Origin of the sequence: Diaphorobacter sp. JS3050, from assembly GCF_013154915.1 — a bacterium.
Classification (GTDB): Bacteria; Pseudomonadota; Gammaproteobacteria; order Burkholderiales; family Burkholderiaceae_C; genus Diaphorobacter; species Diaphorobacter nitroreducens.
In genome coordinates this window covers 1,118,059-1,172,636 of the sequence record NZ_CP053553.1, presented here as the reverse complement: position 1 = coordinate 1,172,636, position 54,578 = coordinate 1,118,059, and the positions used below count along the sequence as shown (strand labels likewise).

Annotated in this window: 60 protein-coding genes and 3 tRNA genes (2 of these 63 only partly in view); 22 read left to right on the top strand and 41 right to left on the bottom strand. The window is 64.2% G+C overall.

The window, feature by feature from the left end:
• Positions 1-314, bottom strand: the 5' portion of a protein-coding gene (gene xerD / locus HND92_RS05830) for a site-specific tyrosine recombinase XerD (protein WP_172206444.1). Its footprint begins 586 nt before the window's first position; 314 of the gene's 900 nt are visible here — the first part of the coding sequence; the start codon lies at positions 312-314; the stop codon falls past the left edge of the window.
• 68 nt (positions 315-382) lie between these two features.
• Positions 383-1,345: a tripartite tricarboxylate transporter substrate binding protein BugE gene (locus HND92_RS05825; RefSeq protein ID WP_172206442.1), complete on the bottom strand. Its 963-nt coding sequence runs from the start codon at positions 1,343-1,345 to the stop codon at positions 383-385.
• Between the two features lie 152 nt (positions 1,346-1,497).
• Here HND92_RS05825 and HND92_RS05820 point away from each other — a divergent pair, with 152 nt between their 5' ends.
• Entirely contained in the window at positions 1,498-2,415 is a 918-nt protein-coding gene (locus tag HND92_RS05820) for an AEC family transporter (RefSeq protein ID WP_172206440.1), read from the top strand.
• 58 nt (positions 2,416-2,473) lie between these two features.
• On the opposite strand, the gene queG is transcribed toward HND92_RS05820, so the two are convergent.
• A complete protein-coding gene (gene queG, locus HND92_RS05815; protein WP_172209174.1) occupies positions 2,474-3,526 on the bottom strand; it encodes a tRNA epoxyqueuosine(34) reductase QueG in 1,053 nt (350 codons plus the stop codon).
• Between the two features lie 12 nt (positions 3,527-3,538).
• On the opposite strand from queG, the gene tsaE reads away from it, so the two are divergent.
• From tsaE to HND92_RS05795, 4 genes are all read left to right on the top strand, one after another.
• The gene (gene tsaE / locus HND92_RS05810) at positions 3,539-4,048 is read left to right on the top strand and encodes a tRNA (adenosine(37)-N6)-threonylcarbamoyltransferase complex ATPase subunit type 1 TsaE (protein WP_103737363.1); all 510 of its coding nucleotides are present in this window, start codon (positions 3,539-3,541) and stop codon (positions 4,046-4,048) included.
• Positions 4,045-5,493, top strand: a complete 1,449-nt coding sequence (locus HND92_RS05805) for an N-acetylmuramoyl-L-alanine amidase (protein WP_047350035.1) — start codon at positions 4,045-4,047, stop codon at positions 5,491-5,493. Before tsaE ends, HND92_RS05805 begins: the two co-directional genes overlap by 4 nt.
• Positions 5,494-5,513: 20 nt before the next feature.
• Positions 5,514-5,846, top strand: a complete 333-nt coding sequence (locus HND92_RS05800; RefSeq protein WP_172206438.1) for a cupin domain-containing protein — start codon at positions 5,514-5,516, stop codon at positions 5,844-5,846.
• 120 nt (positions 5,847-5,966) lie between these two features.
• The gene (locus HND92_RS05795) at positions 5,967-6,197 is read left to right on the top strand and encodes a glycine zipper domain-containing protein (RefSeq protein WP_015912630.1); all 231 of its coding nucleotides are present in this window, start codon (positions 5,967-5,969) and stop codon (positions 6,195-6,197) included.
• A gap of 108 nt (positions 6,198-6,305) precedes the next feature.
• Here HND92_RS05795 and HND92_RS05790 read toward each other — a convergent pair whose 3' ends face one another.
• A complete protein-coding gene (locus HND92_RS05790) occupies positions 6,306-6,968 on the bottom strand; it encodes a DedA family protein (RefSeq protein WP_172206436.1) in 663 nt (220 codons plus the stop codon).
• A gap of 213 nt (positions 6,969-7,181) precedes the next feature.
• Between HND92_RS05790 and HND92_RS05785 the strand changes: the two genes are divergently transcribed.
• From HND92_RS05785 to gdhA, 3 genes are all read left to right on the top strand, one after another.
• A complete protein-coding gene (locus HND92_RS05785) occupies positions 7,182-7,433 on the top strand; it encodes a glycine zipper domain-containing protein (RefSeq protein ID WP_011804420.1) in 252 nt (83 codons plus the stop codon).
• Positions 7,434-7,476: 43 nt separating this feature from the next.
• Positions 7,477-9,450, top strand: coding sequence for a DNA mismatch repair endonuclease MutL (gene mutL / locus HND92_RS05780; protein ID WP_172206434.1), 1,974 nt, complete (start codon positions 7,477-7,479; stop codon positions 9,448-9,450).
• Between the two features lie 342 nt (positions 9,451-9,792).
• Positions 9,793-11,136: an NADP-specific glutamate dehydrogenase gene (gene gdhA / locus HND92_RS05775; protein WP_047350033.1), complete on the top strand. Its 1,344-nt coding sequence runs from the start codon at positions 9,793-9,795 to the stop codon at positions 11,134-11,136.
• Positions 11,137-11,200: 64 nt separating this feature from the next.
• Here gdhA and HND92_RS05770 read toward each other — a convergent pair whose 3' ends face one another.
• A complete protein-coding gene (locus tag HND92_RS05770) occupies positions 11,201-11,830 on the bottom strand; it encodes a LysE family translocator (RefSeq protein ID WP_103737334.1) in 630 nt (209 codons plus the stop codon).
• Positions 11,831-11,873: 43 nt separating this feature from the next.
• Positions 11,874-12,479: an ATP-binding cassette domain-containing protein gene (locus HND92_RS05765; RefSeq protein WP_172206432.1), complete on the bottom strand. Its 606-nt coding sequence runs from the start codon at positions 12,477-12,479 to the stop codon at positions 11,874-11,876.
• A gap of 48 nt (positions 12,480-12,527) precedes the next feature.
• Here HND92_RS05765 and HND92_RS05760 point away from each other — a divergent pair, with 48 nt between their 5' ends.
• Together HND92_RS05760 and HND92_RS05755 are read left to right on the top strand one after the other, a co-directional pair.
• Entirely contained in the window at positions 12,528-12,896 is a 369-nt protein-coding gene (locus tag HND92_RS05760) for a hypothetical protein (RefSeq protein ID WP_172206430.1), read from the top strand.
• Between the two features lie 30 nt (positions 12,897-12,926).
• The gene (locus HND92_RS05755; protein ID WP_172206428.1) at positions 12,927-14,729 is read left to right on the top strand and encodes an ABC transporter transmembrane domain-containing protein; all 1,803 of its coding nucleotides are present in this window, start codon (positions 12,927-12,929) and stop codon (positions 14,727-14,729) included.
• A gap of 51 nt (positions 14,730-14,780) precedes the next feature.
• Here the strand turns inward: HND92_RS05755 and HND92_RS05750 are convergent, their stop codons facing one another.
• The 22 genes from HND92_RS05750 to rpsO form a co-directional block, all read right to left on the bottom strand.
• On the bottom strand, positions 14,781-15,242 hold the full coding sequence (locus tag HND92_RS05750) for a DUF1178 family protein (RefSeq protein ID WP_172206426.1): 462 nt from the start codon (positions 15,240-15,242) through the stop codon (positions 14,781-14,783).
• A 12-nt stretch (positions 15,243-15,254) separates the two neighbouring features.
• Positions 15,255-15,578, bottom strand: a complete 324-nt coding sequence (locus tag HND92_RS05745) for a DUF2818 family protein (RefSeq protein ID WP_015912621.1) — start codon at positions 15,576-15,578, stop codon at positions 15,255-15,257.
• A gap of 18 nt (positions 15,579-15,596) precedes the next feature.
• The gene (nuoN, locus tag HND92_RS05740) at positions 15,597-17,090 is read right to left on the bottom strand and encodes an NADH-quinone oxidoreductase subunit NuoN (RefSeq protein ID WP_172206425.1); all 1,494 of its coding nucleotides are present in this window, start codon (positions 17,088-17,090) and stop codon (positions 15,597-15,599) included.
• Between the two features lie 24 nt (positions 17,091-17,114).
• The gene (locus tag HND92_RS05735) at positions 17,115-18,590 is read right to left on the bottom strand and encodes an NADH-quinone oxidoreductase subunit M (RefSeq protein WP_172206423.1); all 1,476 of its coding nucleotides are present in this window, start codon (positions 18,588-18,590) and stop codon (positions 17,115-17,117) included.
• A gap of 13 nt (positions 18,591-18,603) precedes the next feature.
• Positions 18,604-20,616 (bottom strand): NADH-quinone oxidoreductase subunit L, encoded by a 2,013-nt coding sequence (gene nuoL, locus HND92_RS05730; protein ID WP_172206421.1) that lies wholly within the window; start codon positions 20,614-20,616, stop codon positions 18,604-18,606.
• 31 nt (positions 20,617-20,647) lie between these two features.
• Complete coding sequence (gene nuoK, locus HND92_RS05725; protein ID WP_103737343.1) at positions 20,648-20,956, bottom strand: NADH-quinone oxidoreductase subunit NuoK; 309 nt, start codon at positions 20,954-20,956, stop codon at positions 20,648-20,650.
• Positions 20,953-21,624, bottom strand: coding sequence for an NADH-quinone oxidoreductase subunit J (locus tag HND92_RS05720; protein WP_172206419.1), 672 nt, complete (start codon positions 21,622-21,624; stop codon positions 20,953-20,955). The genes nuoK and HND92_RS05720 overlap by 4 nt, the downstream gene beginning before the upstream one ends.
• Before the next feature lie 44 nt (positions 21,625-21,668).
• Complete coding sequence (gene nuoI / locus HND92_RS05715; RefSeq protein ID WP_011804406.1) at positions 21,669-22,181, bottom strand: NADH-quinone oxidoreductase subunit NuoI; 513 nt, start codon at positions 22,179-22,181, stop codon at positions 21,669-21,671.
• 12 nt (positions 22,182-22,193) lie between these two features.
• The gene (gene nuoH / locus HND92_RS05710; protein ID WP_172206417.1) at positions 22,194-23,270 is read right to left on the bottom strand and encodes an NADH-quinone oxidoreductase subunit NuoH; all 1,077 of its coding nucleotides are present in this window, start codon (positions 23,268-23,270) and stop codon (positions 22,194-22,196) included.
• Positions 23,267-25,414 (bottom strand): NADH-quinone oxidoreductase subunit NuoG, encoded by a 2,148-nt coding sequence (nuoG, locus tag HND92_RS05705; protein ID WP_172206415.1) that lies wholly within the window; start codon positions 25,412-25,414, stop codon positions 23,267-23,269. The genes nuoH and nuoG overlap by 4 nt, the downstream gene beginning before the upstream one ends.
• A 15-nt stretch (positions 25,415-25,429) precedes the next feature.
• Complete coding sequence (gene nuoF / locus HND92_RS05700; protein ID WP_011804403.1) at positions 25,430-26,791, bottom strand: NADH-quinone oxidoreductase subunit NuoF; 1,362 nt, start codon at positions 26,789-26,791, stop codon at positions 25,430-25,432.
• Positions 26,788-27,279, bottom strand: a complete 492-nt coding sequence (gene nuoE, locus HND92_RS05695; protein ID WP_011804402.1) for an NADH-quinone oxidoreductase subunit NuoE — start codon at positions 27,277-27,279, stop codon at positions 26,788-26,790. Before nuoE ends, nuoF begins: the two co-directional genes overlap by 4 nt.
• The gene (locus tag HND92_RS05690; protein ID WP_011804401.1) at positions 27,276-28,529 is read right to left on the bottom strand and encodes an NADH-quinone oxidoreductase subunit D; all 1,254 of its coding nucleotides are present in this window, start codon (positions 28,527-28,529) and stop codon (positions 27,276-27,278) included. The genes nuoE and HND92_RS05690 overlap by 4 nt, the downstream gene beginning before the upstream one ends.
• A gap of 26 nt (positions 28,530-28,555) precedes the next feature.
• Positions 28,556-29,164 carry an NADH-quinone oxidoreductase subunit C gene (locus HND92_RS05685; RefSeq protein WP_011804400.1) on the bottom strand — a complete coding sequence of 203 codons (609 nt, stop codon included), beginning with the start codon at positions 29,162-29,164 and terminating at the stop codon, positions 28,556-28,558.
• 10 nt (positions 29,165-29,174) lie between these two features.
• Positions 29,175-29,654, bottom strand: a complete 480-nt coding sequence (locus HND92_RS05680; RefSeq protein WP_011804399.1) for an NADH-quinone oxidoreductase subunit B family protein — start codon at positions 29,652-29,654, stop codon at positions 29,175-29,177.
• A 24-nt stretch (positions 29,655-29,678) separates the two neighbouring features.
• Positions 29,679-30,038 carry an NADH-quinone oxidoreductase subunit A gene (locus HND92_RS05675; RefSeq protein WP_011804398.1) on the bottom strand — a complete coding sequence of 120 codons (360 nt, stop codon included), beginning with the start codon at positions 30,036-30,038 and terminating at the stop codon, positions 29,679-29,681.
• 76 nt (positions 30,039-30,114) lie between these two features.
• Positions 30,115-30,199 (bottom strand) — tRNA-Leu (locus tag HND92_RS05670).
• A gap of 128 nt (positions 30,200-30,327) precedes the next feature.
• On the bottom strand, positions 30,328-30,708 hold the full coding sequence (gene secG, locus HND92_RS05665) for a preprotein translocase subunit SecG (RefSeq protein ID WP_011804397.1): 381 nt from the start codon (positions 30,706-30,708) through the stop codon (positions 30,328-30,330).
• A gap of 38 nt (positions 30,709-30,746) precedes the next feature.
• Positions 30,747-31,499, bottom strand: a complete 753-nt coding sequence (gene tpiA / locus HND92_RS05660; RefSeq protein ID WP_084002030.1) for a triose-phosphate isomerase — start codon at positions 31,497-31,499, stop codon at positions 30,747-30,749.
• A complete protein-coding gene (locus tag HND92_RS05655; RefSeq protein WP_103737350.1) occupies positions 31,496-32,500 on the bottom strand; it encodes an NAD(P)H-quinone oxidoreductase in 1,005 nt (334 codons plus the stop codon). The genes tpiA and HND92_RS05655 overlap by 4 nt, the downstream gene beginning before the upstream one ends.
• A 99-nt stretch (positions 32,501-32,599) precedes the next feature.
• On the bottom strand, positions 32,600-34,783 hold the full coding sequence (gene pnp, locus HND92_RS05650; protein ID WP_103737351.1) for a polyribonucleotide nucleotidyltransferase: 2,184 nt from the start codon (positions 34,781-34,783) through the stop codon (positions 32,600-32,602).
• 215 nt (positions 34,784-34,998) lie between these two features.
• Positions 34,999-35,265: a 30S ribosomal protein S15 gene (rpsO, locus tag HND92_RS05645; protein WP_011804393.1), complete on the bottom strand. Its 267-nt coding sequence runs from the start codon at positions 35,263-35,265 to the stop codon at positions 34,999-35,001.
• 249 nt (positions 35,266-35,514) lie between these two features.
• Here rpsO and HND92_RS05640 point away from each other — a divergent pair, with 249 nt between their 5' ends.
• The 3 genes from HND92_RS05640 (at position 35,515) to greB (ending at position 36,650) form a co-directional block, all read left to right on the top strand.
• Positions 35,515-35,787, top strand: a complete 273-nt coding sequence (locus HND92_RS05640; protein WP_047350018.1) for a hypothetical protein — start codon at positions 35,515-35,517, stop codon at positions 35,785-35,787.
• Positions 35,788-35,934: 147 nt separating this feature from the next.
• Positions 35,935-36,011: transfer RNA gene (locus tag HND92_RS05635), tRNA-Arg, on the top strand.
• Between the two features lie 78 nt (positions 36,012-36,089).
• A complete protein-coding gene (gene greB / locus HND92_RS05630; RefSeq protein WP_047350017.1) occupies positions 36,090-36,650 on the top strand; it encodes a transcription elongation factor GreB in 561 nt (186 codons plus the stop codon).
• Positions 36,651-36,663: 13 nt separating this feature from the next.
• On the opposite strand, the gene HND92_RS05625 is transcribed toward greB, so the two are convergent.
• The 4 genes from HND92_RS05625 to HND92_RS05610 form a co-directional block, all read right to left on the bottom strand.
• Positions 36,664-38,928, bottom strand: coding sequence for a bifunctional (p)ppGpp synthetase/guanosine-3',5'-bis(diphosphate) 3'-pyrophosphohydrolase (locus HND92_RS05625; RefSeq protein WP_172206413.1), 2,265 nt, complete (start codon positions 38,926-38,928; stop codon positions 36,664-36,666).
• Positions 38,929-39,029: 101 nt separating this feature from the next.
• Entirely contained in the window at positions 39,030-39,233 is a 204-nt protein-coding gene (gene rpoZ / locus HND92_RS05620) for a DNA-directed RNA polymerase subunit omega (protein ID WP_011804389.1), read from the bottom strand.
• 15 nt (positions 39,234-39,248) lie between these two features.
• Entirely contained in the window at positions 39,249-39,869 is a 621-nt protein-coding gene (gene gmk, locus HND92_RS05615; RefSeq protein ID WP_011804388.1) for a guanylate kinase, read from the bottom strand.
• Between the two features lie 36 nt (positions 39,870-39,905).
• Positions 39,906-40,799: a YicC/YloC family endoribonuclease gene (locus HND92_RS05610; RefSeq protein WP_135148454.1), complete on the bottom strand. Its 894-nt coding sequence runs from the start codon at positions 40,797-40,799 to the stop codon at positions 39,906-39,908.
• A 96-nt stretch (positions 40,800-40,895) separates the two neighbouring features.
• Between HND92_RS05610 and HND92_RS05605 the strand changes: the two genes are divergently transcribed.
• The 5 genes from HND92_RS05605 (at position 40,896) to hemW (ending at position 45,613) form a co-directional block, all read left to right on the top strand.
• A complete protein-coding gene (locus tag HND92_RS05605; RefSeq protein WP_015912601.1) occupies positions 40,896-41,912 on the top strand; it encodes a serine/threonine-protein kinase in 1,017 nt (338 codons plus the stop codon).
• A complete protein-coding gene (locus HND92_RS05600; protein WP_011804365.1) occupies positions 41,909-42,811 on the top strand; it encodes a PP2C family serine/threonine-protein phosphatase in 903 nt (300 codons plus the stop codon). The genes HND92_RS05605 and HND92_RS05600 overlap by 4 nt, the downstream gene beginning before the upstream one ends.
• Before the next feature lie 76 nt (positions 42,812-42,887).
• Entirely contained in the window at positions 42,888-43,622 is a 735-nt protein-coding gene (gene rph / locus HND92_RS05595; protein ID WP_015912599.1) for a ribonuclease PH, read from the top strand.
• Positions 43,623-43,667: 45 nt separating this feature from the next.
• Positions 43,668-44,285: an RdgB/HAM1 family non-canonical purine NTP pyrophosphatase gene (rdgB, locus tag HND92_RS05590; RefSeq protein ID WP_172206411.1), complete on the top strand. Its 618-nt coding sequence runs from the start codon at positions 43,668-43,670 to the stop codon at positions 44,283-44,285.
• A gap of 92 nt (positions 44,286-44,377) precedes the next feature.
• Positions 44,378-45,613 carry a radical SAM family heme chaperone HemW gene (hemW, locus tag HND92_RS05585; protein ID WP_172206409.1) on the top strand — a complete coding sequence of 412 codons (1,236 nt, stop codon included), beginning with the start codon at positions 44,378-44,380 and terminating at the stop codon, positions 45,611-45,613.
• An 80-nt stretch (positions 45,614-45,693) separates the two neighbouring features.
• On the opposite strand, the gene HND92_RS05580 is transcribed toward hemW, so the two are convergent.
• The 6 genes from HND92_RS05580 to HND92_RS05555 form a co-directional block, all read right to left on the bottom strand.
• Positions 45,694-46,026: an I78 family peptidase inhibitor gene (locus tag HND92_RS05580; protein WP_011804361.1), complete on the bottom strand. Its 333-nt coding sequence runs from the start codon at positions 46,024-46,026 to the stop codon at positions 45,694-45,696.
• A gap of 94 nt (positions 46,027-46,120) precedes the next feature.
• Positions 46,121-46,588 carry a DUF421 domain-containing protein gene (locus HND92_RS05575; protein ID WP_011804360.1) on the bottom strand — a complete coding sequence of 156 codons (468 nt, stop codon included), beginning with the start codon at positions 46,586-46,588 and terminating at the stop codon, positions 46,121-46,123.
• An 18-nt stretch (positions 46,589-46,606) separates the two neighbouring features.
• Positions 46,607-47,155, bottom strand: coding sequence for a cysteine hydrolase family protein (locus HND92_RS05570; protein WP_172206407.1), 549 nt, complete (start codon positions 47,153-47,155; stop codon positions 46,607-46,609).
• 9 nt (positions 47,156-47,164) lie between these two features.
• Positions 47,165-47,773: a hypothetical protein gene (locus HND92_RS05565; RefSeq protein ID WP_135148457.1), complete on the bottom strand. Its 609-nt coding sequence runs from the start codon at positions 47,771-47,773 to the stop codon at positions 47,165-47,167.
• A gap of 261 nt (positions 47,774-48,034) precedes the next feature.
• A complete protein-coding gene (locus HND92_RS05560; RefSeq protein ID WP_172206405.1) occupies positions 48,035-48,658 on the bottom strand; it encodes a YdeI family protein in 624 nt (207 codons plus the stop codon).
• Positions 48,659-48,787: 129 nt separating this feature from the next.
• Positions 48,788-49,720: a LysR family transcriptional regulator gene (locus tag HND92_RS05555; protein ID WP_088887496.1), complete on the bottom strand. Its 933-nt coding sequence runs from the start codon at positions 49,718-49,720 to the stop codon at positions 48,788-48,790.
• Between the two features lie 111 nt (positions 49,721-49,831).
• Here HND92_RS05555 and HND92_RS05550 point away from each other — a divergent pair, with 111 nt between their 5' ends.
• Positions 49,832-50,224, top strand: coding sequence for a Rid family hydrolase (locus tag HND92_RS05550; protein WP_135148459.1), 393 nt, complete (start codon positions 49,832-49,834; stop codon positions 50,222-50,224).
• Here HND92_RS05550 and HND92_RS05545 read toward each other — a convergent pair.
• From HND92_RS05545 to hrcA, 3 genes are all read right to left on the bottom strand, one after another.
• Positions 50,221-50,427 (bottom strand): hypothetical protein, encoded by a 207-nt coding sequence (locus HND92_RS05545; protein ID WP_172204907.1) that lies wholly within the window; start codon positions 50,425-50,427, stop codon positions 50,221-50,223. The genes HND92_RS05550 and HND92_RS05545 overlap by 4 nt on opposite strands.
• Before the next feature lie 74 nt (positions 50,428-50,501).
• Positions 50,502-50,578 (bottom strand) — tRNA-Ile (locus HND92_RS05540).
• Positions 50,579-50,631: 53 nt separating this feature from the next.
• Entirely contained in the window at positions 50,632-51,636 is a 1,005-nt protein-coding gene (gene hrcA, locus HND92_RS05535) for a heat-inducible transcriptional repressor HrcA (protein WP_172206403.1), read from the bottom strand.
• Between the two features lie 28 nt (positions 51,637-51,664).
• Here hrcA and HND92_RS05530 point away from each other — a divergent pair, with 28 nt between their 5' ends.
• The 3 genes in view from HND92_RS05530 to rapZ are tightly spaced (at most 3 nt apart) and all read left to right on the top strand, a layout consistent with a single transcriptional unit that may run on beyond the window.
• Complete coding sequence (locus HND92_RS05530; RefSeq protein ID WP_012655803.1) at positions 51,665-52,561, top strand: NAD kinase; 897 nt, start codon at positions 51,665-51,667, stop codon at positions 52,559-52,561.
• Between the two features lie 2 nt (positions 52,562-52,563).
• Positions 52,564-54,228, top strand: coding sequence for a DNA repair protein RecN (gene recN, locus HND92_RS05525; RefSeq protein ID WP_172206401.1), 1,665 nt, complete (start codon positions 52,564-52,566; stop codon positions 54,226-54,228).
• Positions 54,229-54,231: 3 nt separating this feature from the next.
• Positions 54,232-54,578: the 5' portion of an RNase adapter RapZ gene (gene rapZ / locus HND92_RS05520; protein ID WP_011804346.1), read on the top strand. The gene runs 517 nt beyond the window's last position; 347 of the gene's 864 nt are visible here — the first part of the coding sequence; its start codon is at positions 54,232-54,234; its stop codon lies beyond the right edge, outside the window.

Here is a 54,578-nt window from a genome sequence, read left to right as displayed (position 1 = left end):
GCGGCCTGCAGGCGCACTGTGGGGTCGGCTGCGATGCGTCGCTCGCGCAATGCCCAGTGGAAGTAGCGCCGCAGCACGGTGAGGCGGCGGTTGGCCGACGTGGCGCGCGTCTGCGCGTGGCGGGCAGCGAAGTAGCCCTGCAGGTGGTGCTCGGCCGTGGCATCCAGCGCCAGCGGAGGGTTCTGCTGCGCCAGCCATTGGGCATACAGCGTGAGGTCCCGGCGGTAGGCGGCCAGCGTGTTGCGCGACAGGCCGTCCTCCAGCCACAGGGCGTCGATGAAGGGGTCTATGGCGTTCTGGCTGTCGGGCAACATGGCGAAAACCATAGCATCAAAAAAACGCCCGCGGCAGGCGGGCGTTTTTCAGAGGGCTGGGGGCGCGCTTATTCCAGCGTGAGCTTCTGCTTTTGCACCACCTGCTTGTACACGCCGAACTCGGCCTTGATCTGCTCGGCGAACTGCTCGGGCGTGTTGGCGACGATGATCGAGTCGGTGTCCTCGATGCGCTTGCGCACGGCGGCATCTTCGAGCGCCTTCTTCACGCCGCCGTTGATCTTGTCCACCACCTCCTTGGGCAGGTTCTTGGGACCCAGAATGCCGTAGTAGGCCATGCGGTTCACCGGCTCCAGACCCACTTCCTTGAAGGTGGGCACATTGGGCAGTGCCGCCACGCGCTGCGGCGCGGACACCACGATGGGCACAAGCTTGCCGCTCTTGATGAAGGGCAACGCCGAGGGCAGGTTGTCGAAGATGATGGGCACCTGACCCGCCACGGTGTCGTTGAGGGCCGGACCCGCGCCGCGGTAGGGAATATGCGTGACGAAGCTGTTGGTGAGGCTCTTGTACAGCTCCATCAGCAGGTGGCCGATGCCGCCTGTGCCCGAGGACGCGTACGAGTACTTGCCGGGGTTCTTCTGGATCTCCGCCAGGAAGGACTTGTAGTCCTTGGCCGGGAAGCTGGGGTGCACCGCGATGATGTTGGGCGTGGCCGCGATGTTGATGATGGGCGTGAAGTCCGTGATCGGGTTGTACGGGATCTTGGAGTTGATGGCCGGATTGGCCGCCGTGGTGGACACGGTGGCCACGCCCAGGTTGTACCCATCCGGCGCTGCGCGCGCCGTTTCCTGCGCGCCAATCACGCCGCCGCCGCCGCCCCGGTTCTCCACCACCACCGACTGGCCGAGCGCGCGCGACAGTGGGTCGGCGATCACGCGGCCGATGATGTCCGTGGTGCCGCCGGGTGCGAAGGGCACCAGCAGCTTGACGGGCTTGTTGGGGTAGCCCTGGGCGAAGGCGGTGCCCGCGGTGGCCGCCAGCGCCAAAGCCAGCAGGTTGCGACGTTGCATGCGAAATCTCCTCATCAAATTGTGTTTGGTGGAAAAAACAGGGGGTAGGCGGCGATTCTACGGTGCCATGCCGCTTTGACCACCGCGGGCGCCGCGCTGATTTGTTGGGAGTTTCCCCAATCATTCGCGCCGCCGGCCTACAGCGCCACGGTATGCTGCGCGCCGTGAGTTACGTGCAGCTTCTTCTCCCGGATTTCTCGCTGATCCTGTTCGGCTACCTGCTGTGCCGCTACACGCCCCTCAACCGCTCCGTCTGGCAGCCGGTGGAAAGCCTGGTGTATTACCTGCTGTTCCCGGTGCTGCTGTTCCAGTCCATCGTCAAGAGCCCCATCAACGTGGGCGAGGCCACCGGCCTGGTGGTGGCCGGCGTGGGCACGGGCCTGTGCGGCGTGGTGCTGGCCTACAGCCTGCCGCACCTGCCCTGGCTGGGCAGGCACATCGACCGGCGCGACCACGCGGCGGCGGCGCAGGTGGCCTTCCGTTTCAACTCCTTCATCGTGCTGGCCCTGGCCGAGCGCCTGGCGGGTGCGCAGGGCCTGCTCATGGTGGCGGTGCTGATTGGCGTGTGCGTACCGCTGCTGAACGTGGCCGCCGTGTGGCCCATGGCGCGCGGCGGCCAGCAGGGCTTCGTGCGCGAACTGCTGCGCAACCCGCTGATCATCGCCACGGCGACGGGGCTGGCGGCCAACCTGCTGGGCTTTCGCATCCCGCCGTGGCTGGAGCCCACGGTGGGTCGCATCAGCGCCGCGTCGCTGGCGCTGGGGCTCATGGCGGCGGGCGCGGGCATGCAGTTCGGCCTGCTCACGCGCAGCAAGCTGCTGTCCGTGTCGGTGTTGACCATTCGCCACCTCGCGCAGCCGCTGATCGCCTGGGGGTTCGCGCATCTGCTGGGGCTGGACGCCACGCAGACCTCGGTGCTGATGGCGTTCTGCGCCGTGTCCACCGCATCCACCTGCTATGTACTCGCCGCACGCATGGGCTACAACGGCGCGTATGTCGCAGGCCTGGTCACGCTCTCCACGGTGCTGGGGGTGGTGAGCCTGCCCTTCGCTCTGGGCTTGTTGCGTTGATGCTATTTAATTAATAGCTACTTGCGCTTGTTCTGCAAGCGTTGCAGGCCATTTTTATTCAGTTTTCCTGTGCCAGCGCCCAGGCCACATGCTCGCGCACCAGCGGGCTCGGGTCATCAGCGCGTGCGGCCAGCGCCGCGCGAACGACAGGGTCGCGGGTCGCGCGCAACGCGTTGCCCAGCGCCACGGCGATGTTGCGCAGCCAGCGCTCATGGCCGATGCGACGGATCGGGCCGCCCTCGGTCATGCGCAGGAAGGTCTCCTCGTCCCACGTAAACAGATGCACGAGTTGCTGCCCTAGCAGCCCCGCGCGCACATCGAAATCGGGCAGGCTGCTGGTCTGCGCGAACTTGTTCCACGGGCAGATGAGCTGGCAATCGTCGCAGCCATAGATGCGGTTGCCCATGAGCGGGCGCAACTCCAGCGGAATGGGCCCGGCGTGCTCGATGGTGAGGTAGGAGATGCAGCGGCGCGCATCCAGGCGGTACGGCGCGATGATGGCCTGCGTGGGGCAGACGTCGATACATGCCTGGCAACTGCCGCAGTGGTGCGTTACGGGCTCGGTGGGTTCAAGGGGCATATCCACATAGATCTCGCCCAGAAAGAACATCGAGCCGGCCTCGCGGCTCAGCACCAGTGTGTGCTTGCCGCGCCAGCCCTGGCCGCTGCGGCGCGCAAGCTCGGCCTCCAGCACCGGCGCCGAGTCGGTGAACACGCGGTGGCCAAAGGGCCCTACTGCCTCGGCGACACGGTCGCTGAGCTTTTGCAGCCGCGCGCGCAGCACCTTGTGGTAGTCGCGTCCCCGGGCGTAGACGGAAACCACCGCCTCGGTGGGTCGCGCCAGCCGGCCAAGTTCAATGGCCTGCCAGCCTTCGGGGGCATCCAGCGCCATCGCGCGCGGCAGGTAGTCCATGCGCGCGGTGATCACGCTCACGGTGCCGGGCACCAGTTCCGCCGGGCGGGCACGCTTCAGGCCATGCGCCGCCATGTAATGCATCTCGCCATGGAACCCTTGGGCCAGCCATTGCATCAATCCGGGCTCGGCGGAGGACAAGTCCACGCCGGCCACCTTGATTTGGGAAAATCCCAGCTCGCGGGCCCAGCCTTGTATTTGAGGAACGAGTTGACTGCTGCACACCATCAACACCCGATTGTAGAAACGCCGCACTGCCTGTCGCTGCAATGGAAGGACGAGGAGGACACGGCACGCTTCGCCGTGCGCCTGGCCGCGCAGCCCGGCCTGCGCAATGCCTTCATCGCCCTGCACGGCGACCTGGGCGCAGGCAAGACCACGCTGGTGCGCCACCTGCTGCGCGCCCTGGGCGTGCAGGGGCGCGTCAAGAGCCCCACCTACGCCGTGGTCGAGCCGCACCAGGCACCAGGACTGAACATCTGGCACTTCGACTTCTACCGTTTCAGCGACCCGCGCGAGTGGGAAGACGCAGGCTTTCGCGACATCTTCGCCAGCCCCGGCCTGAAGCTGGCCGAGTGGCCTGGCCATGCAGGAACCCTCATCCCGCCTGCGGATATTGCTATTCACATTGAAGCGGAGGATGATTCAGCCCGGCACGTGACGCTGCGAGCCCACACGCCCCATGGCAGCGCCATACTGCAAGGACTGGACACCCCATGAGCGATGCCCGCCGCCCTTCCCCCCTTCACAGCCGCCGCACCCTGCTGCGCGCGGGTAGCCTGGTGCTGCTGCTGGGCACGCAACAGATCGCACGCGGCGCCACCATCGTCGCGGTGCGTGTCTGGCCCGCGCCCGACTATTCACGGGTGACCATCGAATCGGACCGCGCGCTCACGGCCCGCCAGACCTTCGTGGACACGCCGCCGCGCCTGGCCGTGGACATCGAGGGTATCGACCTCAACCCCTCGCTGCGCGAATTGGTCGCCAAGGTGCGCGCAGACGATCCCAACATCGCCGGCATCCGCGTGGGCCAGAACGCGCCCGGCGTGGTGCGCCTGGTGGTGGACCTGAAGCAGGCGGCGCGGCCGCAGGTCTTCACGCTGCAGCCCGTGGCCGCGTACCAGCACCGGCTGGTGTTCGACCTGTATCCCGCGCAGCCGCCCGACCCGCTGGAGGCACTGATCGCCGAGCGGCTGCGCGACGCCACCGCGCCGCTGCCCGGCAGCGCGGGTACAGGGCGCGCCATGGCGGCTCCCCCATTGACGGACCCGCTGGGTGACCTGATCGCACGGCATTCCGCACCGCAGGCCATGCCCCCTGCCCTGCCCGTGCCGGGCACGGCGGTGGCAACCGCACCCGTGGCGCCGGCACCCGCCGCCCCGGCGCGCCCTGCCGCACCCGCCACCCCGCCCACGACGGCCCGCGCGGCGTATTCCACCGACCGCCTCATCATCATCGCGCTGGACCCCGGCCACGGCGGCGAAGACCCGGGCGCCATCGGCCCGCGCGGCACGCGCGAAAAGGACGTGGTGCTGAAAGTGGCGCACCTGCTGCGCGACCGCATCAATGCCACGCAGGTGGGCGGCAACCCCATGCGCGCCTTCCTCACGCGCGACGGCGACTTCTTCGTGCCGCTGGCGGCGCGCGTGGACAAGGCGCGCCGCGTGCAGGCGGACCTGTTCGTGTCCATCCACGCCGACGCCTTCACCACCCCGTCGGCACGCGGCGCCAGCGTGTTCGCGCTGAGCCAGGGCGGCGCGTCCAGCTCGGCCGCGCGCTGGCTGGCCAACAAGGAGAATGAGGCCGACCTGATCGGCGGCGTGAACCTGGGCGCCCAGCAGGACCGCCATGTGCAGCGCGCGCTGCTGGACATGAGCACCACGGCGCAGATCAACGACAGCCTGAAGCTCGGCAGCGTGCTGCTGGGCGAGATCGGCGGCATGGCCAAGCTGCACAAGCCGCGCGTGGAGCAGGCGGGCTTTGCCGTGCTCAAGGCGCCCGACATTCCCAGCGTGCTGGTGGAGACGGCCTTCATCAGCAACCCCGAGGAAGAGTCCAAGCTGCGGTCCGCCGCGTATCAAGAGCAATTGGCCGACGCACTGATGCGCGGCATCGTCCGATACTTCGCGAAAAACCCGCCGCTGGCGCGCAGCCGCACCGTCTGAGCAGCGCGGCCGTGACCGCCATGGCACTGCCCCACGCCCAGTCCTGCGAAGTCGTCAGCCTCCGGCCCCTGGGGCCGCGCCTGCACGACACCCCCACCAGCGCCCTCATCAAGGCCGATCAGCTGGAAGTGATCCGCGTGGTGCTGCCCGCCGGTAAAGAGCAGCACCAGCACGACGCACCGGGCGAAATCACGCTGCTGTGCCTGGAGGGCGAGGTGCTTTTCCAGGCCGGCGCGCAGTCGCATCCCCTGCGCGAAGGCGACTTCCTGCACCTGGTGCCGCGCATTCCGCATGTGCTGCGGGCGCTGCAGGACGCCTCGCTGCTGGTGACGATCTGTCTCGTGCCGGGTTAGGGCCTAGGGCCGCCGCGTCCTACACGCGCCGGCAAGACGGGCCTACACCGGCGCCGGGCCTGCGGGGTGACAGTTGAGTCACGACCCCACACCGGGGTCTGTTGACCATAAGGAGCCACCATGCAATACCGCCACCTTCTCTCCGCCGCCGCCTGCGCAGCCGCCCTGGGCCTGGTGGGCTGCTCGTCCAATCCCACCAACGCCCAGATCGGCACCGGTGTCGGCGCCGTGGCTGGCGGCGCACTCGGTAGCGCCGTGGGCGGCACGGCCGCCACCATTGGCGGCGCCGCCGCTGGCGCGCTGATCGGCCACGAACTGGGTGAGGACCGGGACCGCGATCGCCGCCGTTGACGGCCCGCCTGAGAGCCTCACCATGCAGAACGCCACCCCTCTCGCGAGGCGGTGGCGTTTTATATGGAATATGGCCTTAACGCGCTTCTAGTAAGCGCCACCAGCTATCTATTCAATAGCAACCGCAGTTCCTTGAGCCTTGCGCCCGGCGCGCCATGCGCCAAAGATGGCAATCAGGCCGGGGATGAAGATCATGGCCCAGATGATCTTGTCCAGATGCCGCTGCACCCAGGCCATGTTTCCAAAGAAGTACCCCGCCGTGCAGATGCCCACGACCCACAGTACCGCACCACCGACGTTGTAGGCCGTGAACTTGCACCGCCCCATGGCCGCCACGCCGCCCACGAAGGGAGCGAACGTGCGGATGAAGGGCATGAAGCGCGCCAGCACGATGGTGATGCCGCCGTAGCGCTCATAGAACGCATGGGCCTGGTCGAAGGCCTTCTTGTTGAACCAGCGCGAGCTTTCCCACTGGAATACCTTGGGTCCGAAATAGCGCCCGATGCTGTAGTTGCACTGGTCGCCCAGGATCGCCGCAGCCAGCAGAACCGCGCAGGCCAGCGGGAAGTTCATCAGCCCTGCACCGCTGAGCGCCCCCACCACGAACAGCAGCGAGTCACCCGGCAGAAAGGGCATCACCACCACGCCCGTCTCCACGAACACGATGATGAACAGCAGCGCGTACACCCAGGGGCCATAGCTGGCCACGAAGGCTGCGAGATGCTTGTCCACATGCAGGATGAAATCGATCAGGAACGCAAAGACTTCCAAAACACAAACCTCCTGTTGGCGAAGTGCGCCGTAATGTACCCGCGCCCCCAATGCCCCTGGTTGCACCTCACCACCATTGGCAATTGCTCACACTTGTTGGCAATTGGCAAACAAACCGCGGGGCACACTTCACACGGCCGCGCCATAGTGCACCCACGGCGTGCGCACCGCGCCGCACCTCATTACAAGACCATTTCCCCGAAAGGAACCGCCATGACCGTCCTCCGCCACAGCCGCCTGATCGCCACTGCCGCACTGCTCACGGGCGCCCTTGCACTGGGCGGCTGCGCCCACCGGCCCAGCAACGCACAGATCGGCACGGGCGTCGGCGCCGTGGCCGGCGGCCTGGTGGGCAGCGCGGTGTTCGGCTCCACGCTGGGTACCGTGGGCGGCGCCGCTGCCGGCGCGCTGATCGGTAACGAGGTCGGCCGCAACAACGACCGCGGCTACCGCCACCGCCACTGACCCTTACAGCACCCGCGGTCGCATCGCCACCTAAAATCCCCGCGTGACCGCACAGCCTTCCGACACCGCCCTCGCCCCCGCGCCCCGGCGCCCCATTCGCGACCTGCCCGACGAGCTCATCAGCCAGATCGCGGCGGGCGAAGTGGTGGAGCGCCCCGCCTCTGCCGTGCGCGAGCTGGTGGACAACGCCCTGGATGCGGGCGCCACCCAGATCACCGTGCGCCTGCTGGCCGGCGGCGTGCGCCTGATCGCCGTGGAGGACGACGGCAGCGGCATCCCGCAGGATGAGCTGCCGGTGGCCCTGCGCCGCCACGCCACGAGCAAGATCACCAACCTGCACGACCTGGAATCGGTCGCCACCATGGGTTTTCGCGGCGAGGCGCTGGCCGCCATCGCGTCGGTGTCCGAGATGGCGCTGCTGTCGCGCACCGCGCAGCAGGCCAGCGCCTTTCTGCTGGATGCGCGCAGCGGCGAACTGCGCCCCGCGGCACGCAGCCGTGGCACGACCGTGGAGGTCAAGGAGTTGTTCTTCTCCACCCCCGCGCGGCGCAAGTTCCTCAAGACCGACGCGACCGAGCTCGCCCACTGCATCGAGGCCGTGCGCCGCCATGCGCTGGCGCGGCCCGATGTGGGCTTTGCCATCTGGCACGAAGGCAAGCTGGTGGAGCAATGGCGCGCCACCCTGGCCCCCGCTGCCAGAGCGGACGAGGGCGAACGCCAGCAGGCCCTGCAGCAGCGCCTGAGCGACGTGCTGGGCGAGGACTTCATTTGCGACTCCGTACCTGTGCACCTGCGCCTGGGCGCGGTCACGGTGACGGGCCGCGCCGGGCTGCCCGACGCCGCCCGTTCGCGTGCAGACCAGCAGTTCTGCTACGTGAACGGCCGCTTCGTGCGCGACAAGGTGCTCACGCATGCCGCGCGCAGCGCCTACGAGGACGTGCTGCACGGCCACAAGCAGCCGGTGTACGCGCTGTACGTACAGATCGACCCGCAGCGTGTGGACGTGAACGTGCACCCGACCAAGATCGAGGTGCGTTTTCGCGACAGCCGCGAGGTGCACCAGGCCGTGCGCCACGCGGTGGAGAACGCTCTGGCGGCGCCGCGCGCGCAGGCGCTGGCGGCTGCCGCCGCTTCAACTTCTGTAGCGCCTGCCGCTCTATCCGTGGGCGATTCAGATAGAAACCCGGCTCATCCCCCCTATTGGCAAGCGCAAGCAGCTATCAAATTTGAAGAGCGCGCAGGCCACAAGGTCTCTGACCTACAAGCACTCTGGGGCACGTCCACGGCTGCGCCACCGCCCGGTATGCCGGCAGCCGCCGCCATGGCACCGGTCGCTCCAGGCGCGCCCACGGCGCCGTCCTTCTCGCCCGCCAGCGCGGCTCCACTGGCTGCCGTCGACATGGCGACTGCGCACGTCGAGGATGCACACACCTGGCCGCTGGGCCGCGCCGTGGCGCAGGTCCATGGCGTGTATATCCTGGCCGAAAGCGCACAAGGCTTGGTGGTGGTGGACATGCATGCGGCGCACGAACGCATCGTGTACGAGCGGCTCAAGGCCCAGGTGGACCAAGGTGCACGCATCGCCAGCCAGCCACTGCTCATCCCCGCCACCTTTGCCGCCACCCCCGAAGAGGTGGCGACCGCCGAGGCGCATGCCGACACGTTGGCCCTGCTGGGACTGGAGGTCGTGCCGTTCTCGCCGCGCACCCTGGCCGTGCGCGCCGTGCCCACCACGCTGGCCCAGGGCAACCCCGTGGAGCTGGCGCGCAGCGTGCTGGCGGAGCTGGCCACCCATGACGCCAGCACCGTGGTGCAGCGCGCGCAGAGCGAGATCCTTGCCACCATGGCCTGCCATGGCGCCGTGCGGGCCAATCGCCGGCTGACGCTGGACGAGATGAACGCCCTGCTGCGCCAGATGGAAGTCACCGATCGCTCCGACCAGTGCAACCACGGCCGCCCCACCTGGCGCCAGCTCAGCATGAAAGAGCTGGACGCGCTGTTCCTGCGCGGGCGCTGAGCGCATCCACACACCCTCTCACGCCGCTACCACCCAGCGGCATTCCTTTCTCCCCTACCTTTCTCCCTCGACGGCCTTGCACTGCCAGCGCTGCTTTGGCGGTGCCCAGGACGGCGCAGCCGTGCCCTGTCAAACCGTTGCGCAATCCCGCGCAACAGGGCATTCGCCGCCGACTTCGCACCAAAAGCGCGCAAGAAAACGCACCAGCAACGCGCGACAACCCCGAAAACCTGTCCCATTGCGGGGCATCAAATCCAAAATGGTGCATAACCACATGTCTTTTTGACATAATTCGATGCTGCATTGCCGCATCGCTAAATTTCCCTTGAGCAGAAAGTCCTTATGAAGCACCAATCCGTGGGCCATTTCCTTGAACAGGTTGCACAGCGCAACCCCGGCCAGCCCGAATACCTGCAAGCCGTGACCGAGGTCATGGAAAGCCTGTGGCCGTTCATCGAAAAGAACCCGCGCTATGCCGAGCAAGGCCTGCTGGAGCGCCTGGTGGAGCCCGAGCGGGTGGTGATGTTCCGCGTGTCCTGGTTCGACGATCACGGCAATGTGCATATCAACCGCGGCTATCGCATCCAGCACAGCATGGCGATCGGCCCTTACAAGGGCGGCCTGCGCTTTCACCCCTCGGTCAACCTGTCGGTGCTGAAGTTCCTGGCCTTCGAGCAGACCTTCAAGAACGCGCTGACCACGCTGCCCATGGGCGGCGGCAAGGGTGGCTCGGACTTCGACCCTAAGGGCAAGAGCCCGGCCGAAGTCATGCGCTTTTGCCAGGCCTTCGTGACGGAGCTGTTCCGCCACGTGGGTCCCGACACCGACGTGCCCGCGGGTGATATCGGGGTGGGCGGCCGTGAGGTCGGTTTCATGGCGGGCATGTACAAGAAGCTGGCCAACAACGCCGCCAGCGTGTTCACGGGCAAGGGCCTGGCCTTCGGCGGCTCGCTGATCCGCCCCGAGGCCACCGGCTACGGCACGGTGTACTTCGCCGACGAGATGCTCAAGACCCGCGGCCGCAGCTTCGACGGCCTGCGCGTGTCCGTGTCCGGCTCGGGCAACGTGGCCCAGTACGCCGTGGAAAAGGCCATGCAACTCGGCGCCAAGGTCATCACCGTGTCGGACTCCAGCGGCACCATCATCGACGAAGACGGCTTCACCCCCGAGAAGCTGGCCATCCTGATGGACGTGAAGAACCACCATTACGGCCGCGTGAGCGACTACGCCGCCCGCACCGGTGTGAAGTTCGAAGCCGGCGTGCGCCCCTGGCATGTCAAGGTGGACGTGGCTCTGCCCTGCGCCACGCAAAACGAGCTTCATGAAGACGACGCCCGCACCCTCATCAAGAACGGCGTGCTGTGCGTGGCCGAAGGCGCCAACATGCCCTCGACCAACGAGGCAGCCAAACTGTTCGAGCAGGCGGGCGTGCTGTACGCACCGGGCAAGGCCAGCAACGCCGGTGGCGTGGCCACCTCGGGCCTGGAAATGAGCCAGAACGCCATGCGCCTGTCGTGGACCCGCGACGAAGTGGATGCGCGCCTGCTCCAGATCATGCAGGGCATTCACGCCGCCTGCCTGCAATACGGCAAGCGCGCCGATGGCAGCGTGAGCTACATCAACGGTGCCAACGTGGCTGGCTTCGTGAAGGTGGCCGAGGCTATGCTGGCGCAAGGCGTGGTCTGATATCTCTGCGCAGGCCCCGCGCCTGCGGCACACCGCGCAAGCCGGCCCCTGGGCCGGCTTTTTTTTAGCGGTTGGCCGTCAGCAACAAGCCGCCAGCTCCCATGAAGAAGCCACCTGTGGCACGGTTCAGCCGCACCACGCCGCGCTGCGTGCGAATCACGCGGCGGATCTGCCGCCCGCACGTGGCATACACCGCTGTGGCCACGAATTCCGCCATCAGGTAGATGCTGCCCAGTACCAGGAACTGCCGCGCCGCGGGCTGTGCCGGATCGATGAACTGCGGGAAGACGGCCGCAAAGAGGATGATGGCCTTGGGGTTGGTGATACCCAGCAGGAACTCCTGTGCCATCAGGGCGCGCACCGAGGCGCGCGCGGGTGCGGGTGCCTCATCTCCCTCGACCAGCGCCGCGCCACCGAACTCCCGGCTGCGCCATGCGCGCCAGCCAATCCAGAACAGATAAACGGCGCCGGCCCATTTGACGGCCGTGAATGCGGCCTCCGAAGCCAGCAGCATGGCCCCCAATCCCACGGCCGAGACACTGAGGAAAATGGCGAATGCGGCCACCCGCCCCACGGTCGCGATCAGCGCGGCTGCGACACCGGCGCGGATGCCGTTGTTGAGCCCGCAGAAATTGTTGGGGCCGGGCGTGAGCGCAATGGCAACGGCGGCGGGGGCAAACAGCAGGGCTTCCACGACAACTCCTGGCGCCAGCGGGCGCGGAAAAAGGTGCGTCAGTTTATTCCGGCAGTACCACCCGGTGGCGCCAGGGCAGATCGCCCAACGCATCGTAATGCGCCACCACCAACACGCGCCCAGAGGTGCGGGGTGCACTTGCCTCCCGCTGCAGCGCCTGCAGCAGGTAGGCAATGGACGCCTTGTCCAGGCCGGCCATCAGCACCTTGCGCTGGCTGCCTGCGGAAAGCTGGTGCATGGCCTTGTGCAAATGCCCGGCAATGCCCCAGCCCGCGGCGTGGGCGCGCCAGTCCTCCTCGGACCAGCGCGCATGGAGCGTGCGCTGCCCGGCGGCCCAGTCCTGCGCCGTCATCGCCTGCGGCCACGGCGCACGCGGGTCGCGCCAAAAGACCTGTGCCCGGTATTGCGCCGGATGCTGCGTCGCGCTCGTGCCATGCAGCAGCATCCGCCCGGCCTGCGGCGTCCACTCTCCGGCCATCAGGCGCAACAGGCTGGTCTTGCCCGCCCCATCCCCACCCTGCACCAGCACCAGGCCTGCGGGAAAATCCGCGCTCCAATGCTGGAACAAGGGCCGTTGCGCAAAGCCGAAGCAGATCCCGTCGGCCCGCAACGCGGGCGGGGATGCAATAGGCTCGGGGCCCTTCAGCATGATTTCTCCTGAGGAAACAGCGCCCGCATCACAGGGCTGGGTTGTCGCATGACTTTGCATTTTCTGGATTTTGACTACAGCGAGGATGAGGAAGGCACGGCCACCTGGGATGCCGTGGCCAGCGTGCCCACGGCACGCCTGCCCGAGCTGCTGGCGGAGATTACAGCGCTGCTGGACTGGGCGCACACCGAGTTCGGCGCTCTGCGCGGCCCGGTCGAGATGGGAGGACTGTGGGACTACGACCTGCAGTGCGAGCGCGACGGGTTGCCCTTGCTGGCGCTGGGGTTCGACATCCACGAACGGCAAATTCATCCACGACCACAATCCCAGCCCCAGGCGTGGGTGACCTTGACGCTGTCCCTCAGTGGCGGCCCAGCCTTTGCAGCGGCGTTCGTGGACCGCTTCGGCGCCACGTAACCCAGCGACTCTTCCGCCCTACACTGGCGCATGGCAAGGTCCACCAACGCCCAGAAAAGACCCCAGGACATGCGCCACCTGATGAGGGAACTGGCGCCGTTCCTGCGTCCCTACCGGATACACCTCGCTGGCGCGATGGCGTTTCTGCTGCTCGCCGCCTTGGCAACGCTGGCCTTTCCCACGGCCCTGCGTCAATTGATCGATGGCGCGATTAGCGCAGCCACCCCCGGGGGAAAAGGCGTCGGCGCACCCGCGTTGCGCACGCACTTTGCGGTGCTGTTCGCGGTCGCCGTGGCACTTGGATTGGCGTCGGCCGCACGCTACTACCTCATGAGCTGGCTGGGCGAACGCGTCACGGCAGATCTGCGCAACGCCGTCTACGCGCACGTGCTGCGGCAGAGCCCGGAGTTCTTTGAAACCACGCAAACGGGAGAAGTGCTGTCGCGCCTCACGGCCGACACGACACTGGTGCAGACCGTCGTGGGCTCATCGCTGTCCATGGGGCTGCGCAATGCCGTGCTGGGCGCCGGGGCGCTGGGCATGCTGATCTGGAGCACACCCTACGTGATGGCGCTCGCCTTCGGGGCCATCGTCGCCATCGTGCTGCCGTCGATGTGGATCGGACGGCGTGTTCGGCGTCTGTCACGCGCAAGCCAGGACCGCGTGGCAGATGCCAGCGCCATCGCCGCAGAAGTATTGGGCGCCATTCCCGTGGTGCAAAGCTACACCGCAGAAGCGCGCGAGGCCGCCCGCTTCGCGGCGGCTACGGAGAGTGCGCTGCGCGCAGCCCTGCGCCGCAGCGGCGCCCGTGCAGCGCTGATGGCCTTCATCATCATTGCCAGCGCCGCGCTGTTGCTGTGGGGGTTGTATCTCGGGGCCCAGGCGGTCGTTGCAGGGACGCTGTCGGCCGGGCAACTGGGGCAGACCATTCTCTATGCGATGTTTCTCGCGGGTGCCGTAGCCGTGCTGGGCGAGGTCTATGGCGACCTGTTGCGCGCCGCGGGTGCGATGGAGCGGCTGATGGAACTGCTAGCAACACGCCCCACGCTTGCCGCACCATCCCGGCCCGCCATGCCGCGGGCCACAGACCTTTCGATCGAGTTCACGGGCGTAGGCTTCTCCTATCCCTCGCGCCCCGTGCCACCCGCGCTGCGCCACTTCGACCTGCGCCTGCTGCCAGGAGAAACCGTTGCGTTGGTGGGCAGCAGCGGCGCCGGCAAGTCCACCGTCTTTCAATTGCTGCAACGCTTCTACGACGTGAGCGAGGGCCGCATCACGTTGGGTGGCGTGGATTTGCGCGACATGGACCCGCAGGTGCTGCGAAGCCACATTGGCGTGGTTCCGCAAGATGCCGAGATTTTTTCCGCATCGGCCCTGGACAATATCCGCTATGGCGATCCGCAGGCGAGCCGGCACGCGGTGGAAGCAGCGGCACGCGCCGCATTTGCCCATGAATTCATCGACGCGCTGCCGCAGGGGTACGACACCTTTCTCGGCGAGCATGGCGTGCGCCTCTCAGGAGGCCAACGCCAGCGCATTGCCATAGCCCGCGCGCTGCTGAAGAACGCCCCCGTACTGCTCCTGGACGAGGCCACAAGCGCCCTGGACGCGCACAGCGAGCGTGCCGTGCAGCTTGCGCTGGACACCGCGCTTCGCCAGCATTCCCGCCAACGTATTACCCTGGTCATCGCCCACCGGCTGGCCACCGTCCAGCATGCGGACCGCATCGTGGTCATGGACCATGGAAGCATCGTCGAGCAGGGGCGGCATGAGGACTTGCTGCATCAGGGCGGCACCTATGCCCGCTTGGCAGCGCTGCAGTTCTCGCGTTGAAGGGTCATTGGGGGCGGCGCCGACGCGCTAGAGCCAGCCAGAGCCAGAACACTAGTGCAGAGGCTCTTTCGCTGCCTGCGGTAACGCCAGCGGCAGCACTGCAATACCCTCATCCAGCAGCTCGGCGGTATCCTGAGGCGTCGCTTGGCCGCGTATGCCGCGCTCTTCCGCCTCGCCGTAGTGCATGCGGCGTGCCTCGGATGCGAAACGGTCTCCCACGTCCTCGGTCTGCGCCATGACCCGGCGCGCCATGGCAAGCCATGCGGCCTGAAAGGCGGCGGATACCCCCTCTGGCGGAACGGGAGCGGGAGCCGTCGCAGCGGCTTCCCGCGATGTGGAAACCCCGGTGCTCAGGTTCAACCGGGGAGCGCTGACTCCCTTGCGCACCTGCGAGTCTCCGCACATCGGACACTGCACCAGGCCACGTGCCTGCTGGCTGTGAAAGTCGCCCTCACTCGCAAACCAGCCTTCAAACGTGTGGTCGAGCGAACACAGCAGGTCGAGTACCTTCAAGGCCAACCCTCATCAGTCCTCGGCGGCGCTGCGGTCGCGGCGACGCATCAGGTAGCGGTAGACGAACCCCGGAAATGCCAGCGTCACGAACAACGCCCCGGTGACCGCGTAGAACTCCCAGCCCTGGGGCGCAATCTGCCCTGCCCGTTTCTCGAGCGCCAACGCCAGACCACCGACCAGGAAGTACAGCAACACCAATTCCAGCGCGCGGACGAAGAAGGGTTTGCCTTCCCGGGCGCGCGCGCCGACGACCAGCCACCGGTCATTGATGAAAGGGAGATTGGCCGCCACAAGGGCGGCCAAAATTACCAGCCAGATGGCCCCCGTCTGGGTCATGGCAGCCGCGGCGCCCGGTCAGGTGGCGAGGGCGCGCACGATGGCATCGGCGCACAAGGCCATCAAGCCGCCCGGCAGCATGCCCAGGATCAGCACTAGCGCGCCGTTGATGGTCAGCACCACACGCACGTCCAGCGGGGCAGAAACGCTGCTGGCCGTCAGCGGCGCATCAAAGTACATGACCTTCACGACACGCAGGTAATAGAACGCGCCGATCAGGGACATCATCACGGCAAACACCGCCAGGGCGATGTGCGGCGCCTGGCCGGATGCCACCAGTGCCTGCAGCACGGACAGCTTGGCAGCGAAGCCCACCAGGGGCGGGATGCCCGCCATGGAGAACATGCACACCGCCATCACGCCGGCATACAGGGGGCTGCGCTGGTTCAGGCCGGCCAGATCGGAGATTTCCTCGCTCTCGAACCCTTCGCGTGCCAGCAGCAGGATGACGCCGAAGGCCGCCAGGGTGGTCAGCACGTAGGTCACCATGTAGAACATGGCCGAGCTGTAGGCGTTCTCCACGGCGGTGGCATCGACATTGCCATGCACCACGCCCGACATCAGGCCCAGCAGCACGAAGCCGATCTGGGAGATCGTGGAGTACGCAAGCATGCGCTTGAGGTTGGTCTGCATGATCGCCGCGAGATTGCCCACCAGCAATGAGCCTATGGCCAGCACCGCCAGCATCTGCTGCCAATCAATGGCCAGCGGCAACAGGCCATCGACCAGCAGGCGCATGGCCATGGCGAAGGCGGCGAGCTTGGGCGCGCTGCCGATGAACAGGGTCACGGCCGTGGGTGCGCCTTGATAGACGTCTGGAACCCACATGTGAAAAGGAACCGCCCCCAGCTTGAACGCCAGGCCCGCCACCACGAAGACCAGCCCGAACACCAGCACCTGGTGGCGAATCTGACCGGTATTGATGGCCTTGAAAACCTGGCCAATATCCAGCGAGCCCGTGGCGCCGTACAGCATCGACAGGCCATACAGCAGGAAGCCGCTGGCCATGGCGCCCAGCACGAAATACTTCATGGCGGCCTCGGTGGCCGTGGTGTTGTCGCGGCGCAGGGCGACCAGCGCATAGCTGGAAAGCGTCAGCAGTTCCAGGCCCAGATAGATCAGCAGGAAGTTGTTGGCCGAGATCAGCACAAACATCCCCAGCAGAGCGAGCATGGTCAGCGTGAACAACTCACCACCACGCAACATGTCGCGGTCCGCGGCATAGGGACGGCCATAAACGAGCAGGACCATCACGGCCACGGTCGCGAAGCACTTGAGCCAATTGCCCATGGCATCGCTGACCACCATGTTGCCCCAGGCATAGAAGGTGTTGCCACTGCTGGCGTACATGGCCTGAAGCGCCGCCACCACCGCCAGGGTGAGCATGGTGAGCACGTAAGTGCCGGTGCGACGCGTGCTGGTTACGCCAAGGTCCACCAGTGCGATCACGCAAGCCATGACCAGCAACACGATCTCAGGGTAAATCGCCAGCCAGCTGATGTTGTCAATCATCTCGTTTCTCTCAATTCAGTCTGGTCAGTTGAGCTTGGATTGCGCCACATGCCTGAGCAGGTCGGCCACGGAGGCATCCATCACATCCGTAAAGGGTTTGGGATAGATACCCATGTACAGCACGGCAATCGCCAGCAGGCCCAGCACAAGGAATTCACGCCCGTTGATGTCCACAAGCCCACGCACGTTGTCATTGGTGACGGGACCGAGATAGACGCGCTTGTACATCCACAGGGTGTAGCTCGCGCCCAAAATCAGGCTGGTGGCTGCGCCCAGGCCCACCCAGAAGTCAAACTTCACGGCGCCGATGATCACCATCCACTCGCCCACAAAGCCCGCCGTGGCAGGCAAGCCGCAGTTGGCCATCGAAAACAGCAATGCAAACGCTGCAAATTTGGGCATGGTGTTGACCACACCCCCGTAGGCCGCGATTTCGCGCGAGTGCACGCGGTCGTACAGAACGCCGATGCACAGGAACATGGCGCCAGAGACAAAACCGTGGGCAATCATCTGCACCAAACCGCCGGACACGCCAACGTCATTGAAGACGAAGAAACCAAGGGTGACCAGACCCATGTGCGCAACAGACGAATAAGCCACAAGCTTCTTCATATCCTTTTGCACCATCGCCACCAAGCCCACGTAAATGACGGCCACCAGCGACAAGGCGATCATCAGCCAGGCCCATTCATGGGATGCATCTGGTGCGATAGGCAACGAAAAACGCAGGAAACCGTAGGCACCCAACTTCAGCATGATGGCAGCCAGCACTGCGGAGCCGCCTGTCGGCGCCTCGACGTGCACGTCGGGCAGCCAGGTGTGCACCGGCCACATGGGCACCTTGACCGCAAACGCTGCAAAGAAGGCAAAGAACAGCAAGGTCTGCGCGGTGGCGGACAGGGGCAGTTTGTGCCAGGCTGCAATATCGAAGCTGCCGCCCGACTGGTTGTACAGATAGATGAAGGCCACCAGCATCAGCAGCGAGCCCAGCAACGTGTACAGGAAGAACTTGAAGGCCGCATAGATCTTGTTCGGCCCGCCCCAGATACCAATGATCAGGTACATGGGGATGAGCGTGGCCTCGAAGAACACATAGAACAGCAAGCCGTCCATGGCGCTGAACACGCCAACCATGAACCCCGACAGAATCAGGAATGCACCCATGTACTGGTTCACCCGCTCCGTGATCGCCTCCCAGGAGGCAATCACGACGATCACCGTGATGAAGGCCGTCAGCGGCACGAACCAGAATGCAATCCCATCCACGCCAAGATGGTAATGAACGTTGAATCGTTCAATCCACATGGCCTTTTCGACGAACTGCGCGGCAGCGCTGCCATTGTCGAAACCGCTGATGAGCGGAAGGGTGACGGCAAATCCCGCCAACGCACCAATGAGCGCCAGCCAGCGCACCACCCTCACATGCTCATCGCGCCCCAACGCCAGCAACAGGGCACCGAATGCGATGGGTACCCAGATGGCAAGACTCAACAAACCCATTTTTGTTTTCCCTCTACTTGTTGAGCCAGACGAAGTACGTCATGAGTGCGAACACACCCAGGATCATGACCAGCGCATAGTGGTAGATGTAACCCGACTGGAACCAGCGCACCAGTCCGGCAATGCGACCGACGAGCTTCCACGAACCATTCACGATAGCGCCGTCGATCACTCCCTGGTCACCGCCCTTCCACAAGGCGGTACCCAGGCAGCGTGCGCCCCGGGCAATGACATTCTCATTGAGCCAGTCGAGGTAATACTTGTTCTCCAACAACGTATAGACCGGCTGGAAAGCCCGCTTGATGGCGGTCGGCAGGGCCGGATTGACCATGTACATGTAGTAGGCCAGGGCAACTCCCGCCAGCCCCAACCAGAACGGCGCGGCAACGAATCCGTGCATGCCCATTTCCATCCAGCCGTGGATGGTCTTGGCCAGCTCCGCCATGGCGGGGTGGCGCGCGGCATCGACGTGGATCACGCCCTTGAAGAAGTCACCGAACAGCATGGGCATCAGCGTCATGGCACCAATCACTACGGACGGAACGGCCAGCAGCACCAGCGGCAGCCAGACCACCCAGGGCGACTCGTGCGGCTTGGCATCGTGGCCATGGCCATGATCGTCGTGGTGGGCATCGGGATTCTGGTCGTAGCGTTCCTTGCCATGGAAAACCAGGAAATACACGCGGAACGAATAGAACGCCGTCACGAACACACCGGCCAACACGGCGAAATGCGCGAAACCGGCGGCCGGCAGCTGGCTGAAGTGCACCGCCTCGATGATGGCATCCTTGGAATAGAAGCCCGAGAAGAACGGCGTACCGATCAGCGCCAGCGAACCCAGCAGGAAGGTGATCCAGGTAATCGGCATGTACTTGCGCACGCCACCCATCCAGCGGATGTCCTGGTTGTGATGCATGCCGATGATGACCGAGCCCGCGCCAAGGAACAACAGCGCCTTGAAGAAGGCGTGGGTCATCAGGTGAAACACAGCCACGGAGTAGGCCGACGCGCCCAGGGCCACGGTCATGTAGCCCAGCTGGGACAGCGTGGAGTACGCGATCACCCGCTTGATGTCGTTCTGGATGATGCCCAGGAAGCCCATGAACAGCGCGGTGATGGCGCCAATGACGAGGACGAAGTTCAGGGCCGTATCGGACAGCTCGAACAACGGCGACATGCGCGACACCATGAAGATGCCGGCCGTCACCATGGTCGCGGCGTGAATCAGGGCCGAGATCGGCGTGGGGCCTTCCATCGAATCGGGCAGCCACACATGCAGCGGGAACTGGGCCGACTTGCCCATGGCGCCAATGAACAGGCAGATGCAGATCACGGTGATCAGCATCCAGTCGGTGCCGGGGAAGCCAATCGCGCCCAGTTCATTGGCCTTGGCGAAGATCTCGCCATAGTTGAAGGAGCCCGCGTAGGCGGCAATCAGGCCGATGCCGAGAATGAACCCGAAGTCGCCCACCCGGTTCACCAGGAATGCCTTCATGTTCGCGAAGATGGCCGTGTCCTTCTTGTACCAGAAGCCGATCAGCAGGTACGACACCAAGCCCACCGCCTCCCAGCCGAAGAACAGTTGCAGCAGGTTGTTGCTCATGACCAGCATGAGCATGGAGAAGGTGAACAGCGAGATGTAGGAGAAGAAACGGTTGTAGCCGTCGTCCTCTTCCATGTAGCCGATGGTGTAGATGTGCACCATCAGGGACACGAAGGTCACCACGCACATCATCATGGCCGTGAGGCTGTCGATCAGGAAGCCGACCTCCATCTTCAGGCCACCCACGACCATCCAGGTGTAGATGGTGTCGTTGAAGCCCGCGCCATCCTGCACGACGCTCTGGAGCGTCATGGCCGACAGCACGAAGGCGATCAGCACCCCCAGGATGGTCAGCGAATGGGAACCACGACGGCCGATCAAGTTACCGCCGAACGCGGTACCGAACACGCCAACGAGCACGGAGCCCGCCAGCGGCGCCAGGGGCACCGCCAGCAGCATCGAAGCAGAAAGGGTTTGACTCATTCTTGAGAACCTTGCAAGTACCGGTGACCCATCAACCCTTGAGGGTGTTGAGGTCTTCCGCGTCAATGCTGGACTTGTTACGGAACAGCAGCACCAGGATGGCCAGGCCGATGGCGGACTCAGCGGCCGCCACGGTGAGAATGAAGAACACGAATACCTGTCCGTGCATATCCCCCAGGTAATGCGAGAACGCGACGAAGTTGAAATTCACCGCGAGCAGCATCAACTCAATCGCCATCAGCAAGACGATGAGATTCTTGCGGTTCAGGAAGATGCCGATCACCGCCATCGCAAACAGCATGGCGCCCAGTGAAAGAAAGTGGCCCAGCGTCGGTGTCATTGCTTCTTCTCCTCGGCAGCGGGTGCGGGTACGGCCTCTGCGGCCGGTTGCTCGGTCACCGGTAGTTTCATCATGACAACGCGATCAGCGGCGCGCACGCGAATCTGCTCGGCGGGGTCGATGGCCTTGGAGTCCTTGCGTTGGCGCAGCGTCAGGGCAATGGCCGCGATCATCGCCACCAGCAGAATGACGGCTGCCACCTCGACCGGGTACAGGTATTCGGAATAGAGCAGCTTGCCCAAAGCCTTGGTGTTGGAGTACGGCACGGTTTGCCCCGCCGCATTGACCATCACGTCCGCGATGGCCTTGGGCTCCTCCATGCCACGAAAGCCCGTCATCAGCACAGCCGCCATTTCAAACGTCACGATGGCGCCAATGAGGGCGGCCACCGGGAAATGCTTCCAGAAGCCCCTGCGCACCGCGTCTATGCGTATGTCCAGCATCATCACGACGAACAGGAACAGCACCATCACGGCCCCCAGATAAACCAGGATCAATGTGATGGCCAAAAACTCCGCCTTCAGCAAGAGCCAGATACCGGCAGCTTGCGAAAAGGCAAGAATCAGATGCAACACGGCATGCACGGGATTGCGCGCCGTGATGACGCGGAAGGCCGCATAAAGCAGCACCACCGCAAACAGATAGAAGAAACCGGTCTTGGCATCCATGAATCAGGTCTTTTCAAAAGTTCAGACGTTGTACGGACACCCGGTCAACGGTACTTGGCGTCCGCAGCCTTGGCGGCTGCGATCTCGGGCTCGTAGCGGTCACCAACGGCCAGCAGCATGTCCTTGGTGAAGTACAGATCGCCCCGCTTTTCACCGTGGTACTCGAAGATCGGCGTTTCCACGATGGAATCCACCGGGCAGCTTTCTTCGCAAAAGCCGCAGAAGATGCACTTGGTCAAGTCGATGTCGTAGCGCGTGGTGCGGCGCGAGCCATCGGCGCGCACGTCGGACTCGATGGTGATCGCCACCGCCGGACACACCGCCTCGCACAGCTTGCAGGCAATGCAGCGCTCTTCGCCGTTTTCATAGCGGCGCAGCGCATGCAGGCCGCGGAAACGCGGCGAAAGAGGAGTCTTTTCCTCGGGGAACTGCACCGTCACCTTGCGACGGAAGGTGTAGCGGCCCGTCAGGGCCATGCCCTTCGCCAGTTCCCAGAGCATGAAGCTCTTGAAAAAATCCTTGATGGAGAAAGATGCAGAAGCAGCAACAGCAGCCATGGATGTCCCCGCTTATTTCCAGATGTTCCAGGGCGACAGCAACCATGCGCCCACGACCAGCAGCCACACCAGGGTGACCGGAATGAAGATCTTCCAACCCAGACGCATGATCTGGTCATAGCGGAAGCGCGGGAAGGTGGCCCGAATCCAGATGAACATGGATACCACCAGGAAGGTCTTGATGCCCAGCCAGATCCAGCCCGGGATGAAGCCGAGCACATCGAAGGGCGGCAGCCAGCCCCCGAGGAACATCACCACGGCCAGGATGGAGACCAGCCACATGCTGGCGTATTCTGCCAAGAAGAAGATGGCAAAGCCCATGCCCGAGTACTCGACCATGTGGCCCGCCACGATTTCCGCCTCGCCCTCGACCACGTCGAACGGGTGGCGGTTCACCTCGGCAACCACGGAGATCAGGTAAACGATGAAGATGGGGAACAACGGCAGCCAGTTCCAGGACAGGAAGCCCAGCCCCATGTCCGTCATGGTGCCGCGCCCCTGGACGGCCACGATCTCGGTCAGGTTCATGCTGCCCGACACCATGATGACGACCAGGAAGCAAAAACCCATGGCGATTTCATAGCTGACCATCTGGGCCGAGGCACGCAAGGCCCCCAGGAAGGCGTACTTGGAGTTGGAGGCCCACCCGGCAATGATCACGCCATACACCTCGATGGAGGTGATGGCCATGACCAGCAGCAGGCCCGCGTTGACATTGGCAAGCGCCAGATCCGGCCCGAAGGGGATCACCGCCCATGCGCCCAGCGCGGGCATGATGGCCATCACCGGGCCGAGATAGAACAGACCCTTGGCAGCCGCCGCAGGCTGGATCAGCTCCTTGGTCAGCAGCTTCAGGGCGTCGGCAATCGGCTGCAGCAAGCCGAAGGGCCCGACGCGGTTGGGCCCGAAGCGCACCTGCATGAACCCCAGCAGCTTGCGTTCCCACAGCGTCAGATAGGCCACGGCCCCCAGCAGCGGCAATACGACGCAGATGATCTTGATGAGATTCCAGATGACGGGCCAGGCCGCGCCGGTCCACCATGAGGCGGCGACCAGGTTCAGGCCGCCGTTGTAGATTGCGTCGATCATGCAGCGACTCCTTCACGTGCCGCACGCGCGTCGGCCGTCAGTTGCAGCGAAGGTGAACGGCGCACCAGGCTGTCGAGCTGATAGATGGCGGCCACGGCGGGCTCGCCGCATTCGCCTGCCAGCGAACCGATCTCGGCCTTGGTGGCGTTGCTCAGGCGTTCGGCGGGCAATTGCAGGCCGCCGCCGGTGGACTCACCGGTGGGCCTGCCGATGGCGCTGGCCAGCACGTCCTGCGAGGTTTCGTAGTCCATGCCCTTCAACCCCAGCAGGTTGGCCAGCACGCGCAGCACCTTCCATGCGGGTCGGGCGTCACCGGCAGGCTTGACCACCGCGTGGAAGCTCTGCAGGCGGCCTTCGGCATTGACGAAGCTGCCGGACGTCTCGGAGAACGGCGCGATGGGCAGCAGCACGTCGCTGAATTCGAGATTGGTCTTGAACGGGCTCAGCGTGACGACCATATCGGTCTGCGCCAAAGCCTGAGCCGCTGCAGCACCCATGGCGGAGTCGTGCTCAGGCTCCACATTCAGCAGCAGGGCTGCCTTCAGGCGGCCATCCAGCATTTGTGCAGCGTTCAGCCCGCCCTCTTGGGGTTGCGCACCCACGAACTGCGCACCGACCGTATTGGCGGCCTCCGTCAGGTAACCCACCGTCGCTCCGGTCTGGGCACCGATCCACTGCGCCAGCGCCAGCAGGCTCGACGCTTGGGCATGATGGGCAGCACCATTGCCCAGCAGAATGGCTTTGCGCTCCCCCGTCAGCAATGCAGCAGCAATGGCCCGGGCTTCTTCGCTGGTGGCAGCTCCTTCCACGGGGGCAGCCACGCCCTTCTCTGCAGCGATGGCGGCTGCGACTTCCGCCAGCGCCGTGCTCCAGCCGGCCGCTGGGGCCAGCTTGGTGCGGACATTCGGAATGGCCCAATCACTTGCTGCTGAATTAATAGCACTCACCACACACCCATGGCGCGCTGCCTGCCGAATTCGCTGTGCAAACAAGGGATGGTCCTTGCGCAGATTCGAGCCAACGACCAACACGGACTGCAGCGTGCTCAGGGATGCGATGGACGTCCCCAGCCAGCGCACACCTTCGGCCTTGCCGAACTCCGCATGGCGCAGACGGTGGTCGATGTTGTCGCTACCCAACCCGCGCACCAGCGCGCCGGCCAGGAACAACTCTTCTACTGTGCTGTGCGGGCTTACCAGCGCTCCGATGCTCTGGGCGCCGTGCTCGGTCTTGACGCACCGCAGACCGTTGGCCACATATTCCAGGGCCGTCTGCCAATCGACTTCCTTCCACTCCCCACCCTGTTTGAGCATGGGACGTGTCAGGCGGTCGGGGGAATTCAATGCCTCATAGGAAAAACGGTCGCGGTCAGCAATCCAGCACTCGTTGACATCCTCGTTCTCGAACGGGACGACGCGCATGACCTTGTGGTTCTTGACTTGCACAATGAGATTGGCGCCCGTGGAGTCGTGCGGACTCACGGATTTGCGGCGAGAAAGTTCCCACGTGCGGGCGCTGTAGCGGAAGGGCTTGCTGGTCAGTGCGCCCACCGGGCACAGGTCGATCATGTTGCCCGACAGTTCCGAGTCGACCGTATCGCCGATCACGGTCGTGATCTCCGAATGCTCGCCACGGTTCACCATGCCAAGTTCCATCACGCCGGCGATTTCCTGGCCGAAACGAACACAACGCGTGCAATGGATGCAGCGGCTCATCTCTTCCATGGAGATCAGCGGGCCTACGTCCTTGTGCGCCACCACGCGCTTTTCCTCGCCATAGCGCGAGGAATCGCCGCCATAACCTACGGCCAGATCCTGCAACTGGCATTCGCCGCCCTGGTCGCAGATGGGGCAGTCCAGCGGATGATTGATGAGCAGGAACTCCATCACCGACTGCTGGGCCTTGATCGCCTTGTCGCTCTTGGTGCGCACGATCATGCCCTGCGTCACAGGCGTGGCGCATGCAGGCAGGGGTTTGGGGGCCTTCTCCACCTCCACCAGGCACATGCGGCAATTGGCGGCAATGGAAAGCTTCTTGTGGTAGCAGAAATGGGGAATGTAGGTACCCACCTTCTCGGCCGCATGCATCACCATGCAGCCTTCGGTGACTTCTACCTTCTTCCCGTCCAGTTCGATTTCAACCATATGCTGTACTCGCGTTCAGGCGCTGGCGGGGGTGGAACCCGATGGGTGGGCGTTTCGGATCAGCGCTTCAAACTCCGGACGGAAATGCTTGAGCATGGCGCGCACCGGCATGGCTGCCGAATCGCCCAGCGCGCAGATGGTCCGGCCCTGAATGTTGTCCGCGACGGAATTGAGCAGGTCCAGATCGCTCTCCCGCCCGGCTTCGTGCTGGATACGATTGATCACGCGCCACATCCAGCCCGTGCCTTCGCGGCAGGGTGTGCACTGACCGCAGGATTCATGCGCGTAGAAATACGACAGGCGCAGCAGGCTCTCCACCATGTTGCGGGAATCGTCCATCACGATCACGGCGCCCGAGCCCAGCATGGAGCCGGCCTTGGCGATGGAGTCGTAGTCCATCGTGCATTCCATGATGATGGACGCCGGCAACACGGGAGCGGAAGAACCGCCCGGAATCACCGCCTTGAGCTGGCGACCCTTGCGCACGCCACCCGCCAGTTCCAGCAGCTTGGCAAATGGCGTGCCCAGGGGCACTTCATAGTTGCCTGGACGCTCTACGTCGCCGGACACCGAGAAGATCTTGGTGCCACCGTTGTTGGGCTTGCCACACTCGAGGTATGCCTGACCGCCATTGCGGATGATCCACGGCACCGCGGCGAACGTCTCGGTGTTGTTGATCGTGGTGGGTTTGCCGTACAGGCCAAAGCTGGCCGGGAATGGCGGCTTGAAACGCGGCTGGCCCTTCTTGCCTTCCAGCGATTCCAGCAACGCCGTTTCCTCGCCGCAGATATACGCCCCAAAGCCATGGTGCGCATGCAGCTGAAAGCTGAAGCTGCTGCCCAGGATGTTGTCACCCAGATAGCCCGCAGCGCGCGCCTCTTCCAACGCCGCTTCAAAGCGCTCGTAGACCTGGAAGATCTCGCCGTGGATGTAGTTGTAGCCCACAGAGATGCCCATCGCGTAGGCCGCGATGATCATGCCCTCGATCACGATGTGCGGGTTGTACATCAGGATGTCGCGATCCTTGCACGTGCCCGGCTCCCCCTCGTCGGAATTGCAGACCAAGTATTTCTGGCCAGGGAACTGACGCGGCATGAAGCTCCACTTCAGGCCAGTCGGGAAGCCCGCACCACCACGGCCGCGCAGACCGGATTCCTTCATGGTGGCGATCACCTGGTCCTGGGTCAGGCCTTCACCACCATCCTTGCCCAGCAGCTTGCGCAGGGCCTGGTAGCCTCCCCGGGCCTCGTAATCCTTGAGGCTCCAGTTGCTGCCGTTCAAGCCCGCATAGATCTGCGGATTGATATGGCGGTCATGGAAGCAGGTCTGTACGCCCGTCGCCTGAAACTGCGACAGCACTTGTGCAGCCGTGGTCATTGTTTGCCCTCCGCAGCGCGCAGGCCATCCACCATCTGGTCGAGCTTGTCGTCGTCCATGAAACTGCACATGTTGCGGTCATTGACCAGCATCACGGGCGCGTCGGCGCAGGCCCCCAGGCATTCGCATTGCTGCAAGGTGAAAAGGCCATCGGCGGTGGTTTCGCCCATGGAAATGCCCAGCTTCTTCTCAAGGTGGTGCAGCGCATCCTGCCCACGGCGCAGCTGGCACGGCAAATTGGTGCAGACGGCCAGCTTGTACTTGCCCACCGGCTGCTGGTTGTACATGTTGTAGAACGTGGTGACCTCATGCACGGCGATCTGGGGCATGCCCAGGTACTCGGCGATCACGGCCTCGCTCTCGGCGCTGACCCAGCCCTGTTCCTGCTGGACGATGGACAGGCACGCCATCACCGCAGACTGTTTCTGGTCTGCGGGGTATTTCGCCACTTCGCGGGCAAAACGTTGCTTGGTCGCTTCGGTAATCATCGGTCAATCTCTCCGAACACGATATCCATGGTGCCGATGATGGCCACGGCATCGGCCAGCATGTGGCCCCGCGCCATTTCGTCGAGTGTGGCCAGATGCGCGAACCCGGGTGCGCGGATCTTCAGGCGGTAGGGCTTGTTCGCACCGTCGCTCACCATGTAGATACCGAACTCCCCCTTGGGATGCTCAACGGCCGCGTAAGCCTCGCCGGCCGGCACGCGGAAGCCTTCCGTGAAGAGCTTGAAATGGTGGATCAGCTCTTCCATGTTGGACTTCATGGCCTCGCGCGAGGGCGGCGCGATCTTGTGGTTGTCCGTGATGACGGGGCCGGGGTTGGCCCTGAGCCAATCGACGCACTGCTTGATGATGCGATTGGACTCGCGCATCTCTTGCACGCGAACGAGATAGCGGTCATAGCTATCGCCCGTCACCCCGACCGGCACATCGAAGTCCACGCGGTCATAAGCGTCATACGGCTGCTTCTTGCGCAGGTCCCATGCAATGCCCGAGCCGCGCAGCATCGGGCCGGTCATGCCCAGGTTCAACGCGCGCTCAGCCGGCACCACGCCGATACCCACCGTACGCTGCTTCCAGATCCGGTTGTCTGTCAGCAGGGTCTCATACTCGTCTACGCACTTGGGGAAGCGCTGCGTGAAATCGTCGATGAAATCCAGCAGCGAACCCTGGCGGTTACGGTTGAGCTCCTCGATAGCCTTGGCGTTCTTGATCTTGCTGACCTTGTACTGGGCCATGCTGTCCGGCAGGTCCCGGTACACGCCCCCCGGACGGAAGTAGGCCGCGTGCATGCGAGCGCCAGAAACGGCCTCGTACATGTCGAACAAGTCCTCCCGCTCACGGAAGGTATAGATGAGGATCGTGGAGCTGCCGCAGTCGTTGCCGTGCGAACCCAGCCACATCAGGTGGTTCAGCAGGCGCGTGATTTCGCCGAACATCGTTCGGATGTACTTCGCGCGCAGCGGCACCTCGATGCCCAGCATCTTCTCGATGGCCAAGCAGTAGGCCTGCTCGTTGCACATCATGGACACGTAATCGAGACGGTCCATGTAGGGCAAGGACTGGATGTAGGTCTTGTGCTCTGCCAGCTTTTCGGTGGCACGGTGCAGCAGCCCGATGTGCGGGTCGGCACGTTGTACGACCTCGCCATCCAGTTCCAGCACCAAGCGCAGCACGCCGTGTGCTGCCGGGTGCTGCGGTCCGAAGTTCAGGGAGTAGTTCTTGATTTCAGCCATGGTCGATCACCAAGCGGCATGCCGCCTCAGTGCAGGCCTCCGTACTTGTCTTCGCGGATGACGCGCGGCGTCACTTCGCGCGGCTCGATGGTCACGGGCTCATAGATCACGCGACGCTGGTCGGCGTCATAGCGCATCTCGACATGGCCGGACAAGGGGAAGTCCTTGCGGAACGGGTGGCCGATGAATCCGTAATCGGTCAGGATGCGGCGCAGATCGTTGTGCCCATCAAACACGATGCCGAACAGATCGAATGCCTCGCGCTCAAACCAGTTGGCCGAGTTCCAGATGTCGGTAACCGAGGCGACGATGGGGAAGTCGTCGTCGGAGCAGAACACCTTCACGCGCAACCGCTGGTTGAGGGAAACGGAGAGCAAATGGGAAACCACGGCGTAGCGCGGTCCTTCCGAGCCCGTGGCGCCATAGGCAGAATAGTCGACGCCGCACAGATCAATCAATTGCTCGAACTTGCAATCGGGCGCATCGCGCAGGATTTGCATGGCTTCGAGATAGCGCGCAGCGGACACCACCACGGTCACCTCATCCAGCGCCACCGAGATCTGGCGCACGCGGTCACCCAGAGCGGAGGCAACCACGTCCCGCAGGCTCTCGGGGTGAATGGCAATAGCAGTCATCTTCGTCCCTTCAGGCGCGCGCAATGGTGTGGGTGCGGCGGATCTTCTGCTGCAGCTGGATGATCCCGTAGATCAGCGCCTCGGCCGTCGGAGGACAACCCGGAACGTACACATCCACAGGGACGATGCGATCACAGCCACGCACCACCGAATAGCTGTAGTGGTAGTAGCCCCCGCCGTTGGCACAAGAGCCCATGGAGATGACCCAGCGCGGCTCGGCCATTTGGTCGTACACCTTGCGCAGAGCGGGCGCCATCTTGTTGCACAGCGTGCCGGCCACGATCATCAGGTCCGACTGTCGCGGGCTCGCCCGGAACACTTCCGCGCCAAAACGCCCCAGGTCATAACGTGCGGCGGCAGCATGCATCATCTCGACAGCGCAGCAGGCCAGTCCGAAGGTCATGGGCCAAAGGGATCCGGTCTTGGCCCAGTTCACCACGGAGTCATAACTCGTGGTGATGAAGCCTTCCTTCATCACACCTTCAATCATTGCGTCATTCCTTTGAGCGGCGGCTCATTCCCAGTTGAGGGCGCCTTTTTTCCATTCGTAGGCAAAGCCCACCACGAGGATGGCCAGGAAAACCAGCACAGCGACAAAGCCCGTCACCCCCACCTCTTGCAGAGTCACCGCCCAAGGGAAGAGGAAGGCAATTTCCAGGTCGAACAGGATGAAGAGGATGGCCACCAGGTAGTAGCGCACGTCGAACTTCATACGCGCGTCTTCAAATGCCTCGAAGCCGCACTCATAGGGGGAGTTTTTCGCCGGATCCGGGCGATTGGGGCCAAGCACATAGCCCAGAAGAAGCGGCACCACACCGACACCGATGCCGACCAGAATGAACAATAGGACAGGGAGGTATTGATCGAGGTTCATCTGGCAGATGTGCTCACCGCTGAAAAACCGCCTCGCATGTCCCGCAACGGGGACCAGGGAGGCGGCTTCTTGTGATTGGTGCCGTCGGCGAGACTCGAACTCGCACAGCTTTCGCCACTACCCCCTCAAGATAGCGTGTCTACCAATTTCACCACGACGGCTGCTGTATGCATCTGGATGGCATGAGGACCGGAAATAACGGTTTTGGCTTTCCAGACAATCCGGGATTCTACCCCGGAAAAACCCTGTCACAAACGGATGAGGCGTTTTTTTGCGACGCCTCAAACGTTCACTTGGTCGGGATCTGAGCGGCGCCCGAGGCAGGCTCCACCGCCGGCGCTGGAGCTGCCGCAGAGGCATCGACCGCAGGTGCCGTCGAGGCGGGGACAGCTACTGCGGGCGTCTCCAGAACACTACCAGTGCTCACCGGACGCTGGTTGCCAAAGTATGCCAATGCCAGGGTTGCCACGAAGAACACCGTCGCCAGGACCGCCGTGGTGCGCGAAAGGAAGTTGGCGCTGCCGCTGGCCCCAAACAAGCTGCCGGAACTGCCACTACCGAAGGCTGCCCCCATGTCCGCACCCTTACCGTGCTGGATCAGGATCAACCCAATCATCCCGAGGGCGGTCAGCATCTGCACCGCCAGAATCACGTTCACAACCAGTCCCATAATCCCATCACTCCTAATTTAATAGCTACTAGCGCTTGTCAGCTATGCGCTGCAGCGATAATTTTCAAGAAATCCGCGGCCTTGAGCGACGCACCGCCCACCAGGCCCCCATCGATATCCGGCTGCGCCAGCAGTTCGGCTGCGTTGGCAGCATTCATGCTGCCGCCATACAGGATGAGCACGCGATCCGCGCTCTCGGTCGCCGCGGCGAGCTGAGCGCGCAGCACCGCATGCACCTGCTGCGCCTGCTCTGGCGTTGCCGTGCGGCCGGTGCCGATGGCCCAGACAGGCTCGTAGGCCACCACGATCTCGCTCACGCAGTGCCCCACGGCATGGATCACAGCCGCCAGTTGGCGCTTGACGACGGTCTCGGTCTGGCCCGCCTCGCGCTCCGCCAGAGTTTCCCCCACGCATACGATCGGCGTGACGCCGCCCGAGAGCGCCCGCTGGGCCTTGGCCGCGACCACGGCATCGGTTTCGCCATGGTATTGGCGACGCTCGGAGTGCCCCACAAGCGCGTAGCGTGCATCAAAGTCGCGCAACATTCCCACGGAGACCTCGCCGGTGAACGCGCCCCTTTCATGCTGCGACACATCCTGGGCGGCCAGAGCGATTTCGCTGCCCGCGACCAAGGCCTGCACCTGCGCCAGGTAGGGCGCCGGCACGGCCACCGCCACGCCGCAACCGGGCGCGCCCAAGCCATCACGCAACGCCTGCAGCAGCGCCGCATTCGCCTGCAGGCTGCCGTTCATCTTCCAGTTGCCGGCAATGAGTTTCTTTTTCTGTGTCATGTCGTCCATGTCAAAACAATCTTGCCCACGTGCTGGTTGGATTCCATCAGCGCATGCGCCCGCGCGGCCTGCGCGGCCGGGAAGGTGGCATGGATGACCGGCTTCACCGCGCCCGACGCCAGCAGCGGCCAGACATGCTCACGCAATGCCTGCGCAATGGCGCCCTTGAACGCCACGGGACGCGGCCTCAGCGTGGAGCCCGTGATGGTCAGCCGCCTGCGCAGCACCAGCCCCGCATTGAACTGCGCATCCAGCCCGCCCTGCACCGCGATGATGACCACGCGGCCGTCCTCGGCCAGGCACTCAACCTCGCGCGCCACGTAGGAGCCGGCCACCATGTCCAGCACTACGTCCACGCCACGCCCATCGGTAAGGCGCCGCGCCTCGGCCACGAAGTCCTGTGTCTTGTAGTTGATCGCGTAGTGCGCACCCAGCGCCAGGCAGGCTGCGCACTTTTCATCCGAACCCGCCGTGACGATGACCGTGGCGCCGCGTGCACGCGCCAACTGAATAGCCGTAACGCCAATGCCGCTACTGCCGCCCTGCACCAGCAGGACCTCTCCCGCCTGCAGGCGGCCGCGGTCGAACACATTGCTCCAGACGGTAAAGAAGGTTTCCGGCAGCGAGGCCGCCTCCACGTCGCTCAAGCCCTGCGGCACCGGCAGGCATTGCGCAACAGGCGCGACGCACCACTGCGCATAACCGCCGCCCGCAACCAAAGCGCACACCCGGTCGCCCACGCGAAGGCCCGCCTGCGCCATGGCGGCGGCATCGCCGGACTCGACAACGCCCGCCACTTCCAGCCCGGGCAGATCGGAGACGCCCGCGGGCGGCGCGTAGTTGCCCTTGCGCTGCAGCACGTCGGGGCGGTTCACCCCGCTGGCCGCCACGCGGATCAACAACTCGCCGTCTCCCGGCTGCGGCACCGGGCGCTCGGCGAGACGCAGCCCCTCAGGCGGGCCAAACGCCGCAATCTCTACGGCCTGCATCACGTCATTCATGGCAGTTTTGAATCATTTGAGCCGATAGCGCCCGTCCATCGGGCGTTAGCAGCTCTCATTTCAATAGCAAACAGGCGTTCCCGAAGGAACACCCCCGGCTTACTGCTGCTGTTGCTCGGAAGCACCGCCATCACGGCGCTCACGACGCTCGCCCCGCTCCGCAGGGGCGGGACGGCCGCTGTCGCCGGCGGGGCGGTCAGCCAACGCCTTCATGGACAGCTTGACGCGGCCCTTGTCGTCGGTCTCCAGCACCTTGACCTTCACGATCTGACCTTCCTGCAGGTAGTCGCCCACCTTTTCCACACGCTCGTGGGCGATCTGGCTGATGTGCAGCAGGCCGTCCTTGCCGGGCAGCAGGTTGATCAACGCGCCGAAGTCCAGGATCTTGGTGATCGGGCCTTCGTAGACCTTGCCCACTTCAACCTCGGCCGTGATCTCTTCGATGCGGCGCTTGGCTTCATCAGCCTTGGCAGCCTCGGTGGCTGCGATGGTGATGGTGCCGTCTTCCTCGATATTGATCTGGCACCCGGTCTCGTCCGTCAGGGCACGGATCGTGGCGCCGCCCTTGCCGATCACGTCGCGGATCTTCTCGGGGTTGATCTTCATCGTGTAGAGCTTGGGCGCGAAGGACGAGATCTCGGTCTTGGCTTCACCCATGGCTTCCTGCATCTTGCCCAGGATGTGCATACGTGCTTCCTTGGCCTGCGCCAGGGCGACCTGCATGATTTCCTTGGTGATGCCCTGGATCTTGATGTCCATCTGCAGGGCGGTGATGCCGTTGGTCGTACCAGCCACCTTGAAGTCCATGTCGCCCAGGTGGTCCTCATCGCCCAGGATGTCGGTCAGCACGGCGAAGCGGTTGTCTTCCTTGATCAGGCCCATGGCGATGCCGGCCACGTGCGCTTTCATGGGCACGCCGGCATCCATCAGCGACAGGCAGCCGCCGCAGACCGATGCCATGGACGAGGAGCCGTTGGATTCGGTGATCTCCGACACCACGCGGATGGTGTAGGGGAACTCGTCCTTGCTCGGCAGGCAGGCCACCAGGGCGCGCTTGGCCAGACGGCCGTGGCCGATTTCGCGGCGCTTGGTCGATCCCATGCGGCCCACTTCACCCGTGGCGAAGGGAGGCATGTTGTAGTGGAAGATGAAACGGTCTTCGAACTCGCCGGCCAGTGCGTCGATGCGCTGCGCATCGCGCTCGGTGCCCAGCGTGGACACCACCAGCGCCTGGGTCTCGCCACGCGTGAACAGGGCGGAGCCGTGGGTGCGCGGCAGCACGGAGTTGCGGATCTCGATGGGGCGCACGGTGCGCGTGTCGCGGCCGTCGATGCGGGGCTCGCCGGCCAGGATCTGGCTGCGCACGATCTTGGCTTCGATGTCGAACAGCAGGGCCTCGACCTTCACGGCGTCGAACTCCACGCCCTCGCCCTTCAGCGATTCCAGCACCGAGGCCGATGCCTCGCGCAAGGCCTGGGTGCGGGCCTGCTTGCTGCGGATCTGGTAAGCCGCGCGCAGCTTGTCCTCTGCCAGGGCCGTGACCTTGGCGATGAAAGTCTCGTCCTTGGCAGGCGGCTGCCAGTCCCACACGGGCTTGCCAGCGTCGCGCACCAGCTCATGGATGGCGTTGATCGCCACCTTGCCCTGCTCGTGGCCGAACACCACGGCGCCCAGCATGATCTCTTCGGACAACTGCTGCGCTTCGGACTCCACCATCAGCACAGCGGCCTCGGTGCCCGCCACCACCAGGTCCAGTTGCGAGCTCTTGCGCGCGGTCTGCCCGGGGTTCAGCACGTATTCGCCATTGACGTAGCCCACGCGTGCGGCGCCGATGGGGCCATTGAACGGAATACCGGAAACGGACAGCGCTGCGCTCACGGCGATCATGGCGGCGATGTCAGCGTCCACTTCGGGGTTCAGCGAGATGGTGTGGATGACCACATGCACCTCGTTGTAGAAGCCCTCGGGGAACAGCGGGCGGATCGGGCGATCGATCAGGCGGCTGGTCAGCGTCTCCAACTCGCTGGGCTTGGCCTCGCGCTTGAAGAAGCTGCCGGGGATCTTGCCGGCGGCGTAGGTCTTCTCGATGTAGTCCACCGTCAGCGGGAAGAAGTCCTGGCCAGGCTTGGCCTGCTTGGACCCCACCACGGTAGCGAGCACCACGGTGTCGTCAATGTTCACCAGCACGGCGCCTGAGGCCTGCCGGGCGATCTCACCCGTTTCCATGACAACGGTCTTGTCACCCCACTGGAACGACTTGGTGACCTTGTTAAAAATGCTCATAATGACTCCTTGCTCTCAAAATAATAGCTGGCAACGCTGTACCAGCAAGGCTTGGAGCGCAATTCAGAACACGATGCCATTCCAGCGGCCCTGCCCTGCCCATCGGAAGGCAAGGCCCCTGGAATGACACAGCTTCGCTCTGCAGTTGCGTCTCCGAAGTAAAAAACGCCTGAGCTAGACAGAGCTAACCCAGGCGTCTCGGCATGCCGGCGCGCTTACTTGCGCAGGCCCAGCTTGGCGATCAGTGCCGTATAACGGTCGGCGTCCTTGGCCTTGAGGTAGTCCAGCAGCTTGCGACGACGGCTCACCATGCGCAGCAGACCACGGCGGCCATGATGGTCCTTGGCATGCTGCTTGAAGTGAGGAGTCAGCTCGTTGATGCGGGCGGTGAGCAGTGCCACCTGGACTTCCGGGCTACCCGTATCGTTGGCGGAACGGGCATTGGCCTTGACGACTTCGGCCTTGACGGATGATGCGATCATGTTTTTTCCTTGATAGAAGAGCCCAAGCAGGCAGCCGCATTGCTGCACCAACTGCCTATGGCTCTGGTTGTACTTGCGCCGCGACTGGAAGGGTCGACAGCGTGCGTCTTGCACCATGCAAAACCTTGAGATTATACCGCTGCGCTTTTCCCCACTTCTTCGCCGCCGCCCAACCCCTGTGCAGCAGGCTTTCGGGCATGATGCAAACCGTACTGCAAAACGTTGCAACGCCCTTTCTGAAAGACCACTATGCGCTTCATGGATACGTTTGTCCGCCGGTCTCTTTCCCTGCCAGTGGGTGTCGGCGTGACCGCGCTCTTGTTGTCCTTTACGTCACTTCACAGCCATGCCGCAGCCACACCCGAGAAGGCAGCCAGCGCTTCGAAGAGGTCCAAAGCCATCCGGATCAAGCACACGCAGAACCATTCCGGCGAAAGCCAGGCAGAGCGCGACCGGCGCCTCTACCGGGAGTGCAAGGGCATGCCCAACGCAGGCGCCTGCCTGGGCTACACACGCAAGTGAGCAACATCGAGCGATTTCGCAAAACCGGGCGAAAACTCCGCTACAATCACGCCATCGTCACAATGCGCTGATCGACTGAGTTAGTTAATTAACCAGTGACGATTTTTTGAAATAGCTTGAAAACTTCGTGCTATAATTCAAAGCTTAGCGGCTGTAGCTCAGCTGGATAGAGTACTTGGCTACGAACCAAGGGGTCGTGGGTTCGATTCCTGCCAGCCGCACCAAACGGTAAGCCCTGGAACTGCAAGGTTCCAGGGCTTTTTCGTTTTTGGCATTTGCTCCCTTTCAGGCACGATAAGCATATGAGCAAGGCATTCACCAAAGAAACCGATACCGACGACGAACCGTCCCTCCCCCCGCAGGCGCCGGTGGGGCCCGGCAAGAACTACATCACACCCCAGGGATATGCGCGCCTTCGCCGCGAGTTGCTGGACCTTATCGATGATGAGCGCCCCAAGGTGGTGGAAATTGTCCATTGGGCTGCCAGCAACGGAGACCGTTCGGAGAACGGCGACTACCTGTACGGCAAGAAAAGGCTGCGCGAGATCGACAGGCGCATCCGTTTCCTGACGAAACGGCTGGAAATCGCGGATGTCGTGGACCCATCGGTACACGCGGGCAGTGACCAAGTCTTCTTCGGCGCCACGGTCACCTACGCCGAGGAGGACGGCATGGAGCGCACGGTGACGATTCTGGGCATTGACGAAGCCGACAACAGCCTGCAGCAGATCAGCTGGATTTCTCCCGTGGCACGCGCGCTGCTCAAAGCCCGGGAGGGAGACGAAGTGACCCTGCAGACTCCCGCCGGCCTACGTACCCTGGAAATCCTGCGCGTCGAATACCCCGTCGCGGCGCCTCGGTGACGAACCCAGGCCCTCAAGCGGGCTGGGGAAGCACGCGGAACGCTCGCAATACGGAATGCGTGCGGCGCAGATTGCGCAACACGGCCTCTACATGGTGTTGATCACGCACAGCTGCCACAAAACGCAGATCAGTGGTGTCCATCGCATCGTCCATGTCCACACGGACGATATCTGCCTCTGAGTTGGCAAATTCGGATGCGATGCGAGCCAGTACCCCCTTGCCATTGGTCACGGTCACGGTGATACCGGTCTCGAATTGGCGGGTAGGCTCATCGGACCAGTCGACGGCAATGAAGCGCTCGCCATCTTTGTGCTGCAGTTTCTTGGCTACACCGCATTGCGCGTGATGGACCACCAGGCCCTCGCCGCGGCCCAGGTATCCCACGATGGGGTCACCCGGCACCGGGCGGCAACACGCTGCATATTGAACAGATGCATTCTCGCTGCCGTCGAGGGTGATGCTCCCTTGCGAGACTGTTTCATGGGAGCTATAGCGCTCGCGGGTCAGCAGCAATGCATCAGGCCGCTGGCCGTCTTCCGATAGCAACACGACCAGGCGCTTGGCCACGATGCCGGCAATGCGCTTGCCCAGTCCCACATCGGTCATGAGTTCCGCGCGGCTGCGATTGCCCGTAAAGCGCAGCAGTTTTTCCCAAATGGGCACTTGGGTCTGCACGTCAGGCAGTTGTTCGATGCCCTCGGCGCGCAGCGCCTGGGTCAGCAGTTTCTCGCCCAGGCCCGCCGACTCGTTCTGCGCCAGCGTCTTGAGATAGTGGCGAATCTTGGAACGCGCGCGCCCAGTGCGCACAAACCCCAGCCAAGCGGGGTTGGGCCGGGCACCCTGTGTGGTAACGATTTCCACCACATCCCCGTTCTTGAGTTCGGTGCGCAGGGGCACCTGCTCGTTGTTGATGCGCGCCGCCGTGGTGCGGTCGCCCACGTCGCTGTGGATCGCATAGGCAAAGTCCACCGCCGTGGCTCCGCGGGGCAACGCCATGATCTGGCTCTTGGGCGTGAAGACATAGACGGCATCTGGGAACAGGTCCACCTTGACGTGGTCCCAGAATTCGGCCGCGTCGCGCGTTTCATTCTGGATGTCGAGCAAGGACTGCAGCCATTTGGTGCCCAGGCGTTCTGCCACCGCACCATCCGCATCTTTCGCCTTGTAGAGCCAGTGCGCCGCCACACCCGCTTCCGCCACGATGTGCATTTCCTCGGTGCGAACCTGAAACTCGATGTTCAGGCCAGCAGGTCCCACCAGCGTCGTATGCAGCGACTGATAGCCATTGAGCTTGCCAATGGCGATATGGTCCTTGAACTTGCCGGGCACCGGTTTGTACATCTGGTGCAACACACCCAAGGCGGTATAGCAGTCCGTCACCGAATGCACGATGACACGGAAGCCATAGAGATCCGTCACCTGCGCAAAGCTCAGGTGCTTGGTGATCATCTTCTGGTAGATCGCAAAGAGTGTCTTCTCACGCCCCGCCAGCCGCACGTGCATGCCCAGCCGCGCAAATGCGGCATCCACCTCCGTCTGCACCTTCTGCACGATGTCGCGGCGTCGGTTGCGCGACTTCGTGACCGCTTTGGACAGCGTGGCATAGCGCCATGGATGCAGGTGGCGAAAGGCGAGGTCCTGCAGTTCGCGGTAGGTCTGGTTCAGCCCCAACCGATGCGCGATGGGCGCATAGATCTCCAGCGTCTCCGACGAAATGCGGCCCCACTTGCTGCGCGGCATGTCGGAGAGCGTGCGCATGTTGTGCGTGCGGTCCGCCAGCTTGATGAGGATGACGCGCACGTCGCGTGCCATGGCCAGCAGCATCTTGCGAAACGACTCGGCCTGGTTCTCCTCACGGGTATTGAACTGCAGCTTATCGAGTTTGGTGAGACCATCCACCAGTTCCGCAACAGGCGCACCAAACCGGTCGATGAGATCGGACTTGGTGATGCCGCAATCTTCCATGGCGTCGTGCAGCAAGGCTGCCATGAGGGCCTGGACATCCAGCTTCCAGCTCGCGCACAGCGCCGCCACGGCAATCGGGTGCGTGATGTAGGGCTCGCCACTGCTGCGCAACTGCCCCAAGTGCGCTTCATCGGCGTAACGGTACGCCTGGCGCACCTGCTCGACGCTGGCTTCGTCAAGGTAGTCGAGTTTTTCCAGCAGCGCAGCAAAGCTCGCCGCCGCGGCGTTGGCGGCCGCAGCAGAAGAACTGTCAACCGCCACAGGGACGGCCTGCGGATTGTCAACAGCTGCCTTGTTCAACACGACGTTCATGGCTTAAATGTAGCGCGCCCCGCCCGAGCGGCAAGCGCAGGCAAAAAAAAGCACCGCCACGCGGTGCTCTTTTACCGGGATCACCGGAGGCTGACGATCGCTCAGCCCGGAACCTTCTTGAGCATTTCCAGGCCGACCTTGCCGGCGGCGATTTCGCGCAGTGCCGTCACGGCTGGCTTGTTGCGGCTCTCGATCTTGGGGGCGTGGCCCTGGCTGAGCATGCGGGCACGGTAGGTGGCGGCGAGCACCAGTTGAAAACGGTTGGGAATCTGCTCGAGGCAGTCTTCCACGGTAATGCGGGCCATGGTGTTCTCCAGGGATCAGGGAATATTGAGCGACTCGAAGGTTTCGGCCCGGGCGCGGCGCTGGGCGGCGTACTTGAGACGCTGGGCATGAACGATGGTTTTCAGGTCGAAAAGCGCTCGCTCAAAGACCTCATTGATTATAACGAAGTCGAATTTGCTGGCCTGTGCCATTTCCTCTGCCGCGTTCTCCAGGCGCAGGTCGATCACGTCGGGCGCATCTTCGCCCCGGCGTTCCAGCCGGGCGCGCAACTCGTCCCAGCTGGGCGGCAGCACAAAGACCAGCACGGCGTTCGCGAAGGCCTGCTTGATCTGCAGCGCGCCCTGAAAGTCGATTTCCAAGACCACGTCCGCCCCCTGGGCCACGCGCTCCTCGATCACCTTGCGGGAGGTTCCATAACGGCGTCCATGGACGTTCGCCCACTCGACGAAGCCGTTAGCCGCCACCATCGCGTCGAACTCCTGCTCGGAAGCGAAGAAGTACTCGCGGCCGTGCTTTTCCTGCCCGCGTGGCGCGCGGGTCGTGTGCGACACGGAGGGCTGCACATGCGAGTCCAGCTCCAGCAGGGCCTTGACCAAGCTGGATTTACCCGCCCCGCTGGGGGCAGAGACTACAAACAAATTTCCGGGATAGTCCATATGGAGTGTGCGTGAGCCGCTATCAAAACAGGATTATCACTCGATGTTCTGCACCTGCTCGCGCATCTGCTCGATCAGCACCTTCATGTCCACGCTGATGCGCGTGAGGTCCATGGCGGCCGACTTGGAGCCCAGCGTGTTGGCTTCACGGTGCAGTTCCTGGATCAGAAAGTCCAGCCGCTTGCCGACCTCGCCGCCTTTTTTGAGCAGGCGGGCAATCTCGTCCAGGTGCGATTGCAGCCGCGTGACTTCTTCCGCGACGTCGATGCGGATGGCAAAGGCCGTGGCCTCGGTCAGGGCGCGGTCCTGGGCCGCTTCGGGCACCACCGCGCCTTCGGCCAGCGACATGGCCTCCTTCCAGCGCTCCATGAAGCGCTGGCGCTGCTGCTCCACGAGCTGCGGAACCAGCGGCACCGCCTGGCGGGCCAGCTCGCGCAACTGCGCGATGCGCTCCTGCAGCATGGCGGCCAGGCGTTCGCCCTCGCGTTGGCGCGCGGCCACCAGGTCGTCCAGCGCCTGCTCGGCCGCGCGCGCTGCCGTTTCGCTCCAGTCCAGCGCGGGGGCGCCGGCATTGGCGCACAAACGCAGCGCGTCGGCCACCGAAAGCGGCCTGGCGTCGGGCAGCCACGAACGCACCGCATCCTGCACCGCGCCCACCCGTTGCAAGATGCGCGGGGATGGTTCGGCGAGCACGGCGGAGTCGTCGTTGTCCACGAAAGCGCGCACCTCGACCTTGCCGCGCTTGAGGCGCTGCGTGAGCAGGGCGCGCAGCGCCGGCTCCTGGGCGCGCAGTTCATCGGACAGGCGGAAAGACAGGTCCAGAAAGCGGCTGTTGACCGCACGTATTTCCAGGCCCAGGCGCCGTACGGGCCCGTCCTTGTCGTCCCCTGCAGTAGCCACGCCGCGCTGCACGCTGGCGTATCCGGTCATGCTGTAAACTGCCATTGGACTTTTCGGTGGTTGGTTGCTTGCGATCCAGCGATTATCCGGGTTCCCCACCCGCGCCCACGACTGCCTTCGCTTCCTATGTCAAAAATCAAGCCGGCCCCCCTGCCCCCCGATACCGCCATTGGCGGCTACCGCGTGGTGCGACGGCTGTCCTCCGGTGGTTTTGGCGTGGTGTACCTCGCCATTGACGCCGAAGGCCAGCAAGTGGCCATCAAGGAATACCTCCCCGCTTCTCTGGCCACGCGTGCACCGGGCGAACTGCTGCCCAAGGTGCCGCCCGAGAAGCTCTCGCTCTACCGCCTGGGCCTCAAGAGCTTCTTCGAGGAAGGCCGTGCGCTCGCGCAGATCTCGCACGCCTCCGTGGTGAGCGTGCTCAACTTCTTCCGCGAGAACGAGACCGTCTACATGGTGATGAACTACCTGGAGGGCGCGACCCTGCAGGACTTCATCATCACCGCACGCGACCTCAAGACACAGAAGGTGTTCCGCGAGTCCACCATCCGCTCGCTGTTCGATGAGGTGCTGCGCGGCCTGCGCATCGTGCACCAGCACAAGATGCTGCACCTGGACATCAAGCCCGCCAACATCTTCATCACCGACGACAACCGCGCGGTGATGATCGACTTCGGCGCCGCGCGCGAGGTGCTCTCCAAAGAGGGCAACTTCATCCGCCCGATGTACACCCCCGGCTTTGCTGCGCCCGAGATGTACCGCCGCGACTCGCAGATGGGCCCCTGGACGGACATCTACGCCGTTGGCGCCTGCATCTATGCGTGCATGCAGGGATTTCCGCCCAACGAGGCGCCGCAGCGCCAGGAGAAGGACCGCCTGTCGCTGGCGCTGAACAAGCTGCGCGGCGTGTATTCGGACAACCTGATCGAGGTGGTCGAATGGTGCATGGCGCTCGATCCGCTGTCGCGCCCGCAATCGGTGTTCGCGCTGCAAAAGGAGCTGAGCCGCGAGGGCGAGCGCCGCTATACCAAGCTGTCGGTGGCCGAGAAGATGCGCATGCAGCTCGACACCCTGGTGTCGGACACCAAGAAAAACGTGCAAAAGGTGGGCGAAGCCACCGGTCTGGGAGCGCGGCCTAAATGAAGTTCTCTGTCTTTCAGATCAGCCGCCGCGGCGGGCGCGAGAAGAACGAAGACCGCATGGGGTACTGCTACACGCGCGAGTCGGTGCTGTTCGTGCTGGCTGACGGCATGGGCGGCCACCCGGAGGGCGAGGTCGCCGCGCAGATCGCCATCCAGACCGTCTCCGCGATGTTCCAGCGCCAGGCCAAGCCCACGCTGAAGGATGTGCAGGAATTCCTCTCCACCGCACTGCTGGGCGCGCACCATCAGATCCTGCGCTATGGCACCACCAAGGACATGCTCGACACGCCGCGCACCACGCTGGTGATCGCCGTGGTGCAAGACGGGCGCGCCAGCTGGATCCACTGCGGCGATTCTCGCCTGTACCTCGTGCGCGGGGGCGAGCTGCTCATGCGCACGCGTGACCACTCCTACCTGGAGTTGCGCAACGCCGCCATCGCCGGGCTGGAGCGCGTGAACCGCAACGTGCTGTTCACCTGCCTGGGCTCTCCCACCAAGCCGCTGTACGACGTGGCCGGCCCCGTGCTGCTGGAGCAGGGTGACCGCATCCTGCTGTGCTCCGACGGCCTGTGGGGCGCGCTGGACGACGAGACCATCGCACGCCAGCTGGGCCGCCAGACCGTCTCCAACGCCGTGCCCGACCTGGTCGAGGACGCCCTGCGCAAGGCCGGGGACGGCAGCGACAACGTGACCGTGGTGGCCATGGAGTGGGAAACCCCCGACACATTCGAGTCCACCCAGGGAATTTCCACCGACAGCATCAGTGACGACGTGTTCGCCTCCACCATCCAGGCTGGCCCGCTGGAGAGCTTTGCGGACGACCTGGACGACGAGACCATCGAACGCTCGATCGCCGAAATCAACGAAGCCATCCGGCGCTCTGCCGCGCGCAAGCTGTAGGCCGCGGCCCGGGCGCACCGCCTCCTCCGCTCTCCGCCAGGAGCGCGGGGAGCCCCTTCTTTGACCTGGACCTGCCATGAACACCACCCCCTTTGCCCGCAGCGGCGGCCGCGCCCTGGACCAGCTGCGCCCCATCCGCATCACGCGCCACTACACCATGCATGCCGAGGGCGCGGTACTCATCGAGTTCGGCAACACGCGCGTGCTGTGCACCGCGTCGGTCGAGGAGAAGGTGCCGCCGCACAAGCGCGGCAGCGGCGAAGGCTGGGTGACGGCCGAGTACGGCATGCTGCCCCGCTCCACCCACACCCGCAGCGACCGCGAGGCCGCGCGCGGCAAGCAAAGCGGACGCACGCAGGAGATCCAGCGCCTCATCGGCCGCAGCCTGCGGGCAGTCTTTGATCTCAAAGCCTTGGGTGAGCGCACGATCCAGATCGATTGCGACGTGATCCAGGCCGACGGCGGCACACGCACCGCCGCGATCACGGGCGCCTGGGTGGCGGCGCAGGACGCGGTCAACACCCTGCTGGCTGCGGGCAAGATCAGCGCATCGCCGCTCACCGGTGCGGTGGCCGCCGTGTCCGTGGGCATCGTGCAGGGCCAACCGCTGCTGGACTTGGAATATGTGGAGGACGTGGCCTGCGACACCGACATGAACGTGGTGATGACCGGCACCGGCCACTATGTGGAGGTACAAGGCACGGCCGAGGGCGCGGCCTTCTCGCGCCAGGAAATGGACCAACTGCTGGCGCTGGCCGAGAAGGGCATCGCCGAGCTGGTCGCCCTGCAACGGCAGTCGCTACGCAATTGATAGCTGTTTGCGCTTGACTGATATGCGCTAAAGACCTTTTTGACCATGAAACTCGTACTCGCCTCCAACAACCGCGGCAAGCTCGCCGAACTGCAGGCCATGCTGGCCCCGCTGGGCGTGCAGCTCATTCCCCAGGCCGAACTGGGCGTGGGCGAGGCCGAGGAGCCGTTCCACACCTTCGTCGAGAACGCACTGGCCAAGGCCCGCTTTGCCAGCGCCCACACCAGCCTGCCCGCGCTGGCGGACGACGCCGGCCTGTGCGTGCAGGCCTTTGGCGGTCAGCCCGGCGTGCAGACGGCCTACTACGCCACGCAGTTCGGCTACGACAAGGGCGACGCCAACAACGTGCGCGCGCTGCTGGAGCAGATGCAGGGCATCGACGACCGCCGCGCCGCGATGGTCAGCACGCTGGTGGCCGTGCGCAGCCCGCAGGACCCCGAGCCACTGATCGCCGTGGGCCGCGTGGCCGGCGAGATTGCACGCGCGCCGCGCGGCACGGGCGGCTTCGGCTTTGACCCGGTGATGGTGCTGCCCGCCTTCGGCAAGACCTTTGCCGAGCTGCCGCCCGAGGTGAAGAACGCCCACAGCCACCGCGGCCGCTCATCGCGCCAGATGCTGGAACTGATGCGCGAGCATTGGTTTGCCGGAACCTCAGAAAGGTGAGCGGTTAGCGCTTGCCAGATAAGGGTTTCAATGTCTTTTGATGCTGAAACGGTTGTCAGGCAAGCGCCAGCAGCTATGGTTTTTAGACTCGTATGACCATCCCCATCCTCCCTGCCGCGCAGTCCGGCGCGCCGCTGCGCGACGTGCAGCACTACATGCGCCCTGGCCTGCTGCAGCTGTCCAGCCTGCCGCCGCTGTCGCTGTACGTGCACCTGCCGTGGTGCCTGCGCAAATGCCCGTACTGCGACTTCAACTCGCACGAGGCGCGCGGCGGCGATGGCGGCGTGCCCGAAGCGCGCTACATCGACGCCCTGCTGGCCGACCTGGAGGCCGCCCTGCCGCTGATCTGGGGCCGCACGGTGCACAGCATCTTCATCGGCGGCGGAACGCCCAGCCTGTTTGCGCCCGAGTCCATCGACCGGCTGCTGGGCGACATCCGCGCGCGCCTGCGGTTGGACGCGGGCTGCGAGATCACGCTGGAGGCCAACCCCGGCACGTTCGAGAAGGAGCGCTTTCGCGCCTACCGCGGCGCGGGGGTCACGCGGCTGTCCATCGGCGTGCAGAGCTTCAACGACCGGCACCTGCAGGCGCTGGGCCGCGTGCACAACCGCGCACAGGCGCTGGCTGCCGTGGAGGAAGCGGCGCAGGCGTTCGACACCTTCAACCTCGACATCATGTACGCCCTGCCCGGCCAGACGCCGGCCGAGCTGGACGAGGACATGCGCACCGCGCTCGCGCTGCAGCCGCCGCACATCTCCATCTACCACCTGACCATCGAGCCCAACACCTACTTCGCCAAGTACCCCCCACCGCTGCCCGAGGACGACGCAGCCTATGCCATGCTCGACCGCATCACAGAACTGACGGGCGCGGCAGGCCTTGCACGCTACGAGGTATCGGCCTATGCACGCGAGGGCCACCAATGCGTGCACAACCGCAACTATTGGCAGTTTGGCGACTATCTGGGCATTGGCGCGGGCGCGCACAGCAAGCTCAGCTTTGCGCACCGGGTGGTGCGCCAGGTGCGCCTGCGCGATCCGCAGCTCTACATGGCCGGAGCACTCGCAGGGCGCGCCATCGCGCAAGACGACGACGTGCGCCGCGCGGACCTGCCGTTCGAGTTCATGCTCAATGCGCTAAGGCTGCAGGAGGGTTTTGCGCTGCAGGACTTCACCGCCCGTACGGGCCTGGCGATCACGGCCATAGCCGCTGGCCTGCAGCAGGCCGAGGCGCAGGGCCTGATCACGCGCGACATGGAGCGCGTGCGTCCCACACAGCGGGGCTTTGACTTTCTGAGCGACCTGCAGGCGCTCTTCCTGGCGGACTGAGCGGGCGCCGAAAGCACACCGACGAAGCGCGCCCGGCCACAGCCACGCATGCTTCGTCGGCGCCACACTCTTGCGGCTGATCAGCCGCAGCGCACGGCAATGATCTTGCCGCTGGCGTCCACCTCCAGGTTGAGACGCTGGCCGTCGAACTCCTTGGTGATCATCTGGCCCGGGCGCAGCACGCGCGCCAAGCGCGCGCCGGAGCGCACGCGCGCGTCCTCCACCACCTTGGCCGTGGCATTCTTACCCACCGCCGCCTGCGCACCCTGGGCGTTGCATTCACCGCCCACCGGGGCCGTGCTGGCGCCAATGGGCGCGGGCGCCGGGCTGCTGCCCGGTCCGATCGACGAACAACCTGCCATCATCAGTCCTACCACGGCCACGGCGCCGCCTGTCTTTAAGAAATAACGCATGCCTGTTGCCTCCTGCTCCGAAAAATGCAGCACCATACCGCAGCCGCGGTGCACGGGCCGTCACCATCGGTAACCCGGCACGGCAGCGAGGGGGCTAGCCCTCGCGGTGCTTTTGCACGCTCAAGCTGCCATCGGCTTCCAGGAAGAGGTAGCGCATGTCCTTCCTGTCGCAGTCGGCCTCGCGCAACGCCCGCTCGACGTCGTTCTCCGATACGCGATGCCGCTTGCGCACCGTGTCAAAGACATGCCCATTGCGCCCCAGCAGGATCGCCTCGCCCTCCAGCAGTTTCTCGGCCATGCGAAAGCGGGCCGTGAGTACCCCCACCAGGATGTTCAATCCGATCAGCACCAGGCAGACGATGAGACCGCCCCACAGCGACTGGTCCTTGCCCGTCATGGACGGACCCGCGGCCTCGCTGACCAGCATCACCACCAGCAGGTCGAACGGCGTGAATTGCCCGACGGTGCGCTTGCCGCTGACGCGCATGAGCGCCAGCAGCAGGCCGTAGACCATGGCGGCGCGCAGCACCAGCTCCGCGGCGGGTAAGTCCAGGTTGAACATGGCGGTCGCTCCGGTCAGTCAGCGTGCAGCCGCCCGTACCGCAGGCCGTACGGCGCACTTGAACACCTCATGCAATTGCCGCAGGGCCCCCGTCTTGCGGTGTTCCGATTCCGCGGCGGTGCAATCCGACGGCACCCACACCTTGTAGCCCAGCATGCGCGCATCGGTGGCCGTCAGCATCACGCACATGTCGGCGGCCAGGCCCACGATGATCAGCTGCTCGGTCTGCATCTTGTCCAGCAAATGCTGCAAGGGAGTCGAATGGAACGCCGAATGCTGTGGCTTGAGGATCACCAGATCCTGCGGCGCGGGCGCAAGCAGGCAGGCCGTGAGAATGTCACGGAAGTCGCTGTGCCACGTGCCGTAGTTGTCGTTGGCATAGATCGCCGTGACCCCGCGCCGCGCCAGGCGTGTCTTCAACCGCGCAATGGCGTTCGCGGCGCGTACCGCTCCCGGCAGCAGGTCTGCCGCTGTAGAGAAATTCAGCGGATTGATCACATCCACCAACAGCAGCACGTGTTTGCTGCGCGGCAGCGGCGTGCGGCGCAATGCGGCGGGGCGCGCCACGCAGCCTCCTCAGAGCATCGCGTCGCGTTGCTGCTCCGCGCGCGACGCGCCAATGGCGGTCTCCACCTGTTTGACCTCTTCCGGCGGAGGCAGCACCGCCGGCATGCCCAGGCTTGCAATCCACAGCTCGCGGCACCAGCCCTTGGTGTGGTACAGGTGGTGATCCTCGTCTTTCTCCACGCGCTCGTGGGCATCTTTCAGGGCGCGACCGACATCCCCGGTCGCCACCTCTGCCACCTTGCCCAGCAGTTCCCAGTTGGCGTGGTCCTTGGTCTCGGCATGCACCACGCATTCACAGGCGACCAACTGGGCCTGCGCAGGATTGCCGGCCTGCCGGGCCAACTCGATCGCCTTGACCAGCGAATCGCCGATGTGCTTGACCACCAGGCGCGAAGGCACCACCTCTTCGGGGTCAATTCCCAGGTTTTCGCAGGTCGTGCGTACAACGTTCTGGTGCGATAGCGTCTCGTCGAGGTAGCCCTCCCATTCCTTCTTGAGGTCTTCATTGGTCGCGCAGTCGATCGCTGCGCGGTACACCTGCTCACCACCCAGCTCGGTTTCCATCATCTGCAACAGCAGATCCTTGAGCTGGGCTTCGTCATAACGTGGCTTGGGCATGGGTCTTCTCCAGGTTGTGGGGTTGGAATGCAAGAGAAGCCCATGGTGTGAGGCGGACCGGTCCCGCGCCGTAGGCAACGGCCTATTTGCGCGTAGTGCAATTTCCGAACAAAGCAGTCGCGCAGCCGACCGCTGTCGCGTTGATCGCAGACGAAAAGACAAAACCCCGCTATCAACGCGATAGCGGGGTGTGACATTGGGGTCAGGTAGTGCTTGAAGGACTGGTGCCGACAGCAAGCCGGCGCGCCATGCGCGTGGCATTCACTGTCCGGCGCGAGAACGAGCTTTGAAAAGGTGGATGGTTTCGCCGCGTGCGAGCATATCAACCAACTGGGCGATTCGTCTGGCGCGCGTTTCTGCTTTCACGGCTGTCTGGATGCGCCACAGTACTGCGTAACGATTGGCCGCATTGATCGTTGCAAAGAAGGCTTTTGCCTTTGGAGCGATTTCCAACGCGGCCAACAGATCCTCGGGTACGGTAGACGTACGAGCGCTGTCGTAAGCCCGTGCCCAGCGCCCATCGGCCTTGGCCGCTTCGATCTGGGCGTAGCCAGGCGCCTGCATGCGGCCCGCCACTATGAGTGCCTCGACCTTGTCGATGTTGGCTTTCGACCAGATGCTGCGCGCGCGCCGCGGCGTGAAACGCTGGAGGTAGTGCTGATCGTCGAGGGCTTTTTTCTGACCGTCGATCCAGCCCCAACAGAGTGCGATTTCCACCGCCTGGGGGTAGGTAACGCTGGGTTCTTGAGCGCCCTTTTTCGCGATCTTGAGCCAGAGGCCGCCCGAAGCGGCATGGTTCTTCCTCAACCATGCATCGAAACCCTTGGCGCTCTTGAACGAGGCCGGGGCAGATTCAAGTTGAATGCTGGATCTGGCGACAGTCATCGATCAGAGTGTGCCCCAAGAGCGCCGCTTGTCGTTATGGCCAGAGAAGCTGTGAGCTGCAGGCCGTGCCGCCGCACCCGTTGGCTGCCAGGTGGCGCAATCCCCTGGCGCAGTCCAACGCCCCTTCTCTCAGCGCCGACGCGGATACGCCCCGGACAGCGGAGCATGCGTTTTCATCAGTTCAACCATCCAATCCATGAACACCCGCAGCCGAGCGCCCACATGACGGTTGGGAGGAAACGCGATATACAGCGGCATCGGCGCAATGGACCAGTCCTCAAACAGCGGCGCCAGTTCACCCCGCGCCAGATGAGGCGCTGCCATGTACTGAGGCAACCAGAGCGCTCCCAGACCGGCAACGCCTGCCGCCAGGTAGGCATTGCCATCGTCGGTGGCAATCGCGTAACGGCCCATCACGCGCACTTGTTCGTCACCGCGGTGCAATACGCAGGATAAGACGCGTCCGGTGCTTGATCCCAGAAAACCCACGATGTGGTGCGGTGCGGCCTCCAGGTTCTTGGGGTGCAAGGGCATTCCGGCATTCGCCAAGTATGTAGGTGCCGCATACAGCCCCATGGAAAGATCGCCTACATGCCTTGCCACAAGCGAGGCGTCGCCCGGCTCACCTCCCCGCACCACGCAATCGACGTTTTCATCGATCAGATCGACCACTCGGTCACTTACACCCATGTGCAGCTGGATGTCCGGATAGCGCGCATGGAATGCAGCAAAAGCCGGAACAAGGACCATGCGTGCCAGAGGGCTGGGCACGTCCACCCGCAGGCGGCCTTGAGGCGCGCTTGAGGCACTGGTCAGACTGGTCTCTGCATCATCCAGGTCACCCAACAGACGCACGACACGCTCGTAATAGGCGGCACCTTCGGCTGTCACGTTCACTTTGCGGGTGGTGCGGTTCAAAAGCCTGACCCGTAAACGCGCTTCCAACTGCTGCACAAGCTGAGTTACCGTAGTTTTGCTCATGTGCAGCGTTTGAGCGGCCTGGGTAAAGCTGCGTGTCTCTACCACGCGAGCAAAGGCCACCATAGCGTCGAAACGATCCATCGAGGTCAGGAGATTGTCCGGATTTTGCAAACAGTGTTGATGATACTTTCCTGTTTATCCGAACAGATCCCCTGTCTACAGTGGATTCTTTTAACCAATGAAAGATGTCTCATGCCTCCACGCGACGTTGTCTTCCCTCCAGGCCGCCAAGCTCTTTACGAGAAGAACCGCTACTCACCAGCGGTCCGGTCCAACGGCTTTCTATTCGTCTCGGGCCAAGTGGGCAGCCGCGCAGATGGCACGCCAGAGCCCGATCTGGAATCTCAAGTCCGCCTTGCCTTCACTCACCTGAACGCTGTGCTGGAGGCAGCCGGGTGCAGCTTTGACGACGTAGTCGACGTGACGGTGTTCGTAGTGGATCCCGAGAAGAATTTCGAGCGCATTTGGCAGATCGTGCCGGACTATTGGGGCAATGCCCCCTATCCCACGCTGACCGGTATCGGCGTAACCTGGCTTTACGGCTTCCAGTTTGAAATCAAGGTAATCGCGAAGCTGCCAAGCTAAACACTGAGTCCTTGGGGAAAGGCTTTGCCCTTGGAGTCTTTGCGATCCAGGCCAGAGAGTCGGTCGTCGCGGTACTTGGCGATCAGTTCGGGTGTCAGCGCGGCCAACGAATACTCGCCGGCATCGAGCTTCGGGGAAAAGTCCAGCGACCAGAGGTCGATCGACAGCGATGGGTGAACTGACGGCAAGCCACCCAAAACCATTGCCTGATGGCTACATAAACCCCAAAAGAAAAAATCCCGCTACCGTACTGATAGCAGGATTTCCTTTATCTACTTGGTAGGGCGTGTTGGACTTGAACCAACGACCAAAGGATTATGAGTCCTCTGCTCTAACCAACTGAGCTAACGCCCCAAGGGGTGCGCTGCCCTGCCTCGTAGGCGGCGCAGCGGCGCGTATTGTAGGGGCTACTTCCGGTGGCTCAGGGCGTTGGAGACCAGCTTGGAGGTGATGTCCACGATCTGGATCATGCGGTCATAGGACATGCGCGTGGGGCCGATCACGCCCAGGGTGCCCACCACCTGACCGTCGACCTCATAGGGTGCACTCACCACGGACAGCTCTTCAAATGGCACCACCTGGCTCTCTCCACCAATGAAGATGCGCACCCCTTCTGCCCGGCTGGAAATGTCCAGCAGGCGCAGGATCTGCGTCTTTTGCTCGAACAGGTCGAACGCACGGCGCAAGTGGCTCATGTCGCTGGAAAAATCGCTCACGGACAGCAGGTTGCGCTCGCCCGAGAACACCACCTCGTCCTGCGACCCGGACATGGCCTCCGAGCCCACGCTCACCGCGGCCTGCATCAGCGCCGCGATTTCTCCGCGCAGCTTGTCCACCTCCAGCTTCAGGCGCTCGCGCACCTGCTCCATGGTGAGGCCCGCGTAGTTGGCGTTGAGGAAGTTGGCGGCCTCCACCAGTTGCGACTGGGAGTAATCGACCTCGGTAAAGATCACGCGGTTCTGCACATCACCGTCGGGCGAGACGATGATCACCAAAAAACGCTTCTCGGACAGCCGCAGGAATTCGATGTGGCGAAACACCGAGGCGCGCCGCGGCGCCATCACCACACCCACGAACTGCGACAGGCTCGACAACAGGTGGGCGGCGTTGGCGATCACCTTCTGCGGCTGCTCGGGCATGAGCTGGACTGTCGGCAACTGCTCCTGCTGCACGGTGAGCATGGTGTCGACGAACAGGCGATAGCCCTTGGCGGTGGGCACACGGCCCGCGGAGGTGTGGGGGCTGGCAATAAGCCCCAGGTCCTCCAGGTCTGCCATCACATTGCGTATGGTGGCGGGCGACAATTCAAGCCCTGATGCCCGCGACAAGGTTCTGGAGCCGACTGGCTGCCCCTCGGCTATGTAGCGTTCCACCAAGGCCTTGAGTAACAACTTGGAGCGGTCATCAAGCATTGAATCATTTTAATGATGTAATTTCTGCATGAAGCCCATCTTCCGCCGCGTTGCAGTCATAGGCAAATACCCGGGGCCTGGCGCCGTTTCAGCGTCCGACAGCGCACGGCAGATCATCGAGAGCATTGCCCAGTTCGTTACCCAGCAGGACTGCGAGTTGACGCTGGAGGCCGAAACCGCCGCCCACACGGGCCTCACGCAATACCACACGCTGGATGTGGAGGGTATCGGCCGGCAATGCGACCTGTGCCTGGTCGTAGGCGGCGACGGCACCATGCTGGGCGTGGGCAGGCGGCTGGCCGGCTACGGCACGCCGCTGGTGGGCATCAACCAGGGGCGGCTGGGCTTCATTACCGACATTCCGCTGGAGGGCTACCAGGACGCGCTCACGCCCATCCTGCACGGAGACTACGAAGAAGACGTGCGCCCGTTGATGCAGGCCTGCGTGATGCGCGGTGGCGAGTGCGTGTTCGAGGCGCTGGCCCTCAACGACGTGGTGGTCAACCGCGGCTCCACCTCCGGCATGGTGGAGCTGCGCGTGGAGGTGGACGGCGTATTCGTTTCCAACCAGCGCGCCGACGGCCTGATCGTCGCGTCGCCCACCGGCTCCACGGCGTATGCCCTGTCTGCAGGCGGCCCGATGCTGCACCCATCGATCCCCGGCTGGGTGCTGGTGCCGATCGCGCCGCACACCCTGTCCAACCGGCCGATCGTGCTTTCCGACGCGACCGAGGTGGCCATTGAGGTGGCCGGCGGGCGCGACATCAGCGCCAACTTCGACATGCAGTCGCTCGCATCGCTGCAACATGGCGACCGCATACTGGTGCGCCGTTCCGCGCACCGGGTGTGCTTTCTGCACCCGCGCGGCTGGAGTTACTTTGCCACCCTGCGCAAGAAGCTGGGCTGGTACGAGGGAGGTTCCTGACCATGGCCCTGAGGCGGATCGCCCTGAGCGATTTCGTGATCGTGCGATCGCTCGAGCTGGACCTGCATGCCGGCTTCACCGTGCTCACCGGTGAAACCGGTGCCGGCAAGTCCATCCTGATCGACGCGTTGCAACTGGTGCTGGGCGCGCGTGCCGACTCCGGTGTGATCCGCGAAGGCGCGCAGCGCACCGACGTCTGCGCCGAATTCGACGGTGGCACCGTCGCGCTGGCAGCCTGGCTGGACGAGGCAGGTTTTCCGCGCGACGACACGCTGCTGCTGCGCCGCACCGTCGATGTGCAAGGCAAGAGCCGCGCCTGGATCAACGGCATCCCCGCCACGGCAGCGCAGATGCGTGCCGTGGGCGAGCATCTGCTGGACATTCATGGGCAGCACGCCTGGCAGAGCCTGACGCGGCCCGACGCCGTGCGCGGCCTGCTGGACGCCTATGCCGGCGTGCAGGTGCAACCCTTGGCCGCGCTGTGGACGAGTTGGCGCGACGCGCAGCAGGCGCTGACCCACGCCCGCGCTGCCCAGGACACGCTGCAACAGGAACGCGAGCGCCTGCAGTGGCAGATCGGCGAAGTGGACAAGCTGGCGCCGCGCGATGGCGAATGGGAGGAACTCAATGTCGAGCATGCGCGACTGTCCAACGCCCAGTCGCTGCTGGACAACGCCCAGGCCGCCCTGAGTGTGCTGGAGGACGAAGACGCGGGCGGCGCGCTGCGGGCCCTGGCGCAGGCACAGCACCTGCTGCAGGACTACGAGCATGTGGACCCGTCGTTTCGCACCATGAATGAGGTGCTGACCTCCTGCATCGCCCAGGCGGGCGATGTGGCGCACTCTCTGCAAAGCTACCTGCGCCACGCCGAGCCCGACCCGGATCGGCTGCAGCAGCTGGACGCCCGCGTATCGCAGTGGATGCAGCTAGCGCGCCGCTACAAGCGCACCCCACCCGAACTACCCGCGCTGCTGCAAGACTGGAAGGACACGCTGCACCGTTTGGACAGCGCCACTGACCTGGCCGCATTGCAGGCCGCCGAGCAAGCCCATGGCGCCGCTTACCAGAAGGCCGCACGCGCCCTGTCGCAAAAGCGCGCCAAGGCTGCGCCGCAACTGGCGCAGGCCATCACCCGCGCCATGCAGGGCCTGGGCATGGCGGGCGGGCGCTTCGAGGTGCAACTGGACAAGGCCGAGCCTGGGCCGCACGGCATCGACCAGGTGGCGTTCCTGGTCAGCAGCCACCCGGGCATGACGCCGCGGCCCATCGGCAAGGTGGCGTCGGGGGGCGAGCTGTCGCGCATGGCGCTGGCGATCTCGGTCACCACCAGCGAGCTGGGCGAGGCGCCCACGCTGATCTTTGACGAGGTGGACTCGGGCGTGGGCGGCGCCGTGGCGCAGACCGTGGGCCGTCTGATGCAGCAGCTCGGGACGGCCCGGCAGGTACTGGCCGTCACCCACCTGCCCCAGGTGGCCGCGTGCGCGGACCATCACCTTGTGGTGGCCAAACACAAGCATGCCGAGGGCACCACCAGCAGCGTGGCCGCCGCCAACGAGGAGGCGCGCGTGGCCGAGATTGCGCGCATGCTGGGCGGCGAGCGTCTGTCCCCTACCACCCTGGCGCATGCACGCGAGATGCTGCAGGGCGTCGCCAAACCCACACCCTGAGCCATGGATCTGGAAGTCGTCGTCATCACCGGTATGTCCGGCTCGGGCAAGTCCGTCGCGCTGCATGCGCTCGAAGACGCGGGCTACTACTGCGTGGACAACCTGCCGCCGGAACTTTTGACCTCCTTCGTGGAGCTGGAGCACGCGCACCACGGCCACCGCGTTGCCGTGGCCATGGACGTGCGCAGCGCCACCGCCCTGCCCCTGGTGCCGCAGCAGTTGGCCGGCCTGCGCGAGCAGGGCGTGCAGGTGCGCCAACTGTTCCTGGACGCCACCGACGACGTGCTGGTGCGGCGTTTTTCAGAAACCCGGCGCCGCCACCCTCTGTCCCAGGCCGAGATGCGCGAAGG

Excerpts from the sequence above, each read along its gene's own strand:
- HND92_RS05825 (WP_172206442.1), bottom strand. The coding sequence starts at position 1,345 with ATGCAACGTCGCAACCTGCTGGCTTTGGCGCTGGCGGCCACCGCGGGC.
- HND92_RS05820 (WP_172206440.1), top strand. The coding sequence starts at position 1,498 with ATGCTGCGCGCCGTGAGTTACGTGCAGCTTCTTCTCCCGGATTTCTCG.
- HND92_RS05805 (WP_047350035.1), top strand. The coding sequence starts at position 4,045 with ATGAGCGATGCCCGCCGCCCTTCCCCCCTTCACAGCCGCCGCACCCTG.
- HND92_RS05800 (WP_172206438.1), top strand. The coding sequence starts at position 5,514 with ATGGCACTGCCCCACGCCCAGTCCTGCGAAGTCGTCAGCCTCCGGCCC.
- HND92_RS05795 (WP_015912630.1), top strand. The coding sequence starts at position 5,967 with ATGCAATACCGCCACCTTCTCTCCGCCGCCGCCTGCGCAGCCGCCCTG.
- HND92_RS05785 (WP_011804420.1), top strand. The coding sequence starts at position 7,182 with ATGACCGTCCTCCGCCACAGCCGCCTGATCGCCACTGCCGCACTGCTC.
- gdhA (WP_047350033.1), top strand. The coding sequence starts at position 9,793 with ATGAAGCACCAATCCGTGGGCCATTTCCTTGAACAGGTTGCACAGCGC.
- HND92_RS05765 (WP_172206432.1), bottom strand. The coding sequence starts at position 12,479 with ATGCTGAAGGGCCCCGAGCCTATTGCATCCCCGCCCGCGTTGCGGGCC.
- HND92_RS05760 (WP_172206430.1), top strand. The coding sequence starts at position 12,528 with ATGACTTTGCATTTTCTGGATTTTGACTACAGCGAGGATGAGGAAGGC.
- HND92_RS05755 (WP_172206428.1), top strand. The coding sequence starts at position 12,927 with ATGGCAAGGTCCACCAACGCCCAGAAAAGACCCCAGGACATGCGCCAC.
- HND92_RS05745 (WP_015912621.1), bottom strand. The coding sequence starts at position 15,578 with ATGACCCAGACGGGGGCCATCTGGCTGGTAATTTTGGCCGCCCTTGTG.
- nuoN (WP_172206425.1), bottom strand. The coding sequence starts at position 17,090 with ATGATTGACAACATCAGCTGGCTGGCGATTTACCCTGAGATCGTGTTG.
- HND92_RS05735 (WP_172206423.1), bottom strand. The coding sequence starts at position 18,590 with ATGGGTTTGTTGAGTCTTGCCATCTGGGTACCCATCGCATTCGGTGCC.
- nuoL (WP_172206421.1), bottom strand. The coding sequence starts at position 20,616 with ATGAGTCAAACCCTTTCTGCTTCGATGCTGCTGGCGGTGCCCCTGGCG.
- nuoK (WP_103737343.1), bottom strand. The coding sequence starts at position 20,956 with ATGACACCGACGCTGGGCCACTTTCTTTCACTGGGCGCCATGCTGTTT.
- HND92_RS05720 (WP_172206419.1), bottom strand. The coding sequence starts at position 21,624 with ATGGATGCCAAGACCGGTTTCTTCTATCTGTTTGCGGTGGTGCTGCTT.
- nuoI (WP_011804406.1), bottom strand. The coding sequence starts at position 22,181 with ATGGCTGCTGTTGCTGCTTCTGCATCTTTCTCCATCAAGGATTTTTTC.
- nuoH (WP_172206417.1), bottom strand. The coding sequence starts at position 23,270 with ATGATCGACGCAATCTACAACGGCGGCCTGAACCTGGTCGCCGCCTCA.
- nuoG (WP_172206415.1), bottom strand. The coding sequence starts at position 25,414 with ATGGTTGAAATCGAACTGGACGGGAAGAAGGTAGAAGTCACCGAAGGC.
- nuoF (WP_011804403.1), bottom strand. The coding sequence starts at position 26,791 with ATGACCACGGCTGCACAAGTGCTGTCGCAGTTTCAGGCGACGGGCGTA.
- nuoE (WP_011804402.1), bottom strand. The coding sequence starts at position 27,279 with ATGATTACCGAAGCGACCAAGCAACGTTTTGCCCGCGAAGTGGCGAAA.
- HND92_RS05690 (WP_011804401.1), bottom strand. The coding sequence starts at position 28,529 with ATGGCTGAAATCAAGAACTACTCCCTGAACTTCGGACCGCAGCACCCG.
- HND92_RS05685 (WP_011804400.1), bottom strand. The coding sequence starts at position 29,164 with ATGACTGCTATTGCCATTCACCCCGAGAGCCTGCGGGACGTGGTTGCC.
- HND92_RS05680 (WP_011804399.1), bottom strand. The coding sequence starts at position 29,654 with ATGATTGAAGGTGTGATGAAGGAAGGCTTCATCACCACGAGTTATGAC.
- HND92_RS05675 (WP_011804398.1), bottom strand. The coding sequence starts at position 30,038 with ATGAACCTCGATCAATACCTCCCTGTCCTATTGTTCATTCTGGTCGGC.
- secG (WP_011804397.1), bottom strand. The coding sequence starts at position 30,708 with ATGGGACTGGTTGTGAACGTGATTCTGGCGGTGCAGATGCTGACCGCC.
- tpiA (WP_084002030.1), bottom strand. The coding sequence starts at position 31,499 with ATGACACAGAAAAAGAAACTCATTGCCGGCAACTGGAAGATGAACGGC.
- HND92_RS05655 (WP_103737350.1), bottom strand. The coding sequence starts at position 32,500 with ATGAATGACGTGATGCAGGCCGTAGAGATTGCGGCGTTTGGCCCGCCT.
- pnp (WP_103737351.1), bottom strand. The coding sequence starts at position 34,783 with ATGAGCATTTTTAACAAGGTCACCAAGTCGTTCCAGTGGGGTGACAAG.
- rpsO (WP_011804393.1), bottom strand. The coding sequence starts at position 35,265 with ATGATCGCATCATCCGTCAAGGCCGAAGTCGTCAAGGCCAATGCCCGT.
- HND92_RS05640 (WP_047350018.1), top strand. The coding sequence starts at position 35,515 with ATGCGCTTCATGGATACGTTTGTCCGCCGGTCTCTTTCCCTGCCAGTG.
- greB (WP_047350017.1), top strand. The coding sequence starts at position 36,090 with ATGAGCAAGGCATTCACCAAAGAAACCGATACCGACGACGAACCGTCC.
- HND92_RS05625 (WP_172206413.1), bottom strand. The coding sequence starts at position 38,928 with ATGAACGTCGTGTTGAACAAGGCAGCTGTTGACAATCCGCAGGCCGTC.
- rpoZ (WP_011804389.1), bottom strand. The coding sequence starts at position 39,233 with ATGGCCCGCATTACCGTGGAAGACTGCCTCGAGCAGATTCCCAACCGT.
- gmk (WP_011804388.1), bottom strand. The coding sequence starts at position 39,869 with ATGGACTATCCCGGAAATTTGTTTGTAGTCTCTGCCCCCAGCGGGGCG.
- HND92_RS05610 (WP_135148454.1), bottom strand. The coding sequence starts at position 40,799 with ATGACCGGATACGCCAGCGTGCAGCGCGGCGTGGCTACTGCAGGGGAC.
- HND92_RS05605 (WP_015912601.1), top strand. The coding sequence starts at position 40,896 with ATGTCAAAAATCAAGCCGGCCCCCCTGCCCCCCGATACCGCCATTGGC.
- HND92_RS05600 (WP_011804365.1), top strand. The coding sequence starts at position 41,909 with ATGAAGTTCTCTGTCTTTCAGATCAGCCGCCGCGGCGGGCGCGAGAAG.
- rph (WP_015912599.1), top strand. The coding sequence starts at position 42,888 with ATGAACACCACCCCCTTTGCCCGCAGCGGCGGCCGCGCCCTGGACCAG.
- rdgB (WP_172206411.1), top strand. The coding sequence starts at position 43,668 with ATGAAACTCGTACTCGCCTCCAACAACCGCGGCAAGCTCGCCGAACTG.
- hemW (WP_172206409.1), top strand. The coding sequence starts at position 44,378 with ATGACCATCCCCATCCTCCCTGCCGCGCAGTCCGGCGCGCCGCTGCGC.
- HND92_RS05580 (WP_011804361.1), bottom strand. The coding sequence starts at position 46,026 with ATGCGTTATTTCTTAAAGACAGGCGGCGCCGTGGCCGTGGTAGGACTG.
- HND92_RS05575 (WP_011804360.1), bottom strand. The coding sequence starts at position 46,588 with ATGTTCAACCTGGACTTACCCGCCGCGGAGCTGGTGCTGCGCGCCGCC.
- HND92_RS05565 (WP_135148457.1), bottom strand. The coding sequence starts at position 47,773 with ATGCCCAAGCCACGTTATGACGAAGCCCAGCTCAAGGATCTGCTGTTG.
- HND92_RS05560 (WP_172206405.1), bottom strand. The coding sequence starts at position 48,658 with ATGACTGTCGCCAGATCCAGCATTCAACTTGAATCTGCCCCGGCCTCG.
- HND92_RS05555 (WP_088887496.1), bottom strand. The coding sequence starts at position 49,720 with ATGGATCGTTTCGACGCTATGGTGGCCTTTGCTCGCGTGGTAGAGACA.
- HND92_RS05550 (WP_135148459.1), top strand. The coding sequence starts at position 49,832 with ATGCCTCCACGCGACGTTGTCTTCCCTCCAGGCCGCCAAGCTCTTTAC.
- HND92_RS05545 (WP_172204907.1), bottom strand. The coding sequence starts at position 50,427 with ATGGTTTTGGGTGGCTTGCCGTCAGTTCACCCATCGCTGTCGATCGAC.
- hrcA (WP_172206403.1), bottom strand. The coding sequence starts at position 51,636 with ATGCTTGATGACCGCTCCAAGTTGTTACTCAAGGCCTTGGTGGAACGC.
- HND92_RS05530 (WP_012655803.1), top strand. The coding sequence starts at position 51,665 with ATGAAGCCCATCTTCCGCCGCGTTGCAGTCATAGGCAAATACCCGGGG.
- recN (WP_172206401.1), top strand. The coding sequence starts at position 52,564 with ATGGCCCTGAGGCGGATCGCCCTGAGCGATTTCGTGATCGTGCGATCG.